This window comes from Haloplanus sp. GDY1 (assembly GCF_023703775.1).
GTDB classification, from domain to species: Archaea; Halobacteriota; Halobacteria; order Halobacteriales; family Haloferacaceae; genus Haloplanus; species Haloplanus halophilus.
In genome coordinates this window covers 1,370,002-1,424,924 of sequence record NZ_CP098514.1, presented here as the reverse complement: position 1 = coordinate 1,424,924, position 54,923 = coordinate 1,370,002, and the positions used below count along the sequence as shown (strand labels likewise).

At 70.1% G+C, this 54,923-nt stretch carries 60 protein-coding genes (2 of these 60 only partly in view); 31 read left to right on the top strand and 29 right to left on the bottom strand.

The features are described from left to right. From NBT67_RS07675 to NBT67_RS07665, 3 genes are all read left to right on the top strand, one after another. A protein-coding gene (locus tag NBT67_RS07675; protein ID WP_251344257.1) for a hypothetical protein crosses the window boundary here: on the top strand, nt 1-286 show its final stretch. The gene continues 1,838 nt to the left of window position 1, outside the view; only the last 286 of its 2,124 coding nucleotides appear in the window; the start codon falls outside the window, past its left edge; its stop codon occupies nt 284-286. Next, nucleotides 283-501 (top strand): hypothetical protein, encoded by a 219-nt coding sequence (locus NBT67_RS07670; protein ID WP_251344256.1) that lies wholly within the window; start codon nt 283-285, stop codon nt 499-501. Before NBT67_RS07675 ends, NBT67_RS07670 begins: the two co-directional genes overlap by 4 nt. Nucleotides 502-582: 81 nt before the next feature. Further along, the gene (locus tag NBT67_RS07665) at nt 583-1,281 is read left to right on the top strand and encodes an HD domain-containing protein (protein ID WP_251344255.1); all 699 of its coding nucleotides are present in this window, start codon (nt 583-585) and stop codon (nt 1,279-1,281) included. A 78-nt stretch (nt 1,282-1,359) separates the two neighbouring features. Here the strand turns inward: NBT67_RS07665 and gltB are convergent, their stop codons facing one another. From gltB to NBT67_RS07640, 6 genes are all read right to left on the bottom strand, one after another. Further along, complete coding sequence (gene gltB, locus NBT67_RS07660; protein WP_251344254.1) at nt 1,360-5,892, bottom strand: glutamate synthase large subunit; 4,533 nt, start codon at nt 5,890-5,892, stop codon at nt 1,360-1,362. Nucleotides 5,893-6,049: 157 nt separating this feature from the next. Then, the gene (proS, locus tag NBT67_RS07655) at nt 6,050-7,525 is read right to left on the bottom strand and encodes a proline--tRNA ligase (protein WP_251344253.1); all 1,476 of its coding nucleotides are present in this window, start codon (nt 7,523-7,525) and stop codon (nt 6,050-6,052) included. Nucleotides 7,526-7,574: 49 nt separating this feature from the next. Further along, a complete protein-coding gene (locus NBT67_RS07650) occupies nt 7,575-8,345 on the bottom strand; it encodes an endonuclease V (RefSeq protein WP_251344252.1) in 771 nt (256 codons plus the stop codon). Nucleotides 8,346-8,349: 4 nt separating this feature from the next. Beyond that, entirely contained in the window at nt 8,350-9,294 is a 945-nt protein-coding gene (locus tag NBT67_RS07645; protein ID WP_251344251.1) for a rhomboid family intramembrane serine protease, read from the bottom strand. A 61-nt stretch (nt 9,295-9,355) separates the two neighbouring features. Beyond that, entirely contained in the window at nt 9,356-9,490 is a 135-nt protein-coding gene (locus tag NBT67_RS17990) for a hypothetical protein (protein ID WP_256474708.1), read from the bottom strand. A gap of 90 nt (nt 9,491-9,580) precedes the next feature. Further along, nucleotides 9,581-10,114 (bottom strand): inorganic diphosphatase, encoded by a 534-nt coding sequence (locus NBT67_RS07640; RefSeq protein ID WP_251344250.1) that lies wholly within the window; start codon nt 10,112-10,114, stop codon nt 9,581-9,583. Between the two features lie 329 nt (nt 10,115-10,443). On the opposite strand from NBT67_RS07640, the gene NBT67_RS07635 reads away from it, so the two are divergent. Continuing rightward, the gene (locus NBT67_RS07635) at nt 10,444-10,803 is read left to right on the top strand and encodes a PadR family transcriptional regulator (protein ID WP_251344249.1); all 360 of its coding nucleotides are present in this window, start codon (nt 10,444-10,446) and stop codon (nt 10,801-10,803) included. Here NBT67_RS07635 and NBT67_RS07630 read toward each other — a convergent pair. Next, nucleotides 10,784-11,347 (bottom strand): DUF7108 family protein, encoded by a 564-nt coding sequence (locus NBT67_RS07630; RefSeq protein WP_251344248.1) that lies wholly within the window; start codon nt 11,345-11,347, stop codon nt 10,784-10,786. The two genes, NBT67_RS07635 and NBT67_RS07630, sit on opposite strands and share 20 nt — an antisense overlap. Then, nucleotides 11,340-11,933 carry a ribonuclease HI gene (gene rnhA / locus NBT67_RS07625; RefSeq protein WP_251344247.1) on the bottom strand — a complete coding sequence of 198 codons (594 nt, stop codon included), beginning with the start codon at nt 11,931-11,933 and terminating at the stop codon, nt 11,340-11,342. The genes NBT67_RS07630 and rnhA overlap by 8 nt, the downstream gene beginning before the upstream one ends. Before the next feature lie 107 nt (nt 11,934-12,040). On the opposite strand from rnhA, the gene NBT67_RS07620 reads away from it, so the two are divergent. The 3 genes from NBT67_RS07620 to nreA are packed head-to-tail and all read left to right on the top strand — an operon-like array spanning nt 12,041 to nt 15,228. After that, a complete protein-coding gene (locus tag NBT67_RS07620) occupies nt 12,041-12,922 on the top strand; it encodes an alpha/beta fold hydrolase (RefSeq protein WP_251344246.1) in 882 nt (293 codons plus the stop codon). A 59-nt stretch (nt 12,923-12,981) separates the two neighbouring features. Beyond that, nucleotides 12,982-13,947: a transcription initiation factor IIB gene (locus NBT67_RS07615; protein ID WP_251344245.1), complete on the top strand. Its 966-nt coding sequence runs from the start codon at nt 12,982-12,984 to the stop codon at nt 13,945-13,947. A gap of 30 nt (nt 13,948-13,977) precedes the next feature. Then, nucleotides 13,978-15,228, top strand: a complete 1,251-nt coding sequence (gene nreA, locus NBT67_RS07610; RefSeq protein ID WP_251344244.1) for a DNA repair protein NreA — start codon at nt 13,978-13,980, stop codon at nt 15,226-15,228. Here nreA and NBT67_RS07605 read toward each other — a convergent pair. From NBT67_RS07605 to NBT67_RS07595, 3 genes are all read right to left on the bottom strand, one after another. Beyond that, nucleotides 15,225-15,665: a DUF302 domain-containing protein gene (locus tag NBT67_RS07605; protein WP_251344243.1), complete on the bottom strand. Its 441-nt coding sequence runs from the start codon at nt 15,663-15,665 to the stop codon at nt 15,225-15,227. The two genes, nreA and NBT67_RS07605, sit on opposite strands and share 4 nt — an antisense overlap. 94 nt (nt 15,666-15,759) lie before the next feature. After that, entirely contained in the window at nt 15,760-16,422 is a 663-nt protein-coding gene (locus tag NBT67_RS07600; protein WP_251344242.1) for a CPBP family intramembrane glutamic endopeptidase, read from the bottom strand. A gap of 1 nt (nt 16,423) precedes the next feature. Then, nucleotides 16,424-16,720, bottom strand: a complete 297-nt coding sequence (locus NBT67_RS07595; RefSeq protein ID WP_251344241.1) for a DUF5789 family protein — start codon at nt 16,718-16,720, stop codon at nt 16,424-16,426. Nucleotides 16,721-16,834: 114 nt separating this feature from the next. On the opposite strand from NBT67_RS07595, the gene NBT67_RS07590 reads away from it, so the two are divergent. Next, complete coding sequence (locus NBT67_RS07590) at nt 16,835-17,755, top strand: cell division protein CdpA domain-containing protein (RefSeq protein ID WP_251344240.1); 921 nt, start codon at nt 16,835-16,837, stop codon at nt 17,753-17,755. A gap of 309 nt (nt 17,756-18,064) precedes the next feature. Further along, on the top strand, nt 18,065-21,052 hold the full coding sequence (locus tag NBT67_RS07585; RefSeq protein ID WP_251344239.1) for a bacterio-opsin activator domain-containing protein: 2,988 nt from the start codon (nt 18,065-18,067) through the stop codon (nt 21,050-21,052). A 31-nt stretch (nt 21,053-21,083) separates the two neighbouring features. On the opposite strand, the gene NBT67_RS07580 is transcribed toward NBT67_RS07585, so the two are convergent. The 8 genes from NBT67_RS07580 to NBT67_RS07545 form a co-directional block, all read right to left on the bottom strand. Next, the gene (locus NBT67_RS07580) at nt 21,084-21,617 is read right to left on the bottom strand and encodes a DUF7344 domain-containing protein (protein ID WP_251344238.1); all 534 of its coding nucleotides are present in this window, start codon (nt 21,615-21,617) and stop codon (nt 21,084-21,086) included. Between the two features lie 24 nt (nt 21,618-21,641). Further along, nucleotides 21,642-22,121, bottom strand: a complete 480-nt coding sequence (locus NBT67_RS07575; protein ID WP_251344237.1) for an HTH domain-containing protein — start codon at nt 22,119-22,121, stop codon at nt 21,642-21,644. Next, nucleotides 22,118-22,405 (bottom strand): TrmB family transcriptional regulator, encoded by a 288-nt coding sequence (locus NBT67_RS07570; protein WP_251344236.1) that lies wholly within the window; start codon nt 22,403-22,405, stop codon nt 22,118-22,120. The genes NBT67_RS07575 and NBT67_RS07570 overlap by 4 nt, the downstream gene beginning before the upstream one ends. Further along, nucleotides 22,402-23,184, bottom strand: a complete 783-nt coding sequence (locus tag NBT67_RS07565) for a beta-ketoacyl-ACP reductase (RefSeq protein WP_251344235.1) — start codon at nt 23,182-23,184, stop codon at nt 22,402-22,404. Before NBT67_RS07565 ends, NBT67_RS07570 begins: the two co-directional genes overlap by 4 nt. Before the next feature lie 268 nt (nt 23,185-23,452). Next, the gene (locus NBT67_RS07560) at nt 23,453-23,893 is read right to left on the bottom strand and encodes a DUF5615 family PIN-like protein (protein WP_251344234.1); all 441 of its coding nucleotides are present in this window, start codon (nt 23,891-23,893) and stop codon (nt 23,453-23,455) included. After that, nucleotides 23,893-25,683 (bottom strand): DNA polymerase/3'-5' exonuclease PolX, encoded by a 1,791-nt coding sequence (locus NBT67_RS07555; RefSeq protein ID WP_251344233.1) that lies wholly within the window; start codon nt 25,681-25,683, stop codon nt 23,893-23,895. The genes NBT67_RS07560 and NBT67_RS07555 overlap by 1 nt, the downstream gene beginning before the upstream one ends. Continuing rightward, nucleotides 25,680-26,123, bottom strand: a complete 444-nt coding sequence (locus tag NBT67_RS07550) for a DUF5788 family protein (RefSeq protein WP_251344232.1) — start codon at nt 26,121-26,123, stop codon at nt 25,680-25,682. Before NBT67_RS07550 ends, NBT67_RS07555 begins: the two co-directional genes overlap by 4 nt. A gap of 21 nt (nt 26,124-26,144) precedes the next feature. Then, the gene (locus NBT67_RS07545) at nt 26,145-26,678 is read right to left on the bottom strand and encodes a DUF21 domain-containing protein (RefSeq protein WP_251344231.1); all 534 of its coding nucleotides are present in this window, start codon (nt 26,676-26,678) and stop codon (nt 26,145-26,147) included. A gap of 83 nt (nt 26,679-26,761) precedes the next feature. Between NBT67_RS07545 and NBT67_RS07540 the strand changes: the two genes are divergently transcribed. After that, nucleotides 26,762-28,600 (top strand): flippase-like domain-containing protein, encoded by a 1,839-nt coding sequence (locus NBT67_RS07540; RefSeq protein ID WP_251344230.1) that lies wholly within the window; start codon nt 26,762-26,764, stop codon nt 28,598-28,600. On the opposite strand, the gene NBT67_RS07535 is transcribed toward NBT67_RS07540, so the two are convergent. Then, a complete protein-coding gene (locus tag NBT67_RS07535; RefSeq protein WP_251344229.1) occupies nt 28,597-29,322 on the bottom strand; it encodes a helical backbone metal receptor in 726 nt (241 codons plus the stop codon). The genes NBT67_RS07540 and NBT67_RS07535 overlap by 4 nt on opposite strands. Before the next feature lie 88 nt (nt 29,323-29,410). Between NBT67_RS07535 and NBT67_RS07530 the strand changes: the two genes are divergently transcribed. From NBT67_RS07530 to NBT67_RS07520, 3 genes are read left to right on the top strand one after another with little or no spacing between them, the layout of a single operon-like run. Beyond that, nucleotides 29,411-30,475, top strand: coding sequence for a DNA-methyltransferase (locus NBT67_RS07530; protein WP_251344228.1), 1,065 nt, complete (start codon nt 29,411-29,413; stop codon nt 30,473-30,475). A gap of 3 nt (nt 30,476-30,478) precedes the next feature. Further along, nucleotides 30,479-31,159, top strand: a complete 681-nt coding sequence (locus NBT67_RS07525; RefSeq protein ID WP_251344227.1) for a type I 3-dehydroquinate dehydratase — start codon at nt 30,479-30,481, stop codon at nt 31,157-31,159. Nucleotides 31,160-31,199: 40 nt separating this feature from the next. Then, nucleotides 31,200-31,607 (top strand): zinc ribbon domain-containing protein, encoded by a 408-nt coding sequence (locus tag NBT67_RS07520; protein WP_251344226.1) that lies wholly within the window; start codon nt 31,200-31,202, stop codon nt 31,605-31,607. Here NBT67_RS07520 and NBT67_RS07515 read toward each other — a convergent pair whose 3' ends face one another. Continuing rightward, complete coding sequence (locus tag NBT67_RS07515) at nt 31,608-31,880, bottom strand: winged helix-turn-helix transcriptional regulator (RefSeq protein ID WP_251344225.1); 273 nt, start codon at nt 31,878-31,880, stop codon at nt 31,608-31,610. 158 nt (nt 31,881-32,038) lie between these two features. On the opposite strand from NBT67_RS07515, the gene NBT67_RS07510 reads away from it, so the two are divergent. The 4 genes from NBT67_RS07510 to NBT67_RS07495 all read left to right on the top strand — a co-directional run bounded on the left by NBT67_RS07510 (nt 32,039) and on the right by NBT67_RS07495 (nt 35,863). Further along, nucleotides 32,039-32,743: a class I SAM-dependent methyltransferase gene (locus NBT67_RS07510; RefSeq protein WP_251344224.1), complete on the top strand. Its 705-nt coding sequence runs from the start codon at nt 32,039-32,041 to the stop codon at nt 32,741-32,743. A gap of 40 nt (nt 32,744-32,783) precedes the next feature. Then, nucleotides 32,784-33,686 carry a glycosyltransferase family 2 protein gene (locus NBT67_RS07505; protein WP_251344223.1) on the top strand — a complete coding sequence of 301 codons (903 nt, stop codon included), beginning with the start codon at nt 32,784-32,786 and terminating at the stop codon, nt 33,684-33,686. Nucleotides 33,687-33,755: 69 nt separating this feature from the next. Then, nucleotides 33,756-35,327 carry a thermosome subunit alpha gene (gene thsA / locus NBT67_RS07500; protein ID WP_251344222.1) on the top strand — a complete coding sequence of 524 codons (1,572 nt, stop codon included), beginning with the start codon at nt 33,756-33,758 and terminating at the stop codon, nt 35,325-35,327. Between the two features lie 119 nt (nt 35,328-35,446). Beyond that, nucleotides 35,447-35,863, top strand: coding sequence for a hypothetical protein (locus NBT67_RS07495; RefSeq protein ID WP_251344221.1), 417 nt, complete (start codon nt 35,447-35,449; stop codon nt 35,861-35,863). On the opposite strand, the gene NBT67_RS07490 is transcribed toward NBT67_RS07495, so the two are convergent. Further along, nucleotides 35,864-36,622 carry an SAM hydrolase/SAM-dependent halogenase family protein gene (locus NBT67_RS07490; protein ID WP_251344220.1) on the bottom strand — a complete coding sequence of 253 codons (759 nt, stop codon included), beginning with the start codon at nt 36,620-36,622 and terminating at the stop codon, nt 35,864-35,866. It abuts the gene before it with no gap. Next, the gene (locus NBT67_RS07485; protein ID WP_251344219.1) at nt 36,619-37,125 is read right to left on the bottom strand and encodes a nicotinamide-nucleotide adenylyltransferase; all 507 of its coding nucleotides are present in this window, start codon (nt 37,123-37,125) and stop codon (nt 36,619-36,621) included. The genes NBT67_RS07490 and NBT67_RS07485 overlap by 4 nt, the downstream gene beginning before the upstream one ends. Before the next feature lie 166 nt (nt 37,126-37,291). Between NBT67_RS07485 and lonB the strand changes: the two genes are divergently transcribed. Both lonB and NBT67_RS07475 read left to right on the top strand, forming a co-directional pair. Beyond that, nucleotides 37,292-39,442 (top strand): ATP-dependent protease LonB, encoded by a 2,151-nt coding sequence (gene lonB / locus NBT67_RS07480; RefSeq protein WP_251344218.1) that lies wholly within the window; start codon nt 37,292-37,294, stop codon nt 39,440-39,442. A gap of 2 nt (nt 39,443-39,444) precedes the next feature. Beyond that, nucleotides 39,445-40,206 (top strand): CPBP family intramembrane glutamic endopeptidase, encoded by a 762-nt coding sequence (locus NBT67_RS07475; protein WP_343218026.1) that lies wholly within the window; start codon nt 39,445-39,447, stop codon nt 40,204-40,206. 51 nt (nt 40,207-40,257) lie between these two features. Here NBT67_RS07475 and NBT67_RS07470 read toward each other — a convergent pair whose 3' ends face one another. Further along, complete coding sequence (locus NBT67_RS07470; RefSeq protein ID WP_251344217.1) at nt 40,258-40,713, bottom strand: MGMT family protein; 456 nt, start codon at nt 40,711-40,713, stop codon at nt 40,258-40,260. 106 nt (nt 40,714-40,819) lie between these two features. Between NBT67_RS07470 and trpC the strand changes: the two genes are divergently transcribed. From trpC to NBT67_RS07425, 9 genes are read left to right on the top strand one after another with little or no spacing between them, the layout of a single operon-like run. Beyond that, nucleotides 40,820-41,575 carry an indole-3-glycerol phosphate synthase gene (trpC, locus tag NBT67_RS07465; RefSeq protein ID WP_251344362.1) on the top strand — a complete coding sequence of 252 codons (756 nt, stop codon included), beginning with the start codon at nt 40,820-40,822 and terminating at the stop codon, nt 41,573-41,575. Continuing rightward, nucleotides 41,572-42,822, top strand: a complete 1,251-nt coding sequence (trpB, locus tag NBT67_RS07460) for a tryptophan synthase subunit beta (RefSeq protein ID WP_251344216.1) — start codon at nt 41,572-41,574, stop codon at nt 42,820-42,822. The genes trpC and trpB overlap by 4 nt, the downstream gene beginning before the upstream one ends. Continuing rightward, the gene (trpA, locus tag NBT67_RS07455; protein ID WP_251344215.1) at nt 42,819-43,658 is read left to right on the top strand and encodes a tryptophan synthase subunit alpha; all 840 of its coding nucleotides are present in this window, start codon (nt 42,819-42,821) and stop codon (nt 43,656-43,658) included. Before trpB ends, trpA begins: the two co-directional genes overlap by 4 nt. Nucleotides 43,659-43,685: 27 nt before the next feature. Then, nucleotides 43,686-44,477 (top strand): 2-amino-3,7-dideoxy-D-threo-hept-6-ulosonate synthase, encoded by a 792-nt coding sequence (locus NBT67_RS07450; RefSeq protein WP_251344214.1) that lies wholly within the window; start codon nt 43,686-43,688, stop codon nt 44,475-44,477. A gap of 41 nt (nt 44,478-44,518) precedes the next feature. Further along, nucleotides 44,519-45,694, top strand: a complete 1,176-nt coding sequence (locus tag NBT67_RS07445; RefSeq protein WP_251344213.1) for a 3-dehydroquinate synthase II — start codon at nt 44,519-44,521, stop codon at nt 45,692-45,694. Beyond that, complete coding sequence (locus NBT67_RS07440; protein ID WP_251344212.1) at nt 45,691-46,464, top strand: MBL fold metallo-hydrolase; 774 nt, start codon at nt 45,691-45,693, stop codon at nt 46,462-46,464. The genes NBT67_RS07445 and NBT67_RS07440 overlap by 4 nt, the downstream gene beginning before the upstream one ends. 37 nt (nt 46,465-46,501) lie before the next feature. Further along, complete coding sequence (locus NBT67_RS07435; RefSeq protein ID WP_251344211.1) at nt 46,502-47,152, top strand: YkgJ family cysteine cluster protein; 651 nt, start codon at nt 46,502-46,504, stop codon at nt 47,150-47,152. Between the two features lie 52 nt (nt 47,153-47,204). Next, nucleotides 47,205-47,609, top strand: coding sequence for a TRAM domain-containing protein (locus NBT67_RS07430; RefSeq protein WP_251344210.1), 405 nt, complete (start codon nt 47,205-47,207; stop codon nt 47,607-47,609). Nucleotides 47,610-47,651: 42 nt separating this feature from the next. Next, a complete protein-coding gene (locus NBT67_RS07425; protein ID WP_251344209.1) occupies nt 47,652-48,620 on the top strand; it encodes a hypothetical protein in 969 nt (322 codons plus the stop codon). On the opposite strand, the gene NBT67_RS07420 is transcribed toward NBT67_RS07425, so the two are convergent. Together NBT67_RS07420 and NBT67_RS07415 are read right to left on the bottom strand one after the other, a co-directional pair. After that, nucleotides 48,617-50,338, bottom strand: a complete 1,722-nt coding sequence (locus NBT67_RS07420; protein WP_251344208.1) for a radical SAM protein — start codon at nt 50,336-50,338, stop codon at nt 48,617-48,619. The two genes, NBT67_RS07425 and NBT67_RS07420, sit on opposite strands and share 4 nt — an antisense overlap. 184 nt (nt 50,339-50,522) lie before the next feature. Further along, nucleotides 50,523-50,723 carry a hypothetical protein gene (locus NBT67_RS07415; RefSeq protein WP_251344207.1) on the bottom strand — a complete coding sequence of 67 codons (201 nt, stop codon included), beginning with the start codon at nt 50,721-50,723 and terminating at the stop codon, nt 50,523-50,525. Between the two features lie 175 nt (nt 50,724-50,898). Between NBT67_RS07415 and NBT67_RS07410 the strand changes: the two genes are divergently transcribed. The 3 genes from NBT67_RS07410 to NBT67_RS07400 all read left to right on the top strand — a co-directional run bounded on the left by NBT67_RS07410 (nt 50,899) and on the right by NBT67_RS07400 (nt 52,964). After that, nucleotides 50,899-52,290, top strand: a complete 1,392-nt coding sequence (locus NBT67_RS07410; protein WP_251344206.1) for a serine/threonine-protein kinase — start codon at nt 50,899-50,901, stop codon at nt 52,288-52,290. A gap of 72 nt (nt 52,291-52,362) precedes the next feature. Beyond that, the gene (locus tag NBT67_RS07405; protein ID WP_251344205.1) at nt 52,363-52,521 is read left to right on the top strand and encodes a DUF7559 family protein; all 159 of its coding nucleotides are present in this window, start codon (nt 52,363-52,365) and stop codon (nt 52,519-52,521) included. Beyond that, nucleotides 52,518-52,964: an Hsp20/alpha crystallin family protein gene (locus NBT67_RS07400; RefSeq protein WP_251344204.1), complete on the top strand. Its 447-nt coding sequence runs from the start codon at nt 52,518-52,520 to the stop codon at nt 52,962-52,964. Before NBT67_RS07405 ends, NBT67_RS07400 begins: the two co-directional genes overlap by 4 nt. A 10-nt stretch (nt 52,965-52,974) precedes the next feature. On the opposite strand, the gene NBT67_RS07395 is transcribed toward NBT67_RS07400, so the two are convergent. The 3 genes from NBT67_RS07395 to NBT67_RS07385 form a co-directional block, all read right to left on the bottom strand. Then, complete coding sequence (locus NBT67_RS07395; RefSeq protein ID WP_251344203.1) at nt 52,975-53,574, bottom strand: NUDIX hydrolase; 600 nt, start codon at nt 53,572-53,574, stop codon at nt 52,975-52,977. Between the two features lie 79 nt (nt 53,575-53,653). Then, nucleotides 53,654-54,130, bottom strand: a complete 477-nt coding sequence (locus NBT67_RS07390) for a DUF7109 family protein (protein WP_251344361.1) — start codon at nt 54,128-54,130, stop codon at nt 53,654-53,656. Further along, nucleotides 54,130-54,923, bottom strand: the 3' portion of a protein-coding gene (locus NBT67_RS07385) for a glycosyltransferase family protein (RefSeq protein WP_251344202.1). Its footprint extends 298 nt past the window's final position; only the last 794 of its 1,092 coding nucleotides appear in the window; its start codon lies off the right edge, out of view; its stop codon occupies nt 54,130-54,132. Before NBT67_RS07385 ends, NBT67_RS07390 begins: the two co-directional genes overlap by 1 nt.

Here is a 54,923-nt window from a genome sequence, read left to right as displayed (position 1 = left end):
CAGCGGCACCGACGACAGTTCGACCTCGGACGACTCGTCCACCGACGACTCGTCGAGCGACGACGGCACGGACAGCAGCACCGGCGACAGTTCGACCTCGGACGACTCGTCCGGCGACGACGGCACGGACAGCAGCACCGACGACGGTTCGACCTCTGACGACTCGTCGAGTGATAGCGGGTCCAGCGGCGAGTCGTCCGGAAGCGACGACGGTGGCTCTTCGGATGGGGACGGGAGTTCGTCCGGCGACTCGTCGAGCACTGACGGCGGGTCGGGAGCACAATGACCGTCGGAAAATTCGATCTTCCCCGCGCGATCAGCCGATTCGTGCGGGCCGTCCGTGGCTCGCCGACGTCGCTCTGGACGGTGGCACTCGTCGCGGTGGGGTTCTGGTTCGTCCGCCTTCCCGGGATGCGACCGCGGGCGCCGAAGCGGAACGTCATCGTCTGTCTCGTCTACCTCTACGCGCTCGTCGTTCTGCTGTCGGCCGGGTCGATCTGACCGACGTTGTCGTAACGCCTAATAGTCGAACACCCCTTTTTTCGACAATGAGAGACGCACGAACGCAATGGAGGTGGGATCGTGGGGGTTGAGATCAAGGAGTCCGCCGTCTCCGACGAGGAGTTCGAGGAGATGAAGCGGTTCGTCTCGGATTACCTCTCCGCGAGCGTCGAGAACGAGCGCGACGGCGGACGGATGCGGTGGTATCCGTGGCACAGCGCCGAGTACCGCTTCAACCACACGTTGAACGTGGTGGATCTGTCGACCGAGATCGCCAGCCGCGAGGGTGCCGACGTCGACGTGGTTCGCGTCGCGGCGCTCTTTCACGACATCGCGAAACTCGAGGCCGAACAGGAGCGTCACGCCGACGAGGGCGCTCGCGTCGCCCGCGAGTATCTCACCGCGCACGGCGAGTATCCCCAGTCGTTCGTCGATCAGGTGACCCAGTCGGTTCGGGACCACTCCTATCAGGGACCGCTGGAGGACGTCTCGCTGGAGACGCGCTGTCTCATCGAGGCCGACATCCTCGACAAGGTGGGCGCGAACGGCGCGGTGTTGATGCTCCTCCGGATGGGCTACGAGTCGCGGACCCACATGGACGCCGGCGAGATGATCGACCGGGTTCTCGAACGCGGCCGCGACGCGTCGAAGCGCGTGGAGAGCGACGCCGCGGAGGGCATCGCCCACCAGCGACTCAAGCGGGTCACGTGGTTCCGCGAGTGGCTCGAAGAGGAGGTCCCGGGGATCGAAGAGCGGAGCGACGACCCGGACGGGTCCTAGTCCCCCTACGGCGCATTGTCCGTCAGTTCCGGTGGGTCGCCAGACGTTCCGGCGACCCACCGGGAAGCGGTAATCGTCTCAGTCGTCGCCGGTCTGCACCGTTCCGGCGCCGATTTCGCCGCCCCCGGCCGCCGACGCCGGTTCGGGCAGTTCGTTGCGCACGTCCTCGCGGCTCTCCTCGGCGATGACCTCCGCGTAGGCGTCGGGCATCACCTTCGTGAAGTTCCGCACCTCGGTCCCCCAGTCGGAGAGGAGCGCCGCCGCGCGGTCGCTGTCGGTGTACTCCGCGTGGTTCTCGACGAGTCGGCGGAGCATCGCCTCGTCGGCGTCCTCCAGGTCGTGGTGGATTGTCACCATGCCCTCGTTGGCGCGGTCCTCGAACTCGCCGTCGGGGTCGTAGACGTAGGCAACGCCGCCGGACATCCCGGCCGCGAAGTTCCGCCCCGTGTCGCCGAGGACGGCCACGACGCCGCCGGTCATGTACTCACAGCCGTGGTCGCCGACGCCCTCGACGACGGCCTTCACGCCGCTGTTGCGGACGGCGAAGCGCTCGCCCGCCAGCCCGTTGACGTAGAGTTCGCCCTGCGTGGCGCCGTAGAGGGCGACGTTGCCGACGAGGATGTTGTCCTCGGGTTCGTAGGCGGCCGTCTCGGGCGTCCGGACGATCACCTTACCGCCGGAGAGCCCCTTGCCCACGTAGTCGTTGGCGCCGCCGACGAGCTCCATCGTCACGCCGTTCGCGAGGAAGGCGCCGAAGCTCTGGCCGGCGATGCCGTCGAACGTACAGGAGATGGTGTCCTCGGGCAGGCCGCTCTCGCCGTAGCGCTGCGAGATGCGGTTCGAGAGCATGGCACCCACCGCGCGGTCCCCGTTGGAGATGTCCTGCCGGAGGTGGACGGGTTCGCCCTCCTCGATGGCGTCCGTGGCCGCTCCGATCAGGTCGTGATCCAGGTGACTGTCGACGTCCGCGTGTTTCTGCTCGCGGACCTTGTGGCGCTCCCCGCCCTCGGGTTCGGCGATGATGGCCGAGAGGTCGAGGTGTTTGGCCTTGGGGTGATCGGTCTCGACCTGTTCGAGGAGCTCCGGCCGACCGATCATCTCGTCGACCGTGCGGAAGCCGAGGTCGGCCATGATCTCCCGCAGTTCCTGCGCGAGGAAGACCATGTAGTTGATGACGTGATCCGGCTGGCCGGAGAAGCGCTCGCGGAGGTCCTCGTCCTGCGTGGCGACCCCGGTCGGGCAGTTGTTGGTGTGACAGATGCGCGCCATCACGCAGCCGGAGGTGATGAGACTGGCCGTCCCGAAGACGTACTCCTCGGCGCCGAGCAGCGCCGCGACGGCGACGTCGCGACCGGTCATCATGCCGCCGTCGGTGGAGACGCGGATGCGGTCACGGAGCCCCGTCGCGCGGAGCATCTGGTTGGCCTCGGCGACGCCGAGTTCCCACGGGAGGCCCGCGTTCTTGATGGACGTCTTGGGCGACGCGCCGGTGCCGCCGGAGTGGCCCGAGATGTGGACCACGTCGGCGTTGGCCTTCGCGACGCCGGCGGCGATGGTGCCGATGCCCGCCTCGGCGACGAGTTTCACGTTGATGTCCGCCTCGGGGTTGGCGGTCTTCAGGTCGTGGATCAACTGCTTGAGGTCCTCGATGGAGTAGATGTCGTGCAGCGGCGGGGGCGAGATGAGGCCGACGCCCGGCGTGGAGTAGCGGACGTGCGCGATCATCTCGTTGACCTTCTTGCCGGGGAGGTGCCCGCCCTCGCCGGGCTTGGAGCCCTGGGCCATCTTGATCTGGAGTTCGTCGGCCGAGGAGAGGTAATTGGAGGTGACGCCGAACCGGCCGGAGGCGACCTGCTTGATGTTGCACTCCTTCTCGGTGCCGAACCGCTCCGGCGGTTCGCCGCCCTCGCCCGTGTTGGACTTGCCGCCGAGGCGGTTCATGGCGATGGAGTTGGTCTCGTGGGCCTCCGGCGAGAGTGACCCGAGCGACATGGCGGCCGTCGAGAAGCGCTCGACGATTTCGTGGACCGGCTGGACCTCCTCCAGCGGAATCGACTCGCGGTCGCTATCGAACTCCAGCAGCCCGCGCAGGGTCTGGAGGTTCTCCTGCTGGTCGTTGATGAGCTCCGCGAACTCCTGGTATTTCTCGTAGCTCCCCGAGCGGACCGCCTGCTGGAGCGTGCCGACGGTCTTGGGGTTCCACTGGTGGTGGATGCCGTTCGACCGGTGTTCGTACTCGCCCTGGCGCTCCAGTTCGGGGTCGTCCTCGAAGGCGACCGCGTGTCGCGTCTCCAGGTCGTCTTCGAGTTGCTCGATGCCGATGCCCTCGGTTCGGATCTCCGTCCCCTCGAAGTACTCGCGGACGAAGTCCGAAGAGAGGCCGACGGCCTCGAAGATCTGGGCGCCCTGGTAGCTCTCGACGGTGGAGATGCCCATCTTCGCCATCGTCTTCAGGAGGCCGTCCTCGAGGGCCTTCTTGTACTGGCCGATGGCCACCGACTCGTCGGCGCCGTCGGGACCGGCGACGATGTCGGAGATGCTCTGGTAGGCGAGATAGGGGTTCACCGCGTCGGCGCCGTAGCCGACGAGGGTCGCGAGGTGGTGGACCTCGCGGGGGTCGCCGGACTCGACGGCGAGGCCGGCGTGGTTGCGGAGGCCGTTGCGGACGAGCGCGTGGTGGACGCCGCCGGTCGCGAGCAGGCTGGGGACGGGCACCCGATCCGGTCCCGTGTTGCGGTCCGAGAGGACGACGATGTCGGCGCCGTCCTCGATGGCCTCGCGCGCGTCGCGGCGGAGGCGCTCGACTGCACTCTCCAGGTCGCCGCCCCGCTCGTAGGTCATGTCGACGACGGTCGAACTGAACTCGCCGTCGAGGTCCTTGATCTCCGCCGTCTGGGCGTCGGTCAGGACCGGCGAGTCGACGACCAGCTGGCGGGCGTGTTCCGGCGTCTCGTCCAGCAGGTTGCGCTGGGGGCCGAGCCGCGACTCCAGGCTCGTCACCAGTTCCTCGCGGATGTAGTCGATGGGCGGGTTCGACACCTGCGCGAACAGCTGTTTGAAGTAGGTGAACAGCGGACGGTTGAAGTCGGAGAGCACCGACAGGGGCGTGTCGTCGCCCATCGAGCCGACGGGGTCCTTGCCGTCCTTGGCCATCGGCTCGACGAGGTGGTCGAGCTGGTCGTAGGTGTAGCCGAAGGCCGACTGCTGGGAGCGCAGCGACTCGATCCGGTCGCGCGGTTCGTAGTCGGTCTCGGCCGACTCGTCGAGGTGGCGCTGCTCGCGGCCGACCCACTCGCCGTACTTCTCGTCGGTGAGTTCGTCGAACACCTCGTCGTCGGGGACGACGCGTCCCTCCTCGGGGTCGGCGACGAGCAACTGGCCGGGCTGGAGCCGGTGGCGCTCCTCGATGTTCGAGGGGTCGATGTCGAGCGCGCCGGCCTCGCTCGCCATGATGAGACGGTCGTCCTCGGTCACGTCGTACCGACAGGGCCGGAGGCCGTTGCGGTCGAGGGCGGCGGCGACCTGGTCGCCGTCGGTGCCGACGACGAGCGCCGGGCCGTCCCACGGCTCGACGAGGCTCGCGTGGTAGTCGTAGAAGTCCTTGCGCTCCTGGCTCATCGCGTCGTCCTTGCGGAAGGCCTCGGGGATGAGCATCCGGAGCGCGTGGGGGAGGTCACGACCGCCCTGCACGAGCAGTTCGAGCGCGTTGTCGACGGAGGCGGTGTCGCTCTGGTTGGGGTCGTTGATGATCGGCTTGAGCGTGTCGATGTCCTCGCCGAAGTCGGGGTGTTCGAGGTCCGTCTCCCGGGCGCGCATCCAGTTGATGTTGCCCCGGATGGTGTTGAACTCGCCGTTGTGGATGATGTTCCGGTAGGGGTGAGCGAGGTGCCACGCGCCGAGCGTGTTCGTCGAGAAGCGCGCGTGGACGAGCACGAGCGTCGACTTCACGCGCTCGTCAACGAGGTCCGGGTAGTAGGTCGGGAGTTGCGTGGCCTTCAGGAGCCCCTTGTAGACGAGGGTCTTGCGGTCGAGCGAACAGATGTAGAACCGGCCGGCGCCGGCCGAGTCGAGTTCCTCGATGGCGTTCTCGACGGCGCGTCGGGCGACGTAGAGCGCGCGGTCGAAGTCGTCGTCGTCCATCTCTTCGGCCGGCCGGACGAACGGCTGCTGGACGTACGGCTCGGAGTCCAGGGCGGTCTGGCCGAGTTCGTGGTTGTCCGTCGGCACGTCCCGCCAGTGGAACACTTCGAGGCCGTGTTCGGCCATCGTCCGCTCGAAGATGGTCATGAGGCCCTGTCGGGCCGCCCCGTCCTGGGGCATGAAGACCGACCCGACCGCGTAGGTGCCGGACAGGTCCGCGTCGACGACGTCCTCGAAGAACTCGTCCGGGCGCTGGATCATGATCCCGGCGCCGTCGCCGGTGGCCTCCTCCGCGCCGGTCGTCCCGCGATGTTCGAGGTTGATGAGCAGGTCGATACCGTCGGCGACCGTCTGGTGGGAGTCACCGCCGTCCAGGTCGAGCACGACACCGACACCACAGTTCGATCGCTCGTCGGTGGGGTCCGCCAGCCCCCGCTGATCGGCGTGGGCGTCTCTCCGCGGCTTGGTCATAACCGCCATACCACGTACCCACTTATTAGCTTGTTCCTGTTACCGTAAGGCTTCACTAATCACATACAAGGCAATATATATCATACAAACATGGGCAAAGACCTTAGCGAAGGTAGATAACGATTAATTCGGTCGAACCGGCGGTACCGCCGGGCGATCAGTACGACCGGGCGAAGTAGGCCGTCTCGACGGCGTCGTCGTCACAGAGCGCGCAGGTCTCGCCGTCGTGGATCGGTTCGGTGTCGCTCTCGCTCCCCTCGAAGGGGACGAGGACGATCTCCGCGGCCACCTGCTCTTTGACCGCCGCCTCGCAGTCCTCGTCGCCACACCACGGCGCCTTGACGTAGCCGCCGTGCTGTCCGATGGTGCCGAGGATCCCCGCGCGATCCGACGCCTCGCGGACGTTCTCGGTCAGGTTCTCCTCGGCGGCGGCGTAGAGTTTGGCGTAGACCGTGTCGAGGTGGTCGGCCACGGTGTCGGCGATGCCCTCGCGGTCGACGCCGGCCGACTCGCCGTCCGGTCGGTGGACGAGCGTGGCCGTCCCCTCCGCCTCCTCGTTGGGACCGATCTCGATCCGGAGTGGGACCCCCTTCAGCTCCCACTCGTTGAACTTGAAGCCGGGGTTGCGCTCGTCGCGGTCGTCGAGTTCGACGCGCACGCCCGCGGCTCGCAGGTCGTCGGCGATGCCCTCCGCGTACGCCAGCACGTCGTCTTTGGTCTCCTCCTGCCAGATGGGGACGATGACGACCTGTTCGGGCGCCATCGTCGGCGGCAGGACGAGTCCCTGATCGTCGCTGTGGGTCATGATGAGCGCGCCGAGCGCCCGCCAGGAGATCCCCCACGAGGTGGTGTGGGCCACGCGTTCGTCCTCGTCCTCGTCGGTGAACGTGATGTCGAAGGCGTCGGCGAAGCTCCGCCCGAGGTAGTGGCTGGTCGCGCCCTGCACCGACTTGCCGTCCGGCATCAGCGCCTCGACGGTGGTCGTCGTGTCCGCGCCGGGGAACTTGTCGTGTTCGGGTTTCTTCCCGCGAAGAACGGGGATGGCCAGCACGTCCTCGTACAGTTCCTCGTACTGGTCGAGTCGGGTCGTCGTCTCCTCCCAGGCGTCGGCCTCGCTCGCGTGTGCGGTGTGGCCCTCCTGCCACAGGAACTCCTTGGTGCGGAAGAACGGCTTGGTCTCGGTTGCCTCCCACCGCACCACGCTACACCACTGGTTGACGCGCATGGGGAGGTCGCGGTGGCTCCGGATCCACCGGCTCAGGTACGGCGCGATGATGCTCTCGCTGGTGGGGCGGACCGCGAGTCGCTCCTCCAGTTCCTCGTAGCCACCCTGCGTGACCCACGCCACCTCGGGGTCGAATCCCTCGACGACGTCCTTCTCGCGTTCGAGGTACGACTCCGGGATGAGCATCGGGAAGTAGGCGTTCTGCACCCCGGTCGACTTGAAGCGGGCGTCGAGTTCGTTCTGGATCGTCTCCCAGAGCCCGTATCCGCGCGGGCGCGTGACGATGAATCCGCTCATCCCCTCCGGCCCGTAGTTCGCGAGGCCCGCCTTCTGCACGACTTCGGCGTACCACTCGCCGGTGCTGTGTTCCTTCGACTCGGTGATCCCGAGTTCCTGATCGTCGCTCATTACCGGGAGGTGGCGGAGATGTGGCTTAAAACGAACGAAGCGCCCGCGACTACTCCTCCGCCAGGGCCGCCTTGCGCTCGTCCGCGTACGCGTCGGCCAGCCGCGTCGGCTCCGGGAGCTTGTAGCCGTCACGGAGTCGCTCGACGAGGCGCACCGCCGTCTCGGCGCTCACCCGATGCCCCGGGCTCACGTACAGCGGGTTGACGACCGGGTTCGAATCGTACTGCCGCGACTGGTAGGCGTAGCCGAGGACGGTCCCCGCGGGGGCGTCCACGTCCTCGTCGGCGACCACCGGCGCCCGCCACCCCGCCGGGCGGCCGTCGGTGTCGGCCTCGACGCGTCCACAGAGCAGGTTCTTCGCGACGCCGACGCTCGGGACGTCGAGGACGACGCCGAGGTGCGTCGCGAGGCCGGCCTGCCGGTAGTGGATCCGGCCGCTCCCGTCGAAGACGACGAGGTCCGGCACCGACGAGAGCGCCTCGAACGCCGCGAGGATCGGGCCGCCCTCCCGGAAGGAGAGCAGTCCCGGCACGTACGGAATCTCCAGGGGCGTCACCGCGTGCGCGCGCTCGACCACCTCGCCGCCGCGCAGGCAGACGACGGCGCTGACCGCCCGGTCGTCGAGGAAGGCCTGATCCACGCCCGCGACGATGGGCCGGTCGCCGTCGAGCGACGCGTCCGGGGCGAGCGAGACGGCCGACGGGTCGAACGCCACGTCGTCGTCGAAGCGGGCGGCCTCGGCCACTCGCCGCTGGAGCGCCTCCATCTCCGCGCGGGACTGCGAGGGATCGGGAACGAACTCGGGACGGACGGGGGTCACGCTCTCACCGCCGTCCGGGGCCGCCGGGCCCGCCGGGACCGCCCGGTCCGCGTCCCCCGCCGAAGGTCAACTGGTCGGGGACGCGCCGTGGCTGCTTGATCCGCTTGCCGTACGCCAGTCCGATCACCAGTCCGATCAGGTGCGCGAGGTGGGCGACGTTGCCCTGTCCCACCGACGCCGCGGACTGTGGCGAGAGGAAAAACAGGACGGAGATGACGGTGAAGCCGGCGGTGAACAGCCACAGCGGGATGGGGATGATGAAGTAGAGGTAGATCCGCAACCCGGGGTTGAGGACGGTGAGGACGCCGAGGACGGCGAAGATGGCGCCGCTGGCGCCGACGACGCTCACGCCCGTGGGTCCGACCGACCCGAGGACGACGCTGGCGCCGACGAACCCGAGGCCGGCGAGGGCGCCGCTGATCAGGAACAGGGCCGCGAAGCGCTTCGACCCGGCGTAGCGCTCGACCAGCGGCCCGAAGAAGTACAGCACGATGCTGTTCCCGGCGATGTGATAGAGGCCGCCGTGGGCGAAGATGGAGGTGAGCCACGTCCAGACGTAGGCGAGGTGGTCGGATCGGAGGACGAACAGCGTCGCCATCGTCTCCCGCCCGGCCAGGCCGCCGACGATCAACTGGAGGGCGAACGTGATCCACATGAGCGCCAGAAACAGGTACGCGACGTTGCCCCTGAAGTACGCGAGGACGCCGCCGGTGCCGGTTACCGATCCGCCGACTCCGGGGAGGCGGTCGAGGATCCCACCCGACCCGCCCTCGTCGCGAACGCTGTCGTCGAAGCCGCTGTCGAACACGCCCGACGGGTCGTCCCACTCGTCCAGCCCCGGACAGTCGTGGTTCTCCGGGAGGCGGTGTTCCGCACAGAACGTCCCGCCGCAGCGCCGACACTGATACGGCAGGTTCTCGTGGCTGCCGCACTCGTCGCACTGAGCCATTGTCGTTGCGTAGTGGCGGGGCCGACAAAAAGGGGGGCGGTCGCCGCTCCGCCCGCGGCCGCTAGCGACCCGCGGGATCCGGCCGCCGGCGATCCGTCGCCGCGCCGCCCGCCGAGTCCGACCCCTCCTCGTCCCCGTCGTAGTTCGACGGCACGACGGTCACGTGACTGAGGCCGGGATGGGTTGTGTCGGTCATACGACCGCATACGGAACTCTCGGACAAAAGATTACCCATGCGCATAATTCATCGGCGGCGCCGGGCGGATAACTGACGGGTATCTCGCCGTCAGGCGAACTTCTCGTCGTAGAGGTCGATGGCGTGTTCGATGGCCTCCTTCGCGGCCGCCTTGTCCTCCCAGCCGAGCGTCTCGACTTCCTTGCCCTCCTCGAGGTTCTTGTAGGTAGAGAAGAACTCGTCTATCTCGTCGAGGGTCTGTTCGGGGATGTCCTCGAGGTCCTGGTAGTGATCGAACCGCGGGTCCTCGGTCGGGACGGCGATGACCTTGTCGTCCTGTTCGCCGTCGTCGTCCATCTTCATGAGGGCGACGGGGCGGGCCTCGACGATACAGCCCGGGAACGTCTGATCCTCGACGAGGACGAGCACGTCGAAGGGGTCCTCGTCGTCGTAGTACGATCGGGGAATGAACCCGTAGTCGCTCGGGTAGTGGACGTTGCTGTGGAGCACCCGGTCGAGGACGACGCCCGGGACGTCCTTGTCGTACTCGTACTTGTTGCGCTCGCCCTTGAGACACTCGACGACGGCGGTGATCGTCTCGGGCGGGTTCGGGCCGGGTTCGAGGTCTTCCCACAGGTTCACCATACCAATACGACTACCGAACCGCCAAATAGGCCTTTCGGGACCGCTCACGGGAACACGAATGAAAAGGTACATGAATCCCCGCGCCTGAGTCAACGTGACACGGACGAGTAGCCTCGGTGGATCCGGTCCGCCGGACCACCCGTGTCTTCCGGGCGAAGCACTCGGTCGACGACCGGGCAGTCGTCGTCGCGATGCGGACGATCGCGAACCGGTTCGAGGAGCGATATGTCTCGAACCGATAAGGTCGCATTCGGGCGATCTACGGCCTGATTCTCACGTTCAAGAACGAGTTGAGAAAGGTTAAATATCCCCGTGACATGTTTCCGGGTATGTCAGAGGCACAAGCAGTAAGCAGCGACCCCGGCATCGTTCGCGACCTGACCGCGTTCCAGCACAACATCCTCGTCATCCTCTCCGAGGAACCCATGTACGGGCTGGCGATCAAACGCCAGCTCGAGGAGTACTACGGCACCGAGGTGAACCACGGCCGCCTGTACCCCAACCTCGACAACCTCGTCGAGATGGACCTCGTCGAGAAGAGCGAACTCGACAAGCGGACGAATCAGTACGAACTGACCGAGGAGGGCCACGAGGCGGTTCTCAACCGGCTCAACTGGGTTCTCTCGAAGTTCGTCACGGGCGACGACCGCGCCGACGCGGTCCGTGACCTCATCGACGCGCAGAACTGAACTCGGGCGTCTCCGTTTCCGTCGCCGCGAACACGTGTTCGAGCGACCGCTCCACCGCGTCGCGTTGTGCGTCGCTCGGCCACGCGTTCCGCGGGAAATACTCCGTCAGGAACTCCCGTAGCTCCGCCGCCGTCGCCGTCTCCACCCGCCGGCCGTAGTGGTTCTCCATGAAGTCGGCGAACGCGCGGGCGTTGGCCGCGTGGACGTCGTCCGCTCGCTCGCGCACCCGCTCTACGACCTCGGCGTTGTGGGTCGCCACCGCGTCCCACTCCCCCGGGTCGCCGCTCCCCGAGAGCGGAATCTCGACCGCCCGATCGGTGTCCTCGATGCGATCCACTCGTGCCGTGTCGCCCTCCATCCACTCGGTCGGGTGGAGGACGAGCGTGTCGTCGGACTCGCGGACGCGTGCGACGTAGTCGTGCGCCGCGAGGCGCTCGTCCCGGTCGCGCTCGTAGGCGGCCGCCTCCTCCTCGTCGACCGCCCGACGGGCCAGGCGGGTGAGCCGTTCGGCCTCCTGCTGGAGGTCCTCCGGTAGATCAGTCATCGTCGAGTGCCTCGTTCGCCAGTCGGTCGGCCCGGTCGTTTATCTCCCGCGGTACGTGCTCCAGCGACCAGCGGTCGAACCCCGAGAGCAACTCCCGGACCGTCACCCGCCGCTCGCGGAGGCCGGGGTCGTTCGCGTCCCACTCCCCGCGCACCTGCTTGACGATCAGTTCCGAGTCGCCCCGCACGTCCACCTCCTCGAAGCCGTGATCCCGGGCTGCCTCCAGGGCGCGGATCAGCGCCTCGTACTCCGCGCGGTTGTTCGTCGTCTCGCCGATCGTCTCGCTCCCCTCGTCGACGATTCCGTCGCCGGAGACGATGACCCAGCCGACGGCGGCGGGACCGGGGTTGCCGCGACTCGCCCCGTCGAAGTAGACGTGTGCCCGCCCGCCCGCCTCCGACAGGAGCGCGGTCAGGTCCGTCGGGCGCGCGCCCTGCACGACGACCGTGTCGTCGTAGGCGACGGCCACCGCCTCGCCCCGCTCCGCCCGCCAGCGTTCGTGATCGGTGTTGCCCGCCGCCACCTCGACGCCGGCCGCCTCCAGCCGTCGCCGCGCGTCGTCGGGATCACAGTCGATGGTCGGCATCGGCCCCACTTCGGGCGACCGACTGATAGGGGTTGTCGTCACGGCCGGCGAACGCTCGCGGGTGGCCGTTCCGCCATCTATTTCGCGTCCCCCCGTCGACCCCGCGTATGGTCGACGAGTCCCCGCGACCACCCGCCCTCCGCACCGTCTCGACGGCCGACGACCGCCGGGTGGCCTACGCCGAGTACGGCGACCCGGACGGCGCCCCCGTGTTGTTCCTCCACGGCACGCCGGGGTCGCACGTCCTCGGCGGCCTGTTCGACGCCGCGGCGACGCGGGCGGGCGTCCGCCTCCTCGCGCCCGACCGTCCCGGCTACGGCCGCTCGTCCCCGTGGCCGGCCCGCGAACTCCCCGACACCGACGCGTTCGTCGCGCCCGTCCTCGACGACGCCGGCGTCGGGACGGTGGGGGCCGTCGGCTTCTCCGGCGGCGGCCCCCACGCCCTCGCCCTCGCCGCGACGCGCCCGGACCGGGTCGACGCCGTCGACGTGGTCGCCGGCGCGCCGCCGCCGTCGCTCGACCACCGCCCTCCGGCGGCCCAGCGCCTCCTCGTCGCCCTCGCGGGGACGACGCCGCGACTGCTCGGAGGCCTCCTCGGCGTGCAGGCGTGGGTCGCCGAACGGCTCCCTCCCCGAGCGGTCGTCTCGCAGTACACCGCGGACGTCGCCGACCTTCCCGACGGCGTCGCCGAGCGGGTCAGGCGGGATTTCGTCACCGCCCTCGCCCGCCGACGGGGCGCCGTCACCGAGTTCGCCCTCCTCGACCGGGACTGGAACGTGCCGCTCGCGTCCGTCGAGCCCCCGGTTCGCCTCTGGCACGGCGACGGCGACACGAACGCGCCGCTCGCGGGCGCGCGTCGCCTGCGTGACCGCCTGCCGGACGCCGACCTGACCGTCTTCGACGGCGCGGATCACCTGTCGACCCTCCTCCGGGCCCGGGCGCCCGTCGTCGCCGGCCACGCCAACGGCGACGCCTCCGGGGGCGCGTGACCCCGGTGCCGACTCGACCAAGGGTTTAAGTAAACGCCAACTACGACTATAAAAACGCGATGACACGGCCCACCCGCCAGCGGGAAGACCGGACGCGATGGCAGGGCGAGGAAGAGGGGGAAGCCGACGAGGACGTCGATCTCGACGATCTCGATCCCGAGGACCTCGTCAGGACGGCCGACGGTGAACTGATTCACGAAGAGACCGGGCTCATCATCGAGGAGGAGCAGATCGATCCCGGGCCGGAGTGGCGGGCGTTCAACCACCAGGAACGCCAGGAGAAATCGCGGGTGGGCGCCCCGACCACCCAGACGATGCACGACAAGGGGTTGACGACGACCATCGACTGGAAGGACAAGGACGCCTACGGCCGCTCCATCTCCTCGCGGAAGCGCTCGCAGATGCACCGCCTGCGCAAGTGGCAGGAGCGGATCCGGACGAAGGACGCGGGCGAGCGCAACCTCCAGTTCGCGCTCTCGGAGATCGACCGCATGGCCTCGGCGCTCGGCGTTCCGCGCTCGGTCCGGGAGGTCGCCTCGGTCATCTACCGGCGCGCGCTCAACGAGGACCTCATCCGCGGACGCTCCATCGAGGGCGTCGCCACCAGCGCCCTCTACGCCGCCTGCCGCAAGGAGGGCATCCCCCGATCGCTGGAGGAGATCTCGGAGGTCTCGCGGGTCGAGCGCAAGGAGATCGGTCGGACCTACCGCTACATCTCCCAGGAACTCGGCCTGGAGATGAAGCCCGTCGACCCCAAGAAGTACGTCCCGCGGTTCTGCTCGGAACTCGAACTCAGCGAGGAGGTCCAGTCGAAGGCGAACGAGATCATCGAGACGACGGCGGAGAAGGGCCTGCTGTCGGGCAAGTCGCCCACCGGCTACGCCGCGGCGGCCATCTACGCCGCCTCCCTGCTCTGCAACGAGAAGAAGACCCAGCGCGAGGTGGCCGACGTCGCCCAGGTGACCGAGGTCACCATCCGCAACCGGTATCAGGAACAGATCGAGGCGATGGGCATCCACAGTTAGCTTCAAGCCCCGCCCCCCGCTAGATCCGCCATGCGCCTCGACGAGTTCGTCGACATCGAGGCCAACGAACGCGCCGAGCGACGGCGCCTCGCGAAGGAGAAGTCCTACGCCATCCTCGACCACGTCCAGTCGGTGGCCGACCGGGTGGAGCGGACCGTCTCGGGTGACTCGGTGGTCGGCAGCGTCTCCCCCTCCATCTTCGTCGGGCGGTCGAACTACCCCGAGGTGTCGACGGGCATCCTCTCGCCGGTCGGCAACGAGGGCCAGGCGGACAGGTATGCCACCAGCGGCGAGTGGTACGAGGAGGGCGTCGATCTGACGGAGGTGTTCCGCCGGCGGACCGGGCTGTTGAACTCCAGGCGGTCGGCGTCGGTCGACGTCTCGGACACGTGGGACGGGTTCGTCGGCGTCGGTCGCGAGGTGGCCATCGCGGACCGGCCCGTCGACGTGGAGATCGGTCTCGACGGCGACCCGACCGTGAACTTCGACGCCGACGGCGTCTCGACGCCGACCGGTCCGAGCGCCCCCGCCCGGTCGGCCCACCTCGGAGAGAACCCGCACGTCCCCCGGCCCGTGAAGAAGACCCTGGAGGACGACGACTGGCGCGCCGAGGGCGCCATCAACTACCTCTACCGCCGCGGGTTCGACGTCTACGACGTGAACACCATCCTCTCGGCGGGGGCGCTGGGGCAAAGCGAGAACCGGCGTCTCGTCCCGACGCGGTGGTCGATCACCGCCGTCGACGACACCGTCGGGAAGTTCCTCCGGGGGTCGCTCCGCGACGAGCGGAGCGTCGGCGGCGTGGAGATCCACCGCAACGACTTTCTCGGCAACGCCTACTGGGTGATCCTCGCGCCCGGCCAGTGGGAGTACGAACTCGTCGAACTGAAGGCGCCGGGGAGCGTCTGGAACCCCGACCCCGAGGCCGGGATGTGGCTGGCCGCCGACCGCGAGGGGTACGAGGGCCGCACGGGCTACGTCGAGGAGACGGCGGGCGCCTACCACGCCGCCCGGCTGGCGGTCCTCGAACACCTCGACGAGCGCGGCCGGACGGCGAAGTGTCTCGTCCTCCGGCACGTCTCCGACGACTACTGGGGGCCTGCGGGCGTCTGGCAGGTCCGGGAGGGCGTCCGCCACGCCTTCGAGGGGGACCACGCCACCGCGGAGACGCTCGCCGACGCGGTGCGGGGCGTCGTCGACTACCTCCCTACCTCCCTCGCGGACCTCCGGCGGAAGTCGACGATGGTCGCGGGGCTCCAGACCACCCTCGCGGACTTCTAGAGCGCGGCGAACGCCGCGTCGACCATCTCGCCCGTTCCCGCGACGACCTCCGCCATCTCCTCGTCGTCGGGCGCGAGGCCGACCAGCCGCCCGATGCGCATGATGCTGACGTGATAGACGGTCTGGACGCCCGGCTCCTCCTCCCACACGACGACGTTACAGGGAAAGAGCGCGCCCATCCGGCCGTCGCTGGCGTCGAGGACGCGGTCGGCCATCGCCGGGTTACACGCCCCGAGCACGTAGTAGGGGTCGCGGTCGGCGTCGACCTTCTCGTTGAGCAACTCCGAGGGCGAGAACTCCACGGGAACGCCGAAGCCCGCGGCCTCGAACGTCTCGCGGACGTGTTCGACGGCCTCCTCGTGGTCCATCTCCAGCGTCGCGCGCTGTTCGCCCACGTCGGTCGCGTCGAGTACGGAAGGATCGATGGGGAGCGACATGTTCGGCCACACGCGTCCCGGCGAAATAAAAGGCGGCGCGGACGGGACGGATGACACCGACTCGCCCGTCCGTGGGCGGGTCCTTCGGCCGCCGTCACAGCGGCACGGGCAGCCACGACAGCACCCGCACGACCGTCGCCGTGGGGACGAGCGGCGGGTGAAGCACCAGCCAGTCCAGCAGCGCGAGGCCGAAGCCGTGGGCCACCACCGAGGGGAGGATGGACTCGCTGTGGTAGTCGACGGCACCGAAGAGCACGTCGGTCGGCGCGGACAGCAGCAGCTCTATCGGCGGTTTGTGGACGTGGTGGAAGGCGTAGACGACGGGGCTGATGAAGACGCTCTTGAACCCGAGTTCGCGCACGCCGACACAGAGCAGCCCCCGGTAGTACGTCTCGGCGGCGGCGGCGACGACGAACTGGGCGGCGGCGTGGGGGAGGAACCGGACGAGCGCGGTGTCGGTCGCCCACATCGGGTAGTACGCCCGGATCGTCGGCAGCGACGCCCCGACGACGTAGAAGGGGGTGACGAAGGCGGCGAGCGCGACGGTGTTCCGGAGCACGCGCCGGTCGACGCGCCACCCCAGGTCGCGGCCGCGAGCGAGGGCCAGCGCCCCCGGGACCCCGACGAACAGCGTCACGTCGCGGACGACGCGCGCCGAGAGGCTGGTTGACGGGACGCTCCAGAGCGACCAGAGAACCGCGAGACAGAGACCGACGAGCAGGGAGAGTTGCACCCAGGAGAGCCGGCGGTCGGTCACCTCACTCCTCGGCCGTGGCGACCGGCCCCGTTCCGATCACCGATCGGACCGCGGACAGGAACGTCTGTCGGGTGTCGAAGTACGTCTCGTCGACCTCGTCGAGGACCGAATCGAGCGTCCGCGGCCCGTCGGGCGTTCGGATCGTCGCCTCGCCCTCCTTTCGACGCACGTTGCTCGCTTCCTGCGGCCAGGTGAGCCGCGAGGCCACCCGCGCGAGCGGCGCGCCCTCGACGGGTTCGCCCTCGCCGAGTTCGACTGCCGGCTCACCCTCGTCCGCGTCGTCCGCGTCGTCAGCCATGACCGGGACTACTCCGTCCCGGGAGTTAATCCCTTCGAACCACTCGAGGCGCCGAGACGCCGTCACACGCCCGTCTGACGTAGCGTTTTGTGGGTGGGTAGTGTAGTCGTGGGCATGACCAGTCTCGGGGAGGTCTACCACGGGGACGACCGGAGCGGTCCGAGTCTCCGGCAGATCTACGCGGGGGCGAGCCTGTTCGTCGTCGGCATCGTCCTCGTGGTGGCGGGGATCGTCGTCGCCACGACCGACGTGTTACTGGGCGGTGGAACCACCCTCCTCGACGTTCGCGAGTACGGCGGCATCCTCGCCGGCCTCGGCGTGCCGGCCGTCTTCCTCGGCATCTCGGCGGTCCTGCCCGCCGAGCGCTCGACCCGGGCCGCCGCGGGCATCGGCGCCAGCGTCGCCGTCCTCGGCGTCGCCCTGTTCGCGCACGCCTACCCCTGCCGGTGGTCCGGCGCCAACTGCGCCCCCGGCATGGTCGACCTGACGCTCCCGACCGCCGGCGTCTACTTCCTCGGCGCGCTCACGACCTTCTGGTGTCTGTTCGTCGGCATCGCCAACTTCAAGACGCGCAACGACCCCGGCGGCACCGTCACGATGGAGGTCACCCGCCAGGGCGAGACGAAGGTGATCGAGGTGGACCGCTCGCAGGCACGCGGCGGCGTCGGCCTCGGCGGCAGCGCCTCCGGCCCGACGCCCACCGTCGGCGCGCAGGTGAGCGACGGCGGCGCCGACGACACCGACATCCGCGAGGTGACGAGCGTCCCGTCGTCCGACTCGGAGGGCGGTGGCGCGACGACCGACCCGGCCGGTCCCCAGTCGCCGCCCTCGCCCTCGTCCTCGGCGGACGGGACGGCCGAGACGTGGAAGTCGACCGCGGCGACCGACGCGTCCACCGACGCCGCCGACCGCTACTGCGGCAACTGCGAGCACTTCGAGTACGTGCGCACCGAGCGCGGCATCCAGCCTTACTGTGGCTTCCACGACGGCGTCATGGCCGACATGGACGCCTGCGAGGAGTGGGACGGTCGGTGAGCGCGGGACGTCGCGGTTCGGCCGGCCGCCGGCGCCCCGGCACCGACTGACGGGGCCGTCGATACCGCTCCGTGCCGTCTCTCGAACGGGGAGCGACCGCTCCGGCGTCCCCCTCCCCGGCGCTCGCGCAACGACTCCTCACCCCCGGTCCGCGGACCGCCGTTCGAACGCCCGTCCGTCGCAGGGTTGAATACTATGGCGAAAAAACATGATGGTTGGGTGGGGTTCCGACTGGGAACTCGGTGGGGGAGTCATCGTGTGCCACACTGCCGCTCCGGGAGTGGACCATCTCCGACGGGGTGATCCCCCGTGACGGCCCTCTCTCGGGCGACGCTTCCGGCGACCGGATTCGAGTTGGGGACGGTCTTCCGGACCGACGTGGAGCGGGTCGTCGAGCTAGCGCGACTCGTTCCGCTCGACGACCGGCCGATCCCGTACTTCTGGGTCGAGGCGGCGGACCTGGACGCGTTCGAGGCCGAACTCCGCGCGGACGAGCGCGTCGAGCGGCTGTCACGCTGCGGTAGTCGGGCGGGGACGGCGCTCTATCGCGTCGGCTGGGCCGTCGCGTTCGACGACTTCCTCCCCCTCGTCCGGACGCACGGTGCGTCCATCGAGCGGGGGGTCGGTGCGAACGACGAGTGGGCGTTTCGGATCAGGGGGCCGGATCGCTCCGCGCTGCGGGCGCTGTACGCGGACTGCCGGGCGCGGGACCTCCCCCTCAGCGTGGAGTCGACCTCGGCGTCGGCCGCTTCCCGCCGGAGCGTCGACGAGTGGGCCGCGGAGCGGATCCCGGTCGGATCCGCCGACACTACCGGGGACGAGACGTCGGGAGGCGTCCCTGGCGCAGGGGAGTCCGCCGGTAGCTCGGCCGGCTGTCGGTCGTTCCGCGGGATCGTCGGAACCCTCGGCGAGGTCGTCTGGATGACCGATCCGGACGAGGGGGAGCTACTCCACGTCGACCCCGCGTACGAAGGCGTGTGGGGGGAGCCGCGGGAGCGACGCCACGACGAACCCCACCCCGTTCTCGACGCGATCCACCCCGACGACAGGGAGCGGGTCCGTACCGCCTTCGAATCACGGCCGACCGGCGCGTACGACGAGGTGTACCGGATCGAACCGTCGGACGGCACGCGCCGGTGGATCCACGACCGGGCGGTGCCGATCCGGAACGCGGACGGGGAGGTGTCTCGGATCGTCGGCATCGCGGAGGACGTGACCGACAGAGTGGAGCGCGAACGCGAACTCGCCCGGACGAGTCGGCTGCTCGATGCCCTCTCGGCGAGCTTCCCCGACCTCGTCTTCGTGATCGACGAGGACGGCTACTACAGGGAGTATCTGGGCGGAACCGAGACGGAGTCGCTCCTGTACGCGGACCCCGAGGAACTGCTCGGCAGTCGACTCCACGACGTGTTACCGGCCGACGTGGCCGATCGGATCCGCTCGACCGTCCGCCGGAGCCTCGACGCCGACGGACTCCGGACGGTGGAGTACCGACTCGACGTTCCGGCGGGGCCACGCTGGTTCGAGGCGCGGGTGACGCCGATCCGACAGCCGGGGGACGTACGGTCGGCGGTCGTCGTCTCCAGGGACATCACCCGGCAGAAACGGCGGGAGGACGTCCTGATGGCCGTCACCGAGGCGACGCGGGCGCTCCTCGAGGCCACCACGCCCGAGGACGTCGCCGACCTCGCGGCACGGACGGTGGGCGACGTTCTGGAGGCTCCGCTCGTGGGCGTCTACCTCCTCGACGACGCCGCCGGCTCGCTCCGTCCGGTGGCACGGCTGGCCGACGGCGAGAGTCCGGTCGGAGACCTGCCGTCGGTCGTCGGGACCGGAAGTCGGATCTGGAAGACGTTCGTCGACGGCGACACCCGGGTTTCCAGCGACACTCGTGCGCGAACGCGGACGAGCGACCCCCCGGTGGAGAGCGAACTGATCGTGCCGCTCGGGGACTACGGCGTCTTCGTCGTCCGATCCCCGGAACCGGGCGCGTTCGACGACGTGGCTGTCGAATTCGCGGAGCTGCTGGCGGCCAACACGACGGCCGTCCTGGGTCGGGCGGAGTCCCAGCGGAACCTGCAACGCCAGAACGAACGGCTGACCGAACTCTCCCGGCTCAACGACACCATCAGAAGCATCAACCGGGCCATCGTGAACGCGACGACCCGGGACGCCATCGTCTCGGAGGTACCGGACCGGCTCGTGGAGAACGACGCGTATCCGGCGGCGTGGATCGGCGAATACCGAACCGACGACACGATCACGGTCCACGCGGCGGCGGACGCGACGGACGCGGCGGTCGGAGACGAGTCCATCTCGGTGGCCGACGGCGGACTGCTCGATAAGTTACTGGAGACGGCGACCCGGACCCGTGCGGTCCACGTGATCGGGAACCTCGGCGACGTGTCGGCGACGGACCCGTGGCACGAGGCGCTCCTCGAACGTGGCACGCGCGGTGCGGCGGTGGTCCCGCTCACCGCCGGCGAGGCCCAGTACGGCGTGTTGACGCTGTACACCGACCGCGGCGACGTCTTCGACGAGGAGAAGGTCGCGACCCTCCGGGAACTCGGACAGACCATCGGACGGGCGATCAGAGCCGCGGAGATCCGGCGGGCCCTGACCGCGGGGACGGCCGTCGAACTCGAGTTCGAGATCGCGGATGCGGACTGGTTCCTCGGCACCGCGTCCGAGGCGCTCGACTGTCGGCTCACCCTCGACGGGGTCGTCCCCACCGGGGACGGGGAGTTGCTCTACTACGTCGAGACGGAGGGGGCGTCCCCGGAGGCGCTCACCGAGCGCGCGGGCGACGCGCCGCAGGTCGACGCGTCTCGGGTGATCGGCGGGACCGGGGACGGCGGGCTGGTCGAATGCCGGCTCTCGGGCCCCTCCCCGATTCGGACCCTCGTCGACTACGGCGCGACGGTCCGTTCGGCCACGGCCGAGGCGGGAGTCGGCCGTCTCTCCCTCGAGATCACGCCGGAAGCGGACGTCAGAACCGTCAGGAACGGGCTTCGCGACGTGTGTCCCGGCGCGGAACTGGTGAGAAAGCGGGAACTCGACAGGTCCGTCGGACCGGTTCGAGAGGTCCGCGAGACGCTGACGGAAGCGCTCACCGACAAGCAGTCACACACCCTCCGAACCGCCTACTTCGCCGGCTACTTCGAGTGGCCCCGGGGGAGTACGGCCGAGGAAATCGCCGACTCCATGGGCATCGCCTCCTCCACGTTCCACTTCCACCTCCGGCACGCGATGCGCAAACTGTTCGTGGTCCTCTTCGAGCGCGAACACGGCCCGTGACGCGGCGTCGTGTGGCCGCGACCCCGGCCGCTCAGAGCGGCGCCGCGTCGTCCGCCGCGAAGTCCCGCTCGGCCGCGCGCTCCAGATAGGGCCGGAGTTGCGCGGCGTTGCGATCCAGTTCGACCGTGTCCTGATGCTGGTCGTACGCGACGACGCCGACGTCGGCACATTTGGGGACGTGCGTGTGGTAGAGGTCGGTGTACGTGTGCAGGCGCTCGTCGAGTAGCTCATCGGCCGACGATCCCTGCTCCCACTCGGTCACCTGGTCGGCGACGTCCGGCAGTTGCATCGGGTTCGCGTACCGATACAGGCAGTACAGCATCCGTCGCCGGCGTCGGTTGGACAGCAGGTCGTGGACGACGTCGAGCGACAGTCCGTCGTCGGCCGTGGATCGCTCCCCCGTCATCGCCGTCGGCGACTCCCTCCGGCCGGCCGGGCCGCGAGCGCGCTTCTCCGTCCGCTCGTCGTCCGCGTGTCCGGGCCGGCGGCCGTCCCGGTGGGCGAACTCCTCCACCGGTCGTGGCTCACTGGCTGTCCCCGCCGCCGCGGGACGGCCGTCCGGCATCTCGCTGTGGCGTGCATCGTCGGTTCACTCGCACGTTTCGGCCGGGTGTCCGTCCCTCGACCGGAGCGTCGCGAGACAGTCGTCGACGGTTCGGACTCCCCCGTCCGTCGAACGGGGAACCACGCTCAGCAGGTCGTCGCCGTCGTACACCGCGAGACACACGACCGGAAACCGGATGACTTCCGTCGGCTCGTCGCCGACGATCGATCCGTACGTGTGGGTCGAAAACGCCGGTTCGAGGCGGCTGTCGTTGCGTTTCGCCCACGCTTCGAACTCCTCGAACGCGGCGCGGGCGGGCTCGACGAGCGCGTCGTCGGTCGGGTTCCTCGGCGTCCTCGCGCGCACCTGCTTGCCCCAGACTTCGACGGACACGTCGGCTATCTCGCCCGCCCGATGGAGCTTCGCGAGCCGTTCGTACACCCGTCGCTGTCGCTCGTCCACGGACGAGTGCGTGGGGTCACGAAGACGGAGTTCGACACGTGGTGTGGACTGCTCGTCGGTCACGTCTCCTCCTCTGCCGTGACGACGTACCTGTCGTCGACCCGTTCGACGAGGCCGCGGTCGATCAGCAGTTCCAGCACCGGATACAGGGCCAGCGCTCGCATCCCCAGCGAGCGCCTGAGCTCCGCCAGCCGGGCCTCCGTGACGGCCCGGAGGTAGAGGTAGACGAGTTTCGCCGGCGACGAGTCGAGTCGCTCCGGAAGCGGCTCGACCCCCAGCGCGTCGCGGGTCCGGCTCCCACCGTTTTCCCTGTCCCCCGTCGCGGCCGTCTCCGGGTCGTCGGTCACAGGTTCAGTCCCCCGTTCAGGTTGAGGACCTCCCCGGTCATGTACGACGACCGTGGGCTCGCGAGGTATCCCGCCAGGTGGGCGACCTCCTCGGGGTTGGCGAAGCGACCGACGGGGATCCGATCCCGGAGTCGCTCCCGGACGTCGTCACGAATCTCGGTCACCATGTCCGTCCGCGTGTAGCCCGGCGCGATGCAGTTGGCCGTCGAGCCGTGGGACGCGAGTTCCCGGGCGAGTGATCGCGTGAAGCCGGAGAGCGCACTCTTCGCGGCCGCGTAGTTCGCCTGGCCGTAGTTTCCCTGCTCGCCGACCACGCTGGAGATGTTGATGAGGCGACCGTCCGTGGCGTCCCGAACGTCCGCGAAGAACGCGTTCGTGCAGTTGAACGTCCCGTCGAGACAGACCGACAGCACGCGGTCCCACTCCTCGGGCGTCATCTCCTCGAACCGTCGGTCTGCCGTGATGCCGGCGTTGTTCACGAGCACGTCGACCGGGCCGAAGGCGTCGTGGACGCGCTCACGCATCGTCTCGATCCGGTCACGGTCGGTGACGTCGCCCTGGAGGGCCAGCGCGTTGCCCACCGTCGCGTCGATCCCGTCGGCGACGTCGCGGGCGGCGGCCGCCGAGGACCGATAGGTGACGACGACGTTCGCACCGCGCCGTCCGAACTCCTCCGCGATCGCCCGCCCGATCCCCCGGGACGACCCGGTCACGAGACAGACCGTCCCCTGGAGGTCGTTCTCGCCTTCCCGGGTCCGCGTCCGCAGTCCCTCAGCCATCGTGGGGACGCGTCGTGGCGGCTGTCGGTCGGTCGTCGCTGCCGATGCGACGGGTCGATACGATCTCGCGTCGAGCGTGTGGGTTCCCTGTCATCGTTCGCACCCCCACAGCCGGACGAGGTGGCCGTCGAGGTATCTCGGACAACGCGCGATTGCCATAGAAAACCTCTATCCAAGTGTCTAGAGGGATACCATTCATAACGAACGAACACGAACGATTCCCGGCCGGCGGAGCGCCCCGTCGAACGGGCTGACCGTCCGGACACCTTCACTCGGGGAGCCGTCGCCGCACGTCGTCCCAGTGGCTCCCCTTCCAGAAGTGGCCGCCGCACCGCTCGCACCGCCAGACGTCCGTTCCCGACGGGTCGGGGGCGCTCTCGGGGGTCGTCGCCCCCGCTCCGACCGGGTCGAGCGGGCCGTTGCACCGCCCGCACCGCGACGGCGTCTCGGGGAGCGAGAGGTCGACGCCCGCCTCGCGGAGTTCGCGCAACTGCTCCGTCACGTCCCGGGCCGTGAGTCGGATCGCCCCTTCGGTTCGCGCCGCGAGATCCGCGTCCCGGGTGAGGAGTCGTCGCCCCTCCTCGCGGGCCAGGTCGCGGACCGCGTCGTCGGCCTCGACGCCCCGATCGAGGGCGTAGGCGGCGTCGTGGCCACACATCCGGAGGTACGTCGACAGTTTGCCGAGCATCGCGTCACAGAGGAACCGCATCAGTCCAGAAACGCCAGCAGGTCGTCGGCGGGGCGGGCGTTGAGCACGTCCCCGCGCTCCGCCCACCCGCGGCGGGCCGTGTGGACGCCGTACCGCCGGAAGTCGAGTTCCCCGGTTCCGTGGGCGTCGGTGTCGACGGCTATCGTCGCCCCGGCCTCGACGGCGAGTCGGATCGCCTCGTCGTTCAGGTCGAGGCGGTGCGGGTTGGCGTTCACCTCCAGGGCCACCCCGGCGTCGGCCGCCGCCGCCACGAGACGGTCGAGGTCCGGATCCAGCCCCGGGCGGTCGTTGATGAGGCGGCCGGTCGGGTGGCCGAGCACGTCCGTCTCGGGGTGTTCGACCGCGGCCACCAGCCGGTCGGTCGCCGTCTCGCGATCCGCCCCGAGGCCGCTGTGGGGCGAGGCGATCACCAGGTCCAGGGCCGCGAGGACGTCCTCGCCCACCGAGAGGCCGCCGTCGGCGTCGACGTTGGCCTCGACGCCGTGGAGGACCTCGATTCCGGCGTCCGCGGCGGCGTCCTCGACGGCCGCCATCTGCTCGCGGAGGTCACCGTCGTCGAGGCCGACGCCGCCGACCATCCCCGGACCGGTGGCGTGGTCCGTGATCGCGAGGTAGTCGTCGCCCCGGTCGGCGGCCGCCGCGATCATCGCCTCGACCGACGCGGTGCCGTCCGACCAGTCGGTGTGGGTGTGCAGGTCGCCGCGGACGTCCCCCTCCGCGAGGAGGTCGGGGAGGGCGCCCTCCCGGGCGGCCTCGATCTCCCCCCGGTCCTCCCGGAGTTCCGGCGGGATGAGCGGCAGGTCGAGGGCCTCGTACATCTCCGCCTCCGTCGTGCCGGCGATCCGGCGGCCGGTCCGCTCGCTCGACGGGTCGTCGGCGTCGCTCTCCTCGCCGGACTCCGTGCCGTCCGCGGCGCTCCCCGCCTCGCCCGCCTCGAACATCCCGTACTCGTTCATCTTCAGGCCGCGGTCGATGGCGAGGTTGCGCAGGTGGACGTTGTGGTCCTTGCTGCCGGTGAAATACTGGAGCGCCGAGCCGAACTCGTCGGGGACGACGATCCGACAGTCCACCCGCATCCCCCGGGCGCGGACGCTCGCTTTCGTCGTCCCGGACTCGATCACGTCGTCGACGGCGTCCCAGTCGAGGAAGGCGTCGACGGCGGCCGGGGCGTCCTCGCTCGCGACCAGCACGTCGACGTCGCCGATGGTCTCGCGCCACCGGCGGAGCGACCCCGCGACGTCGGCGCGGACGACGGGGTCGGCGTCACGGAGGCGGGCGAGGATCGACTCCGCGACGGGGCGGGCGTCGCCGAGGAGTTCCCGCTCCTGGGCCTGCCGGGCGAAGGGGATGTTCTCCAGGATGTTGGCTTCGGTCTTCTCGCCGAAGCCCGACACCTCGCGGATCTCCCCCGCCTCCGCCGCGGCCTCCAGTTCGTCGAGGGTGGTGATCCCGAGCGCCTCGTAGAGCGTCCCCACCGTCTTCGGGCCGACGCCCTCGACGCTCGTCAGCGCCGCCATGTCGACGGGGAGGTCCTCCCGCAGGTTCTCCAGTTCCTCGATCTCCCCCGTCTCGACGTACTCGACGATCTTGTCGGCCAGCGCCTCGCCGACGCCGTCGATCCCCTCGACCGCGTCCCGTCCCTCCGCGACCAGTTCCTCGACCGGCCGCGGATGGTCGCGGACGTTCTCGGCGGCGCGGCGGTAGCTCCGGGGTTTGTACTCGACCCCGTCGGCCTCAAGCAGGTCGGCCATCTCCTCGAAGCGATCCGCCACCTCGGCGTTCCGGCTCACGGCCGCCCCCGGGTGTTGTGGCTGGTGTCGTCGTGGCCCAGCGCCTTCCGCAGGAACTTCATCCACCGCTTGCGGTCGGCGGCCTCCTGGGCCTCGGCCTCGCGTTCGAGGTCGGCCGGACCGAGCGCCTCGAGGGCGTTGAGCGCGCGGTCGATGCCGATGATGCTCTCGACGAGTCGCTCGCCCTCGGCGTAGCTCACCTCGCCGTCCTCGATGCGCTGGAGTCGCTGGAGTCGCTCGCGTCGGAGGTTCTTCTTCGCCTGCTCGACCCGCTCGCGCTCGCCTTTCGGCACCGTGTCGCGGCGCTTGATCTCGAAGACGAACGACTGGAGGTCAACCTCCTCACCCTGCACGTCGATGGTCTCGGGGATGGACGCGCCCACCGTCGCCCCCTCGCGGTTGACGCGTTCGAGGAGCTGTTTGCGCTCGAACTCTTGCACGCCCGGCCGTTGGCGGGCCGCTCACTTCGCTCCTTCGCCCGTGTCCGTGTACGGCTCCTCGATGTCCGGGTCGCCGCCGAGGGCGACGCCCGCCCGGCGGGTGACGAAGTCGAAGACGGCGACGGCGGGCAGGAGGACGCGCTCGACGACCCGGACCGGCCGCGCGGCCCGGAGCGCCCACTCCTCGGCGTTGCCGAGGCCGTAGGACTTCGGCAGGATCTCGCCGAACACGAGGACGACGCTGCTGGCGACGACCGTCGTCAGGGCGACGGCGACGCCCTCGGGGAAGTGGTTCGCGAGCAGCACCGCGAGGATGCTGGAGATGGCGACGTTGACGACGTTGTTGCCGACGAGCAGCGTCACCAGCAGCCGATGGGGGTCCTCGCGGAGGTCGGTCAGGATGGCCGCCCGGCGGTCGCCGGCGGTCACGCGGTCGGCGAGCCACTCCCGCGAGAGCGAGAAGACCGCGATTTCGGTGCTGGAGAAGAAGGCACTCGCCGCCAGCAACGCCAGCACGACGAGGGCACTCCCGACCGTCGAATCGAGCGCGTTCATGGGCGTGGTCGTCCCTCGCGGCGCAAAAAACCGCGGCCGCCGAGACAGAAAGTTCTTGAGCGCGGCCCGACCATCCCCGGCAAATGGATCGTTCCGGCGACCGGCCGCGAACCGAGGTCAGCGTCGTCCTCCCCGCGTACAACGAGGCGCCGACCATCGAGGCGACGGTCGAGACGACGCTCTCGACGCTCGGCGACTTCCTCCCGCCCGGAACCTTCGAGGTGCTCGTCGCGGAGGACGGCTGTGACGACCGCACGCCGGAGATCGTGGATCGGCTCGCCGCCGCCGACGACCGGATCCGTCACGTCCACAGCGACGAGCGACTGGGCCGCGGGGGCGCGCTCGAACGCGCGTTCTCGGCCGCCCGGGGCGACACGCTCGTCTACTTCGACACCGACCTCGCCACGGACATGCGCCACCTGGAGGAACTGGTCGGGCGGGTCCGCTCCGGCGGGGCCGACGTGGCGACCGGGTCGCGGTGGATGCCCGGCCGCGTCGCCGACCGCCCGGCCAGGCGGGGCGTCCCCTCCCGGGTCTACAACGGCCTCGTCCGTCTGGTCTTGCGCTCGCCGCTCCGCGACCACCAGTGCGGGTTCAAGGCGTTGAGCCGCGACGCCTTCGAGCGCCTCCAGGGTCGGATCGAGGACGAACACTGGTTCTGGGACACCGAGCTACTGATCCGCGCACAGCGGGCCGGTCTGGAGGTTGCGGAGTTCCCCGTCGAGTGGGAGCCGAAGGGCGACACCAAGGTGGACCTCGTCCGCGACGTCTTCGGGATGGGGAGTCAGATCCTCCGGCTCTGGTGGCAGGTGTCGGTGAGCCCCCGGATCACCCGCCGGGTGAGCGTCGGCGCGGGGGCGCTCCTGACGCTGCTCGCGCTCGCCCTGATGACGCTGTATCTCGACCCGCAGGCGGTGCTGGACGAACTGGAGGGTGCCGACCTCCGACTGGTCGGCCTCGCGGGCGGCGTCTACCTCCTGTCGTGGCCGCTCCGCGGCGGTCGGTACCGCGACATCCTCTCGGAACTCGGCTACCGCGAGCGCCTCGGCTTCCTGACCGGCGCGGTGTTCATCAGCCAGACCGGCAATCTCGTGTTCCCGGCGCGGGCGGGCGACGGCGTGCGCGCGTACGTGATGAAGGCTCGCCGAGGCATCCCCTATCCGACCGGCTTCGCCTCGCTGGCCGTCGAGCGAGTGTTCGACCTGCTGACGATCACGTTACTGGGGGGAAGCGTCCTCGTCGGCTACGTCCTCACCGGCTCGATGGGAGCGGTGGTAGCGACGCTCTCCGGGAGCGTCCCCGGCGTCGATCCGCGGAGCGCCCGGGTCGCGCTGACGGTGGCCGCGGGCGTCGCCGCCGCGGCCGTCGTCGCCGTCGCGGCCATCGTCGTCTCCGCACGCCGGGAGGGGAGCCTGATCCGCCGGGTCGTCACCCGCGTCAGTTCCGACTCCTACGCCGACTACGTGGCGGGCGTCCTCGAGTCGTTCGTCGCGGACGTCCAGGCCGTCGCCGCCGACCGCGGTGCGTTCGGCCGGATCGGTGCGAGCAGCCTCGTCATCTGGGCGCTGGACGTCGTGACCGCGATTCTCGTCCTCGCGGCCTTCGACGTGGCGCTGGCGACGCCGACGCTCGTCGCCGTCGGCTTCTTCGCGGTCAGCGTCGGCAACCTCGCGAAAGTGTTACCCCTCTCGCCGGGCGGCATCGGCCTCTACGAGGCGGCCTTCACCCTCCTCGTCGCGGGGCTGACGCCCGTGACCGGCGCCACCGCCTTCGGGGCCGCGGTGCTGGATCACGCCGTGAAGAACCTCGTCACCGTCGCCGGGGGCCTGGTCTCGATGCTCGCGCTCAACGTCTCGCTGACGACCGCGGTGGACGAGACGGGGAGCGCGGAGCCGGACGCGGACCCCGAGACGGTCGACTAGAACAGGTCCGCCAGCCGCTCGGCGCCGTCGATCAGGTTCGGACTCGGCTGGTTCAGGAGGGCGTCGTCGACGACGTGGACCGCGGGGCCGACGTCCCAGTCGCGGTCGGTGATCGTCGCGGGGTCGACGTCGGTCCCCCGCCCGCAGAGGTGGAGGACGGCGTGGTCCGGATCGGCCGCCTCGACCGCCGACCGCTCGACTCGCCGGGAGCGCTCGCCGGGGTCGACGAAGGGGTAGCGGCCGCCGGCCGCGGCGACCACCTCCGGCACCCAGTTGCCGGCGGCCATCGGCGGGTCGGCCCACTCCTCGCAGTAGACGGTCGGTCGCTCCCCGGACGTCCGCTCGCGGAGTCGGTCCAGTCGCTCCCGACTCCGGGCGGCCAGCCGCTCCCCGGCGTCGGGACGGCCGACCGCCCGCCCGAGGGCGGCGAAGCCCTCGATCACGCCGTCGAGCGTCGTGGCGTCGGTGTGGTGGACGTCGAGGCCCCGGTCCCGGATGGCGTCGCGCACCTCGGCCTGCAGGGCGTCGCCGGTGCAGACGAGGTCCGGATCGAGCGCCGCCAGCCGATCGAGGTCGGGGTTCAACCACCCGCCGAGGACCGCCGGATCGCCGTCATCGACCCGGCAGTGGCTCGTGACGCCGACGAGGCGGTCGGCGGCGCCGAGTTCGCGGAGCGTGGCGGTGGCCGCCGGGGACAGCGAGACGACGCGGCGTGGGGGCACGCCCGTAGCCACGGCGTCGGGGTGCATGAACCTCCCGCCCGTGCCGCAACCGACACCATTTACGTGCCGGGCCCGGGGAGTGGGTGTGATGCGGACCACGCACGAACTCCACGTCGGCGACGCGGCCGCGATGGACGACGTCGCCGACGGGTCGGTCCCTCTCGTCGTCACGTCGCCCCCCTATCCGATGATCGACCTCTGGGACGACCTCTTCGCGGCGCGGGACGGGGACGTCCGCGCGGCCCTGGAGGCCGGCGACGGCGACGCCGCGTTCGAACTCATGCACGCCCAACTCGACGCCGTCTGGGACGAGGTCGAACGCGTCCTGGCGCCGGGCGGCATCGCCTGCGTCAACGTGGGCGACGCCACCCGGTCGGTCGGCGGCGACTTCCAGCAGTTCCCGAACCACGCGCGGATCGTCGACGCCCTCCGCGCCCGGGGGTTGACGCCGCTGCCCGACGTGCTCTGGCGCAAGCCCACGAACAGCCTCGCGAAGTTCATGGGCTCCGGGACGCTCCCGCCCAACGCCTACGTCACCCTCGAACACGAGTACGTCCTCCTCTTCCGGAAGGGGGGGACGCGCTCGTTCCCGCCGGGCGACGACCGCCGGTACGAGAGCGCCTTCTTCTGGGAGGAGCGCAACGAGTGGTTCTCCGACCTGTGGGAGGTTCGGGGCGAGGAGCAGGGGCTGGGCGGAGGCGACGAGCGCCGCGACCGCTCCGCGGCCTTTCCCGTCGAGATTCCGCTCCGCCTGATCCGGATGTTCTCGGTGTACGGCGACCAGGTGCTCGACCCCTTCGCCGGAACGGGGACGACGGCGCTCGCGGCGATGCTCGCCGGCCGGGAGTCGGTGGGGTACGACCTCGACGGCGACCTCTTCACCGCGCTCGACGACCGGGTGACCGACCTGCCGGCCGCCTCGCGCCGGCGCGTCGCGGAGCGACTGGAGCGACACCGGGCGGCGATGGCCGACCGGGACGGCGGGTACGACGCCGAACACTACGACTTTCGGGTCGTGACGAAGGGAGAGCGACGGATTCGGCTGTACGCCGTCGCCGACGTGGTCGAGCGAGCGACCGCCGAGGGTCGGCGCTACGTCGTCGACCACGACCCGGTCGACGGGAACGACTTTACCGACGACGACGGTGGGTGAGGCATGGAGTTCGACTCGTTCGTACTCGCGGCGGCGACGGCCGACCTCGACGACGAACCGGCGGCCAGGCCCCACGCCGACGCCGTGGAGTTCCGGATGGACCTCGCGGACGACCCGCTCGACGCGCTGGCGGCGTACGACGGCGACCTGCCGCTCGTCGCGACGAACCGCGACCCGGCGGAGGGCGGCGAGGCCGACGGGACGGAGGAGGAACGCCTCGGCGCCCTGACGGCGGCGACCGACTTCGCGGCGGTCGAGGCGGTCGACGTCGAACTGTCGAGCCTGCGGGAGTCGGCCGGCGCGGCGGCCGCGGCGACGGCCCGGGAGCGCGACGTCCGCGTCGTCGCCTCGGTTCACGACTTCGAGGGGACGCCCCCTGAATCGCGGCTGGACGACCTGCTCGCGGACGCGGCGGCCCGCGGCGACGTGGGGAAGGCGGCGGTGACGGCGACCGACCCGGGCGACGCGCTGACCGTCCTCTCCGCGACGCACGCGGCGACGGCCCGCGGCGACCGGGTGGCGACGATGGCGATGGGCGAGGCCGGACGCCACACGCGCGCGGTCGCGCCGCTCTACGGGTCGAAAATCGGCTACGCGCCGGTCGATCCGACCGAGGCGACGGCGCCGGGGCAGTTCGATCTGGCGACGCTCTCGACGCTGATCGAGCGCCTCGGCGGGCGGTGAGGGAGATATAAGCGCGTGGCGCCACCACTTCCGAGGGAGGATGGTCGACACGGAACGGCGAGCCCTGATCGCGGTGGCGGTCAGCGTCGCCGGCGCCGCGTTCGGAATCGGCGGGGCGGGCCACGCCTACCTCCGGGAGTGGGGGCGCGCGTTCGTGTGGTTCTCGTTCGTCCTCGGCGCGGGACTGGTGCTGGTCGCCTCGTTCGCGGATCCGGAGACGGCGACGCTGTCGACGCTCCCGCTTCGGGTGACCGGCCCGGTCCTCCTGTTGCTCGCGTTGAACACGGTCGACGCGTACGTCGTCGCGCGGCGCGGCAGCGGCGGGTCCGCGATGGGGACCGCGGAGCGGGCCGAGGAGCCGACCGTCTCGTGTCCCTCCTGTGGACGGGACCTGGACCCGGAGCTATCCTTCTGTCCGTGGTGTGCCGGGTCGACTGAGGAGGAGTAACTACGTGCGCAGGTAGTAGACCTGCTTGCGGGCGTCCTTGAAACTGTAGCGGGAGCCGACGATGTCCGACTCCTCGAGTCGGTTCAGCGCGTAGCGCACGGTCCGGTCGGGCAGCAGCGACTCCTCGGCGAGTTGCCCCTGCGAGAGCGGCGACTCGCTCTCGAGCACCTTGGCGACCAGTTTCGCGCTCGGGGGGAGTTCGCGCAAGCGCTCGCGGTATTCGGTCGTCGTCAGCCGATCGTCGCCCGTGGAGTCCGCCGCTGTGGTGCTCATACCCGTCCCTTCCGGTCGATAGTGGTAAAGGTTATCTCCATATGCGTGCATACACCGGAGACACCTTATATGTCATTAATCACAACGAGTGGTGGCCGTGCCGACGGCCGAATCGGCATCCAGTACGGTTTTAATCTTCGGGCCGAGAGACGCGAGACGTGAAAGGAGAGGAGTGGTATCAGACGGACGAAGTCGCCCAGGAGTACGACGCGAAGCGGTTTTCGCGTGGTGGGCGACTGATCGACCGCCGGGAAAAGCGGGCCGTCCTCGAAGCCATGAATCCGATCGAGGACCGGACGGTGCTCGAGATCGCCTGCGGGACGGGTCGGTTCACCGTCATGCTGGCCGAGCGCGGGGCCGACATCGTCGGTCTGGACATCTCCTCGGCCATGATGGCGCAGGGACGGGAGAAGGCCCGGGCGGCCGGGGTGACCGACCACATCGAGTTCCTCCGCGGCGACGCGGCGCGGCTGCCCTTCCCGGACGACCACTTCGACACCGTCTTCGCGATGCGCTTTTTCCACCTCGCGGACACCCCCGCGAAGTTCCTCGCGGAGATGTGCCGCGTCTCGAAGGAGCAGGTGTTCTTCGACACGTTCAACGACCGCAGCACGCGGGTCCTCTACAACTGGCTGCTCCCGATGGGGTCGCGCCTCTACGGTCGCGAGGAGGTCGAACGCCTCATCGACGGGGCGGGCCTGACGCTCGACGACGCCAGCCACGACTTCGTCCTCCCCTACGGCTTCTACCGGAAGATTCCCAATCGGCTCGCGGGCGCGTTCCGGCGCCTCGACACCGGGATCGGCGACACCCCCCTGGGAACCCACCTCGCCTCCGTCTCGTACTGGAACGCCCACGTGTAGAGTGGGAATCGTTATGGTGTCGGAGTCGGTGTGGTCGGGTATGGAGCTCTCGGTAGTGATACCGACCCTCAACGGTCGGGACCACCTCGCGGCGAGCCTCGACACCCTCGCCGCCCACGCCCCGGACGCCGAGGTGGTCGTCGTCAACGGCCCGTCGACCGACGGCACTACCGGGATGGTTCGCGACCGCGACGACGTGGACGTGCTGGTGGAGGTGTCCACCCGCACCGAGAACGTCGCCCGCAACGCGGGGCTGGAGGTCGCCACCGGCGACGCGGTGGCCTTCCTCCGATACGACCTCGTGATCGAACCGACGTGGCTCGGCGCCCTGACCGACGGGCTGGCCGACGCGTCGGTCGTCACCGGCCCCACTCACCGCACCCTCGGCGGCGGGATGACCACCGAGCAGTCGGAGCGACGAACCGTCGGCTCCCGCGAGGTCGCCTACTTCAACGGCGGCAACGTGGCGTTCCGGCGCGCGGCCCTCGACGCCCTCGACGGCTTCGACGAGTACCTCGAAACCGGCGGGGACCGCGACGCCGCTCACCGCCTGGCCGGCCTCGACTACGACGTTGCCTGGCGCCCCGAGATGTGCGTCCGTCGGGAGTACTCCGCCGACGGCGGCATCACCGACGGCGACCGCGGCGCGGAGTTCCGGGCCCTGGCCTACCGACTCGTGAAGAACTACGGGGTCCGACCGGCCGCGGCGGCCGGCACGACCCGACGCGCCCTCGGGGACGCCGTCGCCGCCGGCCGGGACGTCCTCCGCGGTGACCTCGACCCGACCGAGTGGTTCGCCACCGGCCGGGCCGTCGTCGGGGGCGTCGCCCGCGGCGGCGCCGACGGGCTGATCGCCCGCGTCAAGGACCGCTCGCCCGCCCGCAACCCGCACGGCGTCTCCGACCGGTCGGATCGCGCCGTCACCCGCTACGACTGGCGCTGACGCACTCTCATCACTCGTTTCACATATGGAAAGCGATATATAGGCCTGCAAGCCTCCTTCTCAGCGTCTATGAGCGCTCGAACCAACCAGCCGCTGTTCATCCTCACCGAGGACACGCAGCGAACGCAGGGCCGAAACGCCCAGGAGTCGAACATCCGTGCGGGCAAAGCCGTCGCGAACGCGGTACGGACCACGCTCGGTCCCCGCGGGATGGACAAGATGCTCGTCGACGCCTCGGGCACCGTCGTCGTCACGAACGACGGGGCGACGATCCTCGGCGAGATGGACATCGAACACCCCGCCGCGGAGATGATCGTCGAGGTGGCCGAGACCCAAGAGGAGGCCGTCGGCGACGGGACGACCACGGCGGCCGTCCTCGCGGGCGAACTCCTCGTGCGCGCCGAGGACCTGCTCGACGGCGACGTCCACCCCACCGTCGTGGTCGAGGGGTACGACGAGGCGGCCGGCATCGCGCTCGCCACCATCGACGACCTGATCCTGGACGCGGACCTCGACGACGACCTGCTGGCACGGGTCGCGGAGTCGAGCATGACCGGCAAGGGGACGGGCGACGTGGAGGCCGACGCCCTCTCGGAGCGGGTCGTCGCCGCCGTCCGGCACGCCACCGACGCCGACGGCCGGATCGACCGCGAGAGCGTCCACATCGTCCCCCGGACGGGGGCGAGTTCGGGGGCGACTCGCCTCGTCGAGGGCGTCGTCGTCGACAAGGACCCCGTCGTCGACGCGATGCCCCGCTCGGTGAGCGACGCGACGGTCGCCGTCGTGGACGTGAAACTCGACGTGCGCACGGGCGCCGTCGACACCGAGTACTCCATCACGAGCGTCGAGCAACTGGACGCCGCCATCGCGGCCGAGGAGTCCGAACTCCGCGGCTACGCCACGACCCTCGCTGACGCCGGCGTCGACGTCGTCTTCTGCACCAAATCCATCGACGACCGGGTGGCGAACCACCTCGCCCGCGAGGGGATCCTCGCCTTCGCCAACGTGACGGGGAGCGACGCCCGCGCCGTCGCCCGCGCCGTCGGCGCCCGGCGCCTCGGCTCGCTGACCGACTTCGACGCCGACGACCTGGGCCACGCCGACGCCGTCGACATCGAGCGCTACGGGACCGACGACCTGGTGGTCGTCGAGGGCGGCGCGGCCGCGACGGCCGCGACTCTCCTCGTCCGCGGGAGCACCGAGCACGTCGTCGACGAACTCGAACGCGCCGTCACCGACGCGGTGGACGGCGTCGTCGCCGCCGCCGAGTCCGGCGGGGTCGTCCCCGGTGCGGGGGCGACCGAAATCGCCGTCGCGGACGCCGTCCGGAGCGCGGCCGCGGGCGTCGAGGGCCGGAAACAGCTGGCGGTCGAGGCCTTCGCCGAGGCGGCGGAGGCGCTGCCGCGCACCTTGGCCGAGAACGCGGGCATGGACCCCATCGACGCGCTGGTCGACCTCCGCGCGCGCCACGAGCGCGAGGGCCGGGCCGGCGTCGTCGCCGGCGGCCGCACGGGGACGGTCGCCGATCCGGTGGAACACGGGATCGTCGACCCCGCCGCGGTGAAGCGGGAGGCCGTCGGCTCGGCCACCGAGGCCGCGACGATGATCCTCCGCATCGACGACGTGATCGCTGCCAACTGACGCTGCCGCCCGGACGTCGCCACCACGGGCGACGATTTCGAAACGGGCACGATCGGACGCCTTTTGCCTCTCAGCTGTCAAGCGTCCCCGATGCCGACGACCCGGCTCGGGGGCGTGTGATGCGGCCACGGCGCCACCTCGAAGCGACGCTCCGCGAGGAGTCGCGCGCCTACGGCTACTCGCTCTCCATCTGGGGGGCCGGCGCGCTGCTGATCGGTGACCTCGGCGTCCCGTCGACGGCCGAGGTGTTCGCCTTCGCGGCCGGCGCGGTGGCCGGGTTCGCCGCCCTGGCGCTCGCCGCCTTCGGGAGCCCCCTGGACCGCACCGACGACGACCGCCCCTCGACGGTCGTGGTGTCGATGATCCACGTGTTGGCGACGCTCGGCTCGCTCGGCTGTGCCGAGGCCCTGCTCCGGGGCGGGACGCGACTCGGCGCTCCCGGACCCGCGGTCGCCTTCCTCGTCGCCGCCGCCGTCACCGTCGCCTACTCCCTCCTGTTGCTCGTCGAGGAGGGCATCGCGGAACTCGTCGCCTGATCACTCGATCCGCACGGCGTCGCCGACGGCGAGGCCGAACCACTCCGTCCCGCGACCCCGGTTCACGTCGCACTCGACGTAGCCGTGACTGCCCACGGTGACGAGGGGGTCGCCCGGATCGACCGACGCGAACGTCTCCGCGACGGGCACCCGGTCGCCGTCGACCGTCACCGCCTCCCGCCGGTCGAGGACGCTCCCGGGAACGTTCGTGACGACGTTCCCGAAGTCGTCGACGGCGAGGACCTCGCCCGACGCGGCGTCGCCCTCGACGGTCGCCTCGGGGAGGCACAGATCGGTCGGCTCGGCCGGCGACAGGCGGCCGTGTGCGTCGAGGGCACCGACGCCGCGTGACCGGACGGCCTCGTGGATCGCCGCCGCGAGGGGGGCGAACACGTCCCGCCCGTGGAACGTCGTGGAGTCGGGGTCGCCGGGGTCCGCGTGGAACCAGTCGACGCCGTCGTCGGCGACCGCCCGAGCGGCGGGGACGAGGAGGCCGTTGTCCGGACCGACGAACGTGTGGCCCGCCGCCCGGCCGACCAGGACGCCCCGATCGGTGCCGACGCCGGGGTCGACCACCGCGAGGTGGGTCGCCGGCGGGAAGGTCGGCAGGGTCTCCCGGAGCCAGAACGCCGACTCCCGAACCGCGCCGCGGGGGAGGTCGTGACTCACGTCGACGAGGCGGGCCTCGCACTCCCGGAGGAGCACGCCCCGCATCGCGGCCGGGTAGGGGGAGCCGAAGTCGGAGGCGAGCGTGATCACGTGTCCGTCTCGCTCACGCGCTGGATGCGTTCGATGCCGTCGATCTCCCGGATCACGTCGATCACCGGATTGGGGACCAGGTGGCGCCACTCGCCGCCCTCGATCATGCGCTCGCGGAGTTCCGTCCCCTCCAGGACGTCGCGGTTGAACATCGGCGACTGCCGCACGTCGACGCCGGCCTCTTCGAACAGCTGGATCACCAGCGGGTTGTTGGAGTAGGCGACGTCGAAGGAGGGGGCCATGCTCCGGACGTGACTCACCCAGACGGAGTTCCGATCCAGGTCCTCGATGGGGACGACGTAGGTCGTGCAGTCGAACTCGGCGACGGACTTGGTCACCATCATCACGCGTTCGCCCGCGGTGAAGGGGTCGCGGCGCGTATGAGAGTGGCCGGCCGAACCGATGCCGAGGACGAGTTCGTCCACCTCCGTCACGATTTCCTCGACCATTCGGTGGTGGCCGTCGTGGTACGGCTGGAACCGCCCGATGTAGAACCCCCGCATGGCCACGACTTCCGCGTGCGCGTTTATAAAATCGACGAGTCGTCGCACGTCCCGAATTCCGGCGGTAGACTGGACTCAGCGGGGAGTGCTCGCACTTCGTTGCTGAACTCGGGGGGAGAAAGTATATCAGTTGCTAACCCCTCAGTTCGACCAACGAAACCGTTCTATGAACGACGACACGAACACGGACGAGCGCCCTGCCGACGGCGAGGAACGAGGTTCCTCGGACAGTCGGACGCAGTCCGGCGACGACGCGGAACGGGTCGACGGCGACCCGCCCCGCGACGACGGTGGGGCCGACGAATGGGAGGACGACGCCCCTGCTCCGTCCGGCGACGGGCAGGCCGTCGACGACTCGGACGACCGGTCCATCGAGGACCTCGGGAGCGACGTCCGGATCGACGCGGAAATCGACGAGGACGCGGAGGACGGCCTCCTCGGCGGCCTCCAGATCGATTCGACCGCCGAGATCAAGGTCCCGGACCGACTCGTCGATCAGGTGATCGGACAGGAACACGCCCGCGACGTCGTCATGAAGGCGGCCAAACAGCGCCGCCACGTCATGATGATCGGCTCGCCCGGGACCGGCAAGTCGATGCTCGCGAAGGCGATGAGCGAACTCCTCCCCAAGGAGGAACTGCAGGACGTTCTCGTCTATCACAACCCCGACGACGGCAACGAGCCGAAGGTGCGGACGGTCCCCTCGGGGAAGGGCGATCAGATCGTCGAGGCCCACAAGGAGGAGGCGCGCAAGCGCAACCAGATGCGCTCCTTTTTGATGTGGATCATCATCGCCATCGTGCTGGGCTACTCGCTCATCATCGCCGGCAACATCCTGCTCGGCATCCTCGCGGCCGGGATCATCTACCTCGCGTTCCGCTACGGCTCCCGTGGCTCCGACGCGATGATCCCGAACCTGATCGTCAACACGGCCGACCAGCAGACCGCGCCGTTCGAGGACGCCACCGGCGCCCACGCCGGTGCCCTGCTGGGCGACGTGCGCCACGACCCGTTCCAGTCCGGCGGCATGGAGACGCCGTCCCACGACCGCGTCGAACCCGGCGCCATCCACAAGGCCAACAAGGGCGTGCTGTTCATCGACGAGATCAACACGCTCGACGTCCGGTCACAGCAACACCTGATGACCGCGATTCAGGAGGGCGAGTTCGGCATCACGGGCCAGTCCGAGCGCTCCTCGGGTGCGATGGTCCAGACCGAACCCGTTCCCTGTGACTTCGTGATGATCGCCGCGGGGAACCTCGACGCGATGGAGAACATGCACCCCGCGCTCCGCTCCCGGATCAAGGGGTACGGCTACGAGGTGTACATGGACGACACCATCGAGGACACCCCGGAGATGCGCCGGAAGTACGCCCGCTTCATCGCCCAGGAAGTGGAGAAGGACGGCCGTCTCCCCCACTTCACCGACGACGCCATCGAGGAAGTGATCCTCGAGGCGCGGCGTCGCGCGGGCCGGAAGGGCCACCTGACGCTCGAACTCCGCAACCTCGGCGGCTTGGTCCGCGTCGCGGGCGACATCGCCCGCGCCGAGGACGCCGAGTACACCACCCGAGAGCACGTCCTGCAGGCGAAGGGTCGCTCCCGCAGCATCGAACAGCAGCTCGCGGACGACTTCATCCAGCGCCGCAAGGACTACGAACTCCAGGTCAGCGAGGGCTACGTGGTCGGCCGCGTCAACGGCCTCGCCGTCATGGGCGAGGACTCCGGCATCGTCCTCCCGGTGATGGCCGAAGTGACCCCCTCGCAGGGTCCGGGCGAGGTCATCGCCACCGGGCAACTGAAGGAGATGGCCCAGGAGGCGGTCTCCAACGTCTCGGCCATCATCAAGAAGTTCTCCGACGAGGACATCACCCAGAAGGACATCCACATCCAGTTCGTCCAGGCGGGCGAGGGCGGCGTCGACGGCGACTCCGCCTCCATCACCGTCGCCACGGCGGTCATCAGCGCGCTGGAGAACGTGGGCGTCGACCAGAGCCTCGCCATGACCGGCTCGCTGTCGGTCAGGGGCGACGTCCTCCCGGTCGGCGGCGTCACCCACAAGATCGAGGCCGCCGCCAAGACCGGCTGTGACCGGGTCATCATCCCCGAGGCCAACACGCAGGACGTGATGATCGAGGACGAGTACGAGGAGATGATCGAGATCATCCCCGTCAGCCACATCAGCGAGGTCCTCGACGTGGCGCTCGAAGGCGAGCCCGAGAAGGACTCGCTGGTCGACCGCCTCAAGCAGATCACGGGCTCCGCGCTCGACCAGCAGAGCGTCAGTCAGGGTCCGAGCAGCCCGAGTCCGCAGTAGACGTGCCACGGTGGGCGGCGTTCGCCGGCTTCGTCGGCGTCGTCCTCGGCGGCTTGCTCCTTCTCGCCCGTGCGTCCGCGGACGCCCTCGATTCGTCGACCGCCGAGTTCCCCGCCACGCTCTCGGATCGCGTGGTCGATGCGCCGGTCGCGGCCGAGCGGCCGCCCCGCCGCGGCGACACGCCCTCGACGTCGGCGCTCCTCGTGAACGTCGTCGTCTCGCAGGGCGCGTTCGCGTCGCTCCTGGTGGTGGGCGCGTGGCTCGCCGCCATCCCCGCCGCCGCGTTCGGCCTCTCGGCGGCGGCGTTCGCGCCCCGATCCCTGGCCGCCGGCGTCGCCCTCGGCGTCGGCCTCCACGTCGTCAACGCGGTCGGTCAGCGGCTGAGCGACCGGCTCGGACTCGGCGACTCGACGACCCTCAGGCGGGCGATGACGCCCGAGTCGGCGGCGGGGTGGGCGGTCCTCCTCTTGGTCGTCCTGCCGCTCGTCGCGGGGTTCGAGGAACTCCTCTTCCGGGGCGTCCTCGTCGGCGTCCTCGCGGCGGGCTTCGACGTCTCGCCGTGGCTCCTCGCCGCCCTCTCCTCGATTGCCTTCGCGCTCGGTCACGGCGCCCAGGGGCGGGCGGGCGTCGTCGTCACCGGCCTCCTCGGGTTCGTCCTCGCCGTCGCCTTCCTGCTCACGGGGAGTCTGGCGACGGTGGTGATCGCTCACTACCTCGTGAACGCCCTGGAGTTCGTCGTCAACGAGCGCTATCGTAGCGATTGAACGTTCACACGGCAGATCGCATACGGCGTGAGAGCTGCTGTGTAGTGACTTTCAATCGCTACTACTGGACTCGAGCGAGCGGAGCCGTTCGGCCACGGCCGCGGGCGTCGCCCCCGGGCCGGCGATCCGGTGATCGGGGATGAAAAGCGGCACCGGGTTCTCCCCGAGGGCGGTCCGGACGGTCTCCAGGTCGTCCGCGTCCTCGTCGTCGAGGCCGGCGAGTCGCGCCAGTCGCGCCACGTCCACCGTCTCGCCGTAGGGGACGTTGCGGACGGCCTCGAGCACGGTCCGCCGCTCGGTCGGGACGGTGAGCGCCACCTCCACGTCGTCGAAGTGGTCCTCGGCACCGTCGAGGTAGGCGAACACCCGGTCGAGCAGCGGGTGGTCGGGGTCGGCGTCCGCCGGCGCCGACTCCGGGAACGAGACGCTGATGACCCGGTCGCCGGCGATACCTACCTGGATCGCTCGCCCCAGGACCGGGGCGTCGCGCGCGTAGAGTCCCTCCATGGTCACCCGGAGGAGTGGCCGACTCATATGGGTTGCCGTCGGCCGCCGGTGCGCGTGCGGGCGGGACGCAAGGCTTATGTGCAGATACGTCCGTTAGTGTACAATGATGGACGCTAATGGTGAAGAACTGGCGCCCCCGGTGCGGTCGATACTGTCGACCGCCCGCGAGCGGTCGGGCGGCGAGGAGCGCGTGTCGGTCGACGCCCGTTCCTTCCCCGACGCCGTCGCGGCCGCGGAGGCCGACGGTCGGGTGCCGGTGATCGCGGAGGTAAAGCCCACCAGTCCGACCACCGAGGGCCGGCGGGACGACGACCCAGTCGACCTCGCGGCGGCGATGGTCGAGGGCGGGGCGACGGCGCTGTCGGTGTTGACCGAACCCGAGCATTTCGGCGGGTCGCCGGAGGCGCTGGAACGGGTCCGGGCGGCGGTCGACGTGCCAGTGCTTCGCAAGGACTTTATCCTGGCGGAGTCGCAACTCGACCTCGTGGCGTCGGACCTGGTCCTGCTGATCGCGCGGTTCGTCGACGACCTGCCCGGTCTCGTCGCGGCGGCCGAGGAGCGCGGCTTCCAGCCGCTGGTCGAGGTCCACACCCGGGCGGAACTCGACCGGGCGGTCACGGCGGGCGCGGACCTGATCGGCGTCAACAACCGCGACCTGGCGCACCTGGAGGTCGACCTCGACACCTTCGAGTCGATCGCGCCGGGCGTCCCCGACGACGTGACGCTGATCGCGGAGAGCGGGATCGCGACGCCCGAGGACGTCCGCCGGATGCGCTCGGCGGGCGCCGACGCCCTGCTGATCGGGAGTGCGATCATGGACGGCGACGTGACAGCGAACGTGCGGCGATTTACCACAGCATGAGTTCCGATACAGGAAAATTCGGCGAGTACGGTGGACAGTACGTTCCCGAGGCGTTGATGCCGGCCATCGAGGAACTGGAGGACGCGTACGAGCGGTACGTCCTCGACAACGAGGACGGGTTCATGGACGACTTCCGGGAGCGACTGGCCGATTTCGGCGGTCGACCGACCCCCCTCCAGCGCGCGGACCGGCTCTCGGAGCGCTACGACGCGGAAGTGTATCTCAAACGTGAGGATCTGCTCCACGGCGGCGCGCACAAGTTGAACAACGCGCTCGGGCAGGTCCTGCTGGCGAAGTACATGGGCAAAGAGCGGATCATCGCGGAGACGGGCGCCGGCCAGCACGGCACCGCGACGGCGATGGCGTGTGCCCACCTCGGGATGCCCTGCGAGGTGTACATGGGCCGGCGCGACATCAACCGCCAGCGCCCCAACGTCTTCCGGATGCGCCTCAACGGCGCGGACGTGAACCCGGTGACCGTCGGCCGCGGCACGCTGAAGGAGGCCATCAGCGAGACGATGCGCGACTGGGCGGCGAACGTCGAGGACACTCACTACGTCATCGGATCGGTCGTCGGTCCCCACCCCTTCCCCGCGATGGTGCGTGACTTCCAGCGGGTGATCTCGGAGGAGGCCCGCGAGCAGGCACGCGAGCAGGCGGGTCGCCTCCCCGACTCGGTGGTCACCTGCGCGGGCGGCGGGTCGAACACGATGGGCGTCTTCGCGGAGTTCGTCGACGACGCGGACGTGGCCCTCTACGCCGTCGAAGCCGGCGGGAGCAGCCTCGAAGTGGACGAGGAGGCCGGCGTCGCGCCCAACTCGGCGACGCTCTCGACGGGCACCGAGGGAGTCCTCCACGGCTCTCGAACCCGCGTCCTGCAGGACCGCGACGGGCAGATCATGGAGTCACACAGCGTCTCGGCCGGCCTCGACTACGCGGGCGTCGGCCCCGAACTCGCCGCCCTGGTCGACCGGGACCGCGTCACCGCGGTCACCGTCGACGACGACGGCGCCCTGGAGGGGTTCCACCGGCTCTCGCAACTGGAGGGGATCATCCCCGCGCTCGAATCCGCCCACGCCCTCGGCTACGTCGAGGACCACCACGACGACCTGGGCGACGTGATCCTCGTCAACGTCTCCGGCCGCGGCGACAAGGACCTCGAAACCGTGCTGGAGGAGACCCACGGCCGCGACATCGAGGGGGCGCCGGACATCGACACCTTCGAGACGACGGGGGGGTTCCAGTGAGCCGTATCGCCGAGGCGTTCGCGGACGGCCCCGCGTTCGTCCCCTACCTCGCGGCGGGCGACCCCGACTACGAGTCCTCGCTCGCCTACGTCGAGGCGCTGGAGCGGGGCGGCGCGGACGTCATCGAACTCGGCCTGCCGTTCTCGGAGCCCATCGCGGAGGGACCGACCATCCAGAGCGCCATCGTCCGCGCGCTGGAGGCGGGGATGACCCCGACGCGCTACTTCGAGTTCGTCGAGGACCTCGACGTCGACGTGCCGCTGGTCTGTATGACCTACTACAACCTGATCTACCAGTTCGGCGAGGGCGGCGGCCCCGCGGACTTCGTCCGCCGGGCCGCGGAGGCGGGCGTCGACGGCTTCGTCGTCCCCGACCTCCCCGCGGAGGAGGCCGGGCCGCTCCGCGAGGCGTGTGACGAACACGGCTGCGAACTGATCTTCATCGTCGCGCCGACGACGAAAGGCGAGCGCCTGGAGCGCATCATGTCGCAGGTGTCGGGCTACGTCTACGTCCAGGCACGTCTCGGCACGACCGGCGCGCGCGCCGACCTCTCGGATCGGACCGCGGAGAGCCTCGAACGCGTCGCCGACTGGGACGTTCCGAAGGCCGTCGGCTTCGGCATCTCGACCGGCGACCACGCCCAACGGGTGATCGAGGCGGGCGCCGACGGCGTCATCGTCGGCTCCGCCCTCGTCGACATCGTCGCCACGGGCGCCGAGCGCGGCGACCCCGCGGTGACGGTGGCGAGCAAACTCGAGGGCAAGGCCCGCGAACTCAAGGAGGGTGCGCTCCGCGGCGCGTCGGGGAACGAACGTCCGCATCCGGAACGTACATAAGCGCCACTGGTACAGGGTAACATACTGATGAACACGGGAACACGCGCGCGCCTCCGACGCATCTCCACGGACGACCGATACCTGATCGTCCCGATGGACCACGGCGTCACGATGGGGCCGGTAAAGGGACTCGTCGACATCGAATCCACCATCGACGCCGTCACCGACGGCGGCGCCGACGCCGTCCTCACGCAGAAGGGGGTCGCCCCCCGCGTCCACGACCACAAGAACGGCTCGGGGTACATCGTCCACCTCAACGGGTCGACCAACATCGGCCCGGACGAGGACGACAAGCGCCGCACCGGCACGGTCGAGGCGGCGCTCCGCGCCGGCGCCGACGCCGTCTCCTTCCACATCAACGTCGGCTCCGAGTACGAACCCGAGCAGATGACCGACCTCGCACAGGTGACCGAGCGCGCCGACGAACTGGGCGTGCCGACGCTCGCCATGGCCTACGCCCGCGGCCCGGACATCGAGGAGGACGACCCCGAGGCCCTCGCCCACGCCGTCCGCCTCGCCGAGGAACTCGGCGCCGACGTCGTGAAGACGGGGTACAGCGGCGACGGCGACAGCTTCGCCCCCGTCTGTGCGGGGACGCGCCTGCCCGTCGTCATCGCGGGCGGGAGCCGCGGCACCGACCGCCAGACCGTCGAGATGGTCCGCGGCGCGATGGACGGCGGCGCCGCCGGCGTCTCCATGGGTCGCTCCATCTTCCAGCACGACGACCCCGGGGCCATCACCCGGGCCATCTCGGCGATCATCCACGACGACGCCGGCGTCGACGAGGCGCTCCGGCGCGGCGGGCTGCTCGAAGCGTAGCATCCGCCACGTTGAAGCCCGGCCCCACCGAGGTGGGGACAATGACACGGAGCGTGTGGCTGAAAGCCGACGGGACGGTTGGCGACTGGGAGTCGCGAAAGGAGCGCATCACCGCCGGCCTCGAGGCCGGCGTGGACTGGGTGCTGGTCGACGAGACGGACGTCGCTCGGGTGCGCGAACTCGGCGACGTGAACGTGGCGGCCTTTCGCTCGGACGCCGACCTGGTGGAGGACGCCGAGAGCGAGGGGGCCGTCGCCGACGCCTACGTCGTCGGCAAGAACGGCGAGGGCGACGGCACGGTCGACCTCCCGCCCGACTTCTCCGGATCGGCCGACCTCTCGACGCTCCGGCGCGACGACGACCGGGCACAGGGCGCCTACGTCCGCATCCTGAGCGAGGAGTACGAGCGCTTCGCCGAGGCCGCCGCCGCGGACGCCGAGTACACCATCGTCGTCGGCGAGGACTGGACGATCATCCCTCTGGAGAACCTCATCGCCCGCATCGGCGAGGAGACGGACCTGATCGCCGGCGTCACCTCCGCCGAGGAGGCCCGGACGGCCTTCGAGACGCTGGAACTCGGCGCCGACGGCGTCCTGCTGGACGCCGGCGACCCCGACGAGATTCGCTCGACCTGCGAGGCGCGCGACGCGGCCGAGCGCGAACACCTCGACCTGCAGTACGCCGAGGTGACGGCGGTGGAGCGCACCGGCATGGCCGACCGGGTCTGCGTGGACACGGGGTCGCTCATGGAGCACGACGAGGGGATGCTCGTGGGGTCGATGTCCCGCGGGCTCTTTTTCGTCCACGCGGAGACGGCCGAGTCGCCGTACGTCGCCTCGCGACCCTTCCGCGTGAACGCGGGCGCCGTCCACGCCTACGTCCGCTCCCCCGGCGGCGGCACGCAGTACCTCGCCGAACTCGCCAGCGGCGACGAAGTGCAGGTGGTGAACACCGAGGGCGACACCCGCGAGGCGGTCGTCGGGCGCGTCAAGATCGAGAAGCGGCCGATGTTCCGCGTCCAGGCCGAAGTCGAGACGGAGGAGGGCACCGACCGCATCGAGACGCTCCTCCAGAACGCCGAGACGATCAAGGTCCACACCCGCGAGGGCCGGACCGCCGTGACCGACCTCGACGCCGGCGACGAGATGCTGGTCTACTACGAGGACGTGGCCCGGCACTTCGGCGAGGCGGTCGAGGAGAGCATCATCGAGAAGTGACGTGTCGATCCGTCGCCGTCCCGACCGAGACGACGGCCGCCGGCGGCGAGACGAACGCCTACCTCGTCGACGATCCGGCCGGGTCGGTCCTCGTCGACCCCGCGGGCCGCACCGACCGACTCGACGCCCTCGTCGCCGAGGGCGGGGTGGACCACGTCGCCGTCACCCACGCCCACCCGGATCACGTCGGCGGCGTCGCGGCGTACGCCGCGGCGACGGGGGCGACCGTCTGGGCGCGTCGCGGCCGCGAGGCGCGGTTCGCGGCCGCGACCGGCCGTCCCCCCGACCGCACGTTCGTCGAGGGCGACGACGTGGGCGGCCTGACCGTCCTCGATACCCCCGGCCACGCCCCGGATCACGTCGCCTTCGAGGCCGACGAGGGGATCCTCTCGGGTGACCTCGCCGTCGCCTCGGGCAGCGTCGCCGTCGCCGCCCCCGAGGGCGACGTGCGGGCGTACCTCGTCGCCCTCCGGCGACTCCGAGCGCGCGACCCCGACCGCCTGTTCCCGGGCCACGGCCCCGTCGTCGACGATCCGCGGGCGGTCCTCGACCGCCTCTACTTCCACCGACTGGACCGCGAGCGCCGGGTCGAACGCGCCGTGCGCGGCGGCGCGGCGTCGGTGGATGCCGTCGTCGACGCGGCCTACGACCGAGAACTCGGTGACCTGCGGGACCTCGCGGCCGCGACGGTCCGCGCCCACCTCGACAAACTCGACGTCGAGGGGCGGGTCCGCTTCGACCGCGAGAGCGGACGGGTCACTCCGGCGTAGCCGACGACGTTTTTCCCCTCGGCCCCCCAGCGGGGGTATGGACTCGCTCGAAACCGAACTCGACCGGGCGCGGGACCTCGACGTGGGCGACCTGGCCGACGCCATCGAGTCCATCGGCTTCGAGTGTACGCGCTGTGGGGCGTGCTGCAAATCGGGCTCCGAGGATCCACACACCGCCACCGTCTTCCCCGACGAGGTGCGCGACCTGCAGGCGGCGACCGACTACGACTGGCGGGACGTCGCACGACCGACGCCGTACGGCCTGACCGAGGGTCCGGACGGCCCCGAGGGCGAAACCTTCGAATGGGCGCTGGAGACCGACGCGTGTGGCGACTGCACGTTCTACGAGGAGACCGAGGGTGAGGGGCGGTGTACCGTCCACGACGACCGGCCGCTGATCTGTGCGACCTACCCGTTCAGCGTCGCCCTCGGCGGGACGAGCCAACCCATGGGCGAGGCCGTCGACGAGGCGGGGATGGTCCGCGCCCACGAGTGCGAGGGACTGGGTCGGGACATCCCCCGGGAGGACGCGGAGGAACTGGCCGCCGCGCTCAAAGAGCGGGCGATCAGGGAACTGGAGGAGGCCATCGGCGTCCGCGACGCCTACACGCCGGTCGAGACGGAACCGGGAGAGGTGATCGTCCACGACTCCGAGGGTCCGAAAACGCCGGACGGACGCCCCCGATAGGGGCGATACACCTTTAACGGTCCCGACACAGGTTGGCATGGAGGTTTAGACTGTGGAGATCTCAGATAAACTGCTGTGTCTGTTCAGCGAGCGTGTTCGGGCGGAAGATGGAACGTACGTGATCGAGGTACCGCAACGCGAGATCGAGACGGGGTCGATCGACCCCGACGAGACCTACCGCGTCGCACTCATCTCCCGTGAGCGGTCGGAATCGACCGAGTCGGCCGAGTCGGAGCCCGACACCCCGTCGTCGGAACCCCAGCCTCCCGTCGAGGCCGGCGAGATCCGGTACGTCGAGATCGAAGACATCGGCAAACAGGGCGACGGCATCGCCCGGGTCGAGCGCGGCTACGTCATCATCGTCCCCGGGGCGGAGATCGGCGAGCGCGTCAAAATCGAGATCACCGAGGTCAAGTCCAACTTCGCGGTCGGCGAGATCATCGACGAGGACTTCTAGTCCGGCACAAGAGCCTTGGCGTCGTGTGCCGGACGCCCCGGCATGTACCGCCGTGCCCTCCTCTCGACCGGGGTGGCGGTCGCGACGACCGGCTGTCTCGGCCCCACCCTCGGCCTGGGAAGCGACTGTCCCCGTGGGACGGAGCTTCGACTACGGCCAACGACGGCCGACGACACTGCCGCCGGTGCCAGCGACCCCGTCGACACCCTCTCCCCGCCGGAACGCGACGCCATCGCCGCCGCAATCGGCGGCGACCGACCGACGATGTGGGTGCCGGAGTCGTCCTCGGCACCGTTCTCCGGTTCGGCGTCCGTCGCCGACGACGGGACGTACTACGCCGTCGAGGCGCCGGTCGTCTCGACGACCCGCCGCACCGGCTACGGGGCCGAACTCGACGCCGGCCCGGACGTGGACACGGGCGGTCGAGCCGTCGCCTTCGAGGACCTTCGCGACGTCGACCGGTTGGCCCTGTTCGCCCTCCTCGGCTATCCGAACGACCGCGTGATGCGGCGGTTCGCGGCTGGCCGCGCCATCAGCGTGGGTGGGACGCTCGCCTACCCCGACGACGGGACGCAGGCCCGCTCCGAACTCGTCCCCGAACCGGCATACGACGTGATTCGGATCCGCGGTCACGACTTCCGGTTCCGACTCGTCGAGACGCGGGACGCCGCGATCGAAACCCGTCGGATCGCGGTCGACCCCGTCGCGACGTCGGCGGACGAGTTCGCGGCCCGCATCTACGACCGGCGCGGGATCGTCCTCGACGGCGACCTCCCGCCCGAGCAACGCGACATCGTCGAGGCGGCCGTCGAGGACGGCTACGACGAGTGTGCGCCGTACTCGGAGCCGTACGCGGACCTCCAGCGGACGCTCGGGCGGCCGGTGACCCGCGTGACCGACGACGGTGACGGCGTCGCGACGACGCCGACCGGGGAGATGCCCGAGCGCGTCGACTACGCCAACTACGAGAACGAGTGGTACTTCGTCCAGCTCTCGGAGTACGTCGTCTAGTCCGCCGACCCAATCGAGCCGACCGCCGCGAACCGCGAGAGGTCGACGTCGAGGTCGACCTCGTTCAGCGAGCCGTACGGCCGGTCGACGACGATGTCGCCCGCGGTCGACTCGCCGACGCCGGGGATGGCTGTCAGTTCCGCCATCGACGCCGCGTTCAGGTCCAGCGGGTGCGGGACGCCCGTCACCGACCGGTAGCCGTGGTCGACGACCGCCACGTCCAGCGTCGCCCCGAGTTCGCGCTCGCCGGGAACGGCCACGAGCAGCGGATACGTCCCCACCTGCCGCCCGAAGGTCTTGCCGTCCTGGTGGTACTCCAGGTGGACGTCGGGCAGGACCGTCCCTGGGGGGACGACCCGGCGGAGCATGGGGCGGTCGATCTCCTCGCGCACCTCGCGCTTGTACTCCTTGAACAGCTTCTTGTGGTCGCGCGCGACCTCGGCGCCGGTGTCGCTCATCTCCGTCCCCGCGAAGGCCATCACCTGCCGGATGTTGATGCGCCGGAGCATCAGCCCCTCGTCGTAGACGTCCTGCAGGAAGCGCTTGTTGTGCTCGAAGGTCTCCTCGCGCTCGCCGGCGAGGCCGTGGACGAGGTTGATCCCGGGGAGGAGCTTCGGCAGGCGGTCGGCCGCCGACTCGCCCACGGTGGGTGCCGCGTCCGGGTCGTCGCCCGGCCGCCATCCCCCCTCCTCGTTGACGACGCGGACGGCCTCCAGACACTCCTCGGCCGACACGAGCAGGTTGTTCTCCTCGCGGACGACGGGGTCGGCGGATTCGAGGCCGAACGCGGCGGTGTCGCCCGCGGTGTTGTGTTCGGCGATGATCCGGATGGCCTCCCGCGACTGCTCCGGGTAGTCGACGATGGTGACCGGGTTCATGTTGTCGAGGTGGAGCGTCTCCAGGTCCGGCGCCACCTCCCGGATCCCCGAATAGAGCCGACGGAGTGCGTCGGGATTCGGCGCCTCGCCGTCGCCCCCGAACGCCAGGATGTCGGCCTGTCGACCCAGCCGGAAGTGCCGAACGCCGCGCTCGTACAGCGCCTCGACCTCGCGGACGACCGACTCGGCGCTCCGAAACCCGGGGTCGCCGTACAGCGGTTCGGTGCAGAACGAACACCGGTAGGCACACCCTCGGGACGTCTCCAGTTCCGCGATCAGGTAGTCGGGGTGGTTGGGGTGGTCCTCGACGACGAAGGCGCCCTTCGCGGCCCAGCGGTCGAGTTCGGCGTTGTCGCGCATCCGGTCCCCGAACCCCTCCAGCCCGCTCGCGACCAGGTCGTGGGCCGCCGCCTCCACGTCGCCCTTGGCGACGAAGTCGTAGTCGAGGTCCTTGCGCTCCATCTCCTGCCCGCCGGCGTTCTCCTCGCCGACGCCGAAGCGGACGGGGCCGCCCATCAGCGTCGTCCCGTCGGCGGTCCAGGCGAGTTCCCGAACCTCGTCTGGTTCGGCGGGCGTCCCGCCCACGTACTTCCCGGGGACGGTCATGCCGCCCAGGTAGATCATCAGATCGGCGTCGGCCACGTCGCCCCACTTCATCCGGTCGTCGCGGAGTTCGTCGATGGTGTGGTACGCGATGGCGTCGGCGGGGACGCCGGCGTCGACGAGCGCGCCCGCGGTGAAGCGGGGGTACGTCGAGACGTACGGCGGGACCCCGAAGTGTGCCGGTTCGTCGACGTAGCCGTCGACGAGGGTCACCGAGAGGTCTGCGGGGTCGGTCATGGGGGCGAGTTCGCGGCCGACGCGTAAAACCGTGTTCGTGTGGGGCGTCGGATTTAAGGCGTCACTCGCGGGAGCTATGGCAAATGCGACTCGTGTCGGATCGGGTGCAGTTCGGGGTGGCGACTGTCGTGGCGGTGGTGGGATGGCTCGTGGTGACTTTCACGGTGCGCGGACCTGCACCCCTCTACGGTTCTGCTTTCGTGGCGTACGTCTTCCTGAGACCGGCTCTGCCGATGCTCGCCGCCGGGATGCCGTTCCTCCTCGCTTGGGTCGTCTTCAACTGGAGTCGCTCCCCGCGTCGGTACGTCACGCTCTCCTCCGGCGTACTCGGGTTTCTCGTACTACTGTACCCCTTCTTCGCGGCCGCCTCCAATATCAGTTTCATCACTCACGGTGTAGTGGTCTTCACCTTCACGGCGACGACCGCTGTGTCCGTGTTACTCGTCTCCGAACCGTCGCCCGACGACCCCGTCGGATCCGTACGTCCATATCTACAGTTGGTGGGCGTGTTCGGCGCTGTTCTTTTCATTTTTGCCGCTCAGGTGTTCCTCCACAGTTCGGTGAGGGTAAACGACTCCCTCTCTCAGACGCTGAATGCTGCTCCGGGAACGTTCCTTTTCGCCCTGAGTCCGCTCTCCACGCTCGCGCTCTTTCCCCTCTCGTGGCGACACTTCTCGTGGACCGGCACCCCGACCCCTATGGTCGTCGGGTGGTCCATACTCCTAGGCGGTCTCGCCGTCGCCCCGCTACCTTTCCTCGTCACCGTGAACAGTCCGATATTCCGGTTTTTCGTTATCCCGTTCGGCTTCCTCGTACTCTGTGGCGCCGCCGTCGGCATCGGCTACCCGGAGTGGGTTCGCCGACCCGAAGTCGTCCCCGACACGGGGACCACCGAGTCCGAGCCTCACCCGGAACCGGCCCCCGACGCCGGGGCGACGGATAGCTCTCCCGACCTGACGCCGACGAACGGCGGAACCGACGCACCCACCGACGACTCGTTCGCCGCCGCGTCGCCGTCGTCCGGCGGGCGGGCCGCGATAGAACAGTCGGTCGAAACTTCTCTAGCCGAACAGTCGAGTGAATCCGCGTCCACCCCTGCTAACGCTCCCCCGCTCGGCCCACCCGACCACGTCCCCCGCGCCCCCGACCTCGCTGTCGACTACGCCGACCTCACTGACAAGGAACCCATCGGCCGCGGCGGCAACGCCGACGTGTACCGGGCGACCGTCCGTGATGGCCAGACGGTCGCGGTCAAGGAACCCCGGATGAGCGGCACCCTCCACAGCGACGCCGTCGACCGGATGCTCGCGGAGGCGGAGACGTGGGACAAACTCGACGATCACGACCACGTCGTGGGGGTCGTCGACTACGGCGCCGACCCGTTGCCCTGGATCGCCATGGAGTACATGGACGCCGGCGACCTCTCGGCGCGGGCGGGCGACCTGCCCTTCGAGCAGGCGCTCTGGACGGCCGAGGCGATCACCGAGGGGGTGCGCCACGCCCACCGCCGCGGCGTCGCCCATCTCGACCTGAAGCCCGGGAACGTCCTCTTTCGCTCCGTCGACGGCGCCTGGGACGTTCCCAAGGTGGCCGACTGGGGCCTCTCGAAACACCTCCTCGACCACTCCCAGAGCGTCGAGGGCCTGTCCCCGCAGTACGCCGCCCCCGAGCAGTTCGACACCGACCGCGGTCCGGCCGACGACCTGACCGACGTCTACCAGTTGGGTGCCGTCCTCTACGAACTGGTCACCGGCCGACCGCCCTTCGAGGGCGACCCGACGACGGTGATGCACCGGGTGCTACACGAGGATCCGGCGCCGCCGAGCGCGGTGGCCGACGTGCCCGAGGCGCTGGACGACGTGCTCTTGACCGCGCTGGCGACGGAGAAGGCCGACCGATACGACTCGGTGCTCTACCTGCGGGACGCGTTCCGGGACCTCGCGGAGCGGTGATCGCCGCTCCCGGACGCCGTCGCGGTTGCAGGCTCCACGCCACTTATGCCGGTCGCGGCTCTATCTCCACCCATGCCCGCCACGAAGGAACTCAAGTGTACCAGCCCCGGCTGCGAACTCGACATGTTCGAGAACCACTACACGTACGACATCGCCGACGATCACGCGGTCGGTGACCTCTCCTGTCCGCTCTGTGGCGGTACCGACTGTCTCGAAGAGATCGAAGTATGACCGGGTTCAAGGAGTTCGGCAAGTCCGCGGCCAACGCCGTCCTCGAACGGGTCGGCCGCGGCGTCGGGAAGGTCCAGGAGCGAAAGCCCCTCTCGTACGACGTGCTGGAGTCCGAGGACGCCTACCTCGTCGTCTTCGACGCGCCGGGCGTCACCCGGAGCGACGTCCAGGTGCGCTACGTCGAGGGCGAGGTGCAGGTGCGTCTCGACCGCTTCCGCGACTTCCACGAGGGGTTCGAGATGCGCTTCCCGGGCCGGGGCCTCTCGCTGGACGGCCGCGCGCGACTGCCGCCGGACGCCGACGTGGACGCCGGCGAGGCCACGGCCACGCTGAGCGACAACGGGACGCTCCGGATCGAGGTGCCAAAGCGGGCCGAGGGGACCGACGTCGAGGTTCGGGAGGAGAGCGAGGCGGCGGACGCGGACCTCGACGGCTCGGAGTGAGGCCGACCGCTCAGACCGGGAAGTCGGCGTCGGGGTCGACAACCCGGTCGACCTCCGGCGGCATCTCCCAGTCGGTCGCGAGTTCGAGCAACTGGACGAGCATTCTGCCGGTCGCCCCCCAGACGGTGTAGCCGTCGACGCGGAAGAAGTGCAGGCGGATCTCGCCGTAGTGGGGGTGGTCCCGGCGCTCGGACTCGTAGTTGTCGAGGTCGACCAGTTCCGCGACCGGCAGGACGGCGATTTCGGCCACCTCGCGTTCGTCGGGGACGTAGGTCCGATCCGGGATCCGGGAGACGAACGGGCGGACGGCGTAGTCGCTGACCGTCGGGATGTCGTCGAGTCGGCCCACCACCTCGATCTCGTCGGGTTCGAGACCGATCTCCTCGTTGGCCTCGCGTTTCGCGGTCGCCTCGAGGTCGGCGTCGCTCGGTTCGCGGCCGCCGCCGGGGAAGCTCATCTGCCCGGCGTGTTCGCCGAGGTGGTCGGCCCGCTTGGTAAAGAGGAGGGCGTCGCCGTCGTCGCGGTCGACGACCGGCGCGACGACCGCCGCTTCGCGCTCTGCGTCGTCGATGGACCCCGGGACGTGGCTGGCGACGGCGGACAGATCCATGCGCATGGTGGGTCGGGTGGTGTGGTGTCGGTTTCGGTCGCGGCAGTCGCTGGCCTGTCGTACGGTCCGGGGGGTGGTTTCAGTTGCGGTTCTCCATCGCGTCGTCGAGGCGGGTTCGGACGTCGCCCACGTCCGCCCCGCCCCACGTTTCGAGGTCGTAGCTCACGTCCAGCAACCGCTCGATCCGGTCGGCGTCGCCGTCGGCGGCGGCGCGGGCGGCGTCGGCCCGCAGGCGGCGTTCGGCGGCGTCGGCGAGCGCCGCCCGATCCACCTCTCGCTCGGGCACGTCGAGGATGTGCGGGAGGTCCTCGGCGCCCTCGGGGAGCGCGGGAAACGCCGTCGGCCCCGGCGCGAGCAGCGTCCGGTCGTCGCGCTCGACGGCGACGAGGTAGTAGTTCTCGACGGCGGCGTCGACGGCGTCGGCGACCGCGTCGGCGTCGACCTCCTCGCCCCGCTTGAAGGCGAGTTCGCCGAGCGCGGATTCGAGTTCCCCGCGGGTCAGCGCCCCGAAGAGGTCGACCACGCCCGCGAGTTCGTCGCCCGTCGCGTCGGCGATCATCGCGCCGCCTCCAGGTCCGCGGCCGCCGTCTCCGCCACCGCCGCCGGCGACACCGGCGCGTCGCGCCACGCCGGCAGCCGCCGATCCGGTCCCGGGGGACCGATGGCCGACGCGTACGTCGCCACCTGCTCGAGTTCGCCCGCCCGGTCGTACTCCAGTCCGTTGAACCCCGCGTCGAGTTCGTAGCTCCGGACGAGCGAGCGGGCGGCCTCGCGGTAGCGATCCGGGAGGGTGTCGTAGTCGGGGTCGACGCCGTGGTCGGTGACCGCCCGGAAGAGCGCCGTCGCGACGTGACGGCTCATATCGGAGAGGCCGGTCGGGCCGCTCACCGCCCGGTGGTCGTGTTCGTAGGTCCCGAGGTCGACCTGCGCGCTCCCGTCGAAGCCGGCGTACTCGAAGGCGTCGCCGAGCGTGCCGACTTCGAGCCCCCACGACCGCTGGGTGCGCAGGCGCTCCGCGAGCGCCGTCGTCGCCGCGAACTCCCCCGCCAGCGCGTAGCGAAACGCCTCCAGATACCGCAACACGGGCGCGTCGCGCTCCGCCCCGAGCGCCCGGACGAGCGGGACGAAAAAGAGGCGAAACAGCCGCCCGTAGAGGCGGTCGTTCTCGACGCGCGCGTAGTAGCCCTTCGAGAAGTCGTAGCCCCGGGAGAGCGGATAGAGGAGGCGTGCCACGTCCGCCCGGCTGTAGCTTTTGGTGTCCGCGTCGTGGACGACGACGTACTCTCGGTCGAGCGCCTGACCGAGGCCCAACCACACGTCCCGCCCCTTCCCGAACTCGCCGTCGAGGC

Excerpts from the sequence above, each read along its gene's own strand:
- NBT67_RS07670 (WP_251344256.1), top strand. The coding sequence starts at position 283 with ATGACCGTCGGAAAATTCGATCTTCCCCGCGCGATCAGCCGATTCGTG.
- gltB (WP_251344254.1), bottom strand. The coding sequence starts at position 5,892 with ATGACCAAGCCGCGGAGAGACGCCCACGCCGATCAGCGGGGGCTGGCG.
- proS (WP_251344253.1), bottom strand. The coding sequence starts at position 7,525 with ATGAGCGACGATCAGGAACTCGGGATCACCGAGTCGAAGGAACACAGC.
- NBT67_RS07645 (WP_251344251.1), bottom strand. The coding sequence starts at position 9,294 with ATGGCTCAGTGCGACGAGTGCGGCAGCCACGAGAACCTGCCGTATCAG.
- NBT67_RS17990 (WP_256474708.1), bottom strand. The coding sequence starts at position 9,490 with ATGACCGACACAACCCATCCCGGCCTCAGTCACGTGACCGTCGTGCCG.
- NBT67_RS07640 (WP_251344250.1), bottom strand. The coding sequence starts at position 10,114 with ATGGTGAACCTGTGGGAAGACCTCGAACCCGGCCCGAACCCGCCCGAG.
- NBT67_RS07635 (WP_251344249.1), top strand. The coding sequence starts at position 10,444 with ATGTCAGAGGCACAAGCAGTAAGCAGCGACCCCGGCATCGTTCGCGAC.
- NBT67_RS07630 (WP_251344248.1), bottom strand. The coding sequence starts at position 11,347 with ATGACTGATCTACCGGAGGACCTCCAGCAGGAGGCCGAACGGCTCACC.
- rnhA (WP_251344247.1), bottom strand. The coding sequence starts at position 11,933 with ATGCCGACCATCGACTGTGATCCCGACGACGCGCGGCGACGGCTGGAG.
- NBT67_RS07620 (WP_251344246.1), top strand. The coding sequence starts at position 12,041 with ATGGTCGACGAGTCCCCGCGACCACCCGCCCTCCGCACCGTCTCGACG.
- NBT67_RS07615 (WP_251344245.1), top strand. The coding sequence starts at position 12,982 with ATGACACGGCCCACCCGCCAGCGGGAAGACCGGACGCGATGGCAGGGC.
- nreA (WP_251344244.1), top strand. The coding sequence starts at position 13,978 with ATGCGCCTCGACGAGTTCGTCGACATCGAGGCCAACGAACGCGCCGAG.
- NBT67_RS07605 (WP_251344243.1), bottom strand. The coding sequence starts at position 15,665 with ATGTCGCTCCCCATCGATCCTTCCGTACTCGACGCGACCGACGTGGGC.
- NBT67_RS07595 (WP_251344241.1), bottom strand. The coding sequence starts at position 16,720 with ATGGCTGACGACGCGGACGACGCGGACGAGGGTGAGCCGGCAGTCGAA.
- NBT67_RS07590 (WP_251344240.1), top strand. The coding sequence starts at position 16,835 with ATGACCAGTCTCGGGGAGGTCTACCACGGGGACGACCGGAGCGGTCCG.
- NBT67_RS07580 (WP_251344238.1), bottom strand. The coding sequence starts at position 21,617 with ATGCCGGACGGCCGTCCCGCGGCGGCGGGGACAGCCAGTGAGCCACGA.
- NBT67_RS07565 (WP_251344235.1), bottom strand. The coding sequence starts at position 23,184 with ATGGCTGAGGGACTGCGGACGCGGACCCGGGAAGGCGAGAACGACCTC.
- NBT67_RS07560 (WP_251344234.1), bottom strand. The coding sequence starts at position 23,893 with ATGCGGTTCCTCTGTGACGCGATGCTCGGCAAACTGTCGACGTACCTC.
- NBT67_RS07545 (WP_251344231.1), bottom strand. The coding sequence starts at position 26,678 with ATGAACGCGCTCGATTCGACGGTCGGGAGTGCCCTCGTCGTGCTGGCG.
- NBT67_RS07540 (WP_251344230.1), top strand. The coding sequence starts at position 26,762 with ATGGATCGTTCCGGCGACCGGCCGCGAACCGAGGTCAGCGTCGTCCTC.
- NBT67_RS07530 (WP_251344228.1), top strand. The coding sequence starts at position 29,411 with ATGCGGACCACGCACGAACTCCACGTCGGCGACGCGGCCGCGATGGAC.
- NBT67_RS07525 (WP_251344227.1), top strand. The coding sequence starts at position 30,479 with ATGGAGTTCGACTCGTTCGTACTCGCGGCGGCGACGGCCGACCTCGAC.
- NBT67_RS07520 (WP_251344226.1), top strand. The coding sequence starts at position 31,200 with ATGGTCGACACGGAACGGCGAGCCCTGATCGCGGTGGCGGTCAGCGTC.
- NBT67_RS07515 (WP_251344225.1), bottom strand. The coding sequence starts at position 31,880 with ATGAGCACCACAGCGGCGGACTCCACGGGCGACGATCGGCTGACGACG.
- NBT67_RS07505 (WP_251344223.1), top strand. The coding sequence starts at position 32,784 with ATGGAGCTCTCGGTAGTGATACCGACCCTCAACGGTCGGGACCACCTC.
- thsA (WP_251344222.1), top strand. The coding sequence starts at position 33,756 with ATGAGCGCTCGAACCAACCAGCCGCTGTTCATCCTCACCGAGGACACG.
- NBT67_RS07495 (WP_251344221.1), top strand. The coding sequence starts at position 35,447 with ATGCGGCCACGGCGCCACCTCGAAGCGACGCTCCGCGAGGAGTCGCGC.
- NBT67_RS07485 (WP_251344219.1), bottom strand. The coding sequence starts at position 37,125 with ATGCGGGGGTTCTACATCGGGCGGTTCCAGCCGTACCACGACGGCCAC.
- lonB (WP_251344218.1), top strand. The coding sequence starts at position 37,292 with ATGAACGACGACACGAACACGGACGAGCGCCCTGCCGACGGCGAGGAA.
- NBT67_RS07470 (WP_251344217.1), bottom strand. The coding sequence starts at position 40,713 with ATGGAGGGACTCTACGCGCGCGACGCCCCGGTCCTGGGGCGAGCGATC.
- trpC (WP_251344362.1), top strand. The coding sequence starts at position 40,820 with ATGGACGCTAATGGTGAAGAACTGGCGCCCCCGGTGCGGTCGATACTG.
- trpB (WP_251344216.1), top strand. The coding sequence starts at position 41,572 with ATGAGTTCCGATACAGGAAAATTCGGCGAGTACGGTGGACAGTACGTT.
- NBT67_RS07450 (WP_251344214.1), top strand. The coding sequence starts at position 43,686 with ATGAACACGGGAACACGCGCGCGCCTCCGACGCATCTCCACGGACGAC.
- NBT67_RS07445 (WP_251344213.1), top strand. The coding sequence starts at position 44,519 with ATGACACGGAGCGTGTGGCTGAAAGCCGACGGGACGGTTGGCGACTGG.
- NBT67_RS07435 (WP_251344211.1), top strand. The coding sequence starts at position 46,502 with ATGGACTCGCTCGAAACCGAACTCGACCGGGCGCGGGACCTCGACGTG.
- NBT67_RS07425 (WP_251344209.1), top strand. The coding sequence starts at position 47,652 with ATGTACCGCCGTGCCCTCCTCTCGACCGGGGTGGCGGTCGCGACGACC.
- NBT67_RS07420 (WP_251344208.1), bottom strand. The coding sequence starts at position 50,338 with ATGACCGACCCCGCAGACCTCTCGGTGACCCTCGTCGACGGCTACGTC.
- NBT67_RS07415 (WP_251344207.1), bottom strand. The coding sequence starts at position 50,723 with ATGAAACTGATATTGGAGGCGGCCGCGAAGAAGGGGTACAGTAGTACG.
- NBT67_RS07405 (WP_251344205.1), top strand. The coding sequence starts at position 52,363 with ATGCCCGCCACGAAGGAACTCAAGTGTACCAGCCCCGGCTGCGAACTC.
- NBT67_RS07400 (WP_251344204.1), top strand. The coding sequence starts at position 52,518 with ATGACCGGGTTCAAGGAGTTCGGCAAGTCCGCGGCCAACGCCGTCCTC.
- NBT67_RS07395 (WP_251344203.1), bottom strand. The coding sequence starts at position 53,574 with ATGGATCTGTCCGCCGTCGCCAGCCACGTCCCGGGGTCCATCGACGAC.